54 protein-coding genes and 1 tRNA gene (1 of these 55 cut by a window edge) are annotated in these 55,651 nt (G+C 69.2%); 25 read left to right on the top strand and 30 right to left on the bottom strand.

Annotated features, from left to right (window positions below):
• Together ACWESM_RS19790 and cobC are read right to left on the bottom strand one after the other, a co-directional pair.
• On the bottom strand, positions 1 to 1,099 hold the 5' portion of the coding sequence (locus tag ACWESM_RS19790; protein WP_452493003.1) for a Nif3-like dinuclear metal center hexameric protein. 14 nt of this gene lie to the left of the window's left edge; only the first 1,099 of its 1,113 coding nucleotides appear in the window; it begins with the start codon at positions 1,097 to 1,099; its stop codon lies off the left edge, out of view.
• Between the two features lie 336 nt (positions 1,100 to 1,435).
• Complete coding sequence (cobC, locus tag ACWESM_RS19785; protein WP_364427719.1) at positions 1,436 to 2,476, bottom strand: Rv2231c family pyridoxal phosphate-dependent protein CobC; 1,041 nt, start codon at positions 2,474 to 2,476, stop codon at positions 1,436 to 1,438.
• Positions 2,477 to 2,520: 44 nt separating this feature from the next.
• On the opposite strand from cobC, the gene ACWESM_RS19780 reads away from it, so the two are divergent.
• Positions 2,521 to 3,042: a low molecular weight protein-tyrosine-phosphatase gene (locus tag ACWESM_RS19780; protein ID WP_452493001.1), complete on the top strand. Its 522-nt coding sequence runs from the start codon at positions 2,521 to 2,523 to the stop codon at positions 3,040 to 3,042.
• Positions 3,042 to 3,947: an SURF1 family cytochrome oxidase biogenesis protein gene (locus tag ACWESM_RS19775; protein ID WP_364427713.1), complete on the top strand. Its 906-nt coding sequence runs from the start codon at positions 3,042 to 3,044 to the stop codon at positions 3,945 to 3,947. The genes ACWESM_RS19780 and ACWESM_RS19775 overlap by 1 nt, the downstream gene beginning before the upstream one ends.
• A gap of 52 nt (positions 3,948 to 3,999) precedes the next feature.
• Here ACWESM_RS19775 and ACWESM_RS19770 read toward each other — a convergent pair whose 3' ends face one another.
• Positions 4,000 to 4,398 carry a VOC family protein gene (locus tag ACWESM_RS19770; protein ID WP_397281528.1) on the bottom strand — a complete coding sequence of 133 codons (399 nt, stop codon included), beginning with the start codon at positions 4,396 to 4,398 and terminating at the stop codon, positions 4,000 to 4,002.
• A gap of 240 nt (positions 4,399 to 4,638) precedes the next feature.
• Complete coding sequence (locus tag ACWESM_RS19765; RefSeq protein ID WP_452492998.1) at positions 4,639 to 5,556, bottom strand: cobalamin biosynthesis protein; 918 nt, start codon at positions 5,554 to 5,556, stop codon at positions 4,639 to 4,641.
• Between the two features lie 137 nt (positions 5,557 to 5,693).
• On the opposite strand from ACWESM_RS19765, the gene sigJ reads away from it, so the two are divergent.
• The gene (sigJ, locus tag ACWESM_RS19760; protein WP_355072767.1) at positions 5,694 to 6,644 is read left to right on the top strand and encodes an RNA polymerase sigma factor SigJ; all 951 of its coding nucleotides are present in this window, start codon (positions 5,694 to 5,696) and stop codon (positions 6,642 to 6,644) included.
• Here sigJ and ald read toward each other — a convergent pair whose 3' ends face one another.
• Positions 6,645 to 7,754 carry an alanine dehydrogenase gene (gene ald / locus ACWESM_RS19755; RefSeq protein ID WP_356965054.1) on the bottom strand — a complete coding sequence of 370 codons (1,110 nt, stop codon included), beginning with the start codon at positions 7,752 to 7,754 and terminating at the stop codon, positions 6,645 to 6,647.
• 130 nt (positions 7,755 to 7,884) lie between these two features.
• Positions 7,885 to 8,652 carry an MBL fold metallo-hydrolase gene (locus ACWESM_RS19750; protein ID WP_364427697.1) on the bottom strand — a complete coding sequence of 256 codons (768 nt, stop codon included), beginning with the start codon at positions 8,650 to 8,652 and terminating at the stop codon, positions 7,885 to 7,887.
• A 71-nt stretch (positions 8,653 to 8,723) separates the two neighbouring features.
• On the opposite strand from ACWESM_RS19750, the gene ACWESM_RS19745 reads away from it, so the two are divergent.
• From ACWESM_RS19745 to ACWESM_RS19735, 3 genes are all read left to right on the top strand, one after another.
• Positions 8,724 to 9,671, top strand: coding sequence for a GlxA family transcriptional regulator (locus ACWESM_RS19745; protein ID WP_355072762.1), 948 nt, complete (start codon positions 8,724 to 8,726; stop codon positions 9,669 to 9,671).
• Between the two features lie 51 nt (positions 9,672 to 9,722).
• Positions 9,723 to 10,238 carry a gamma carbonic anhydrase family protein gene (locus tag ACWESM_RS19740; RefSeq protein ID WP_364427694.1) on the top strand — a complete coding sequence of 172 codons (516 nt, stop codon included), beginning with the start codon at positions 9,723 to 9,725 and terminating at the stop codon, positions 10,236 to 10,238.
• A gap of 167 nt (positions 10,239 to 10,405) precedes the next feature.
• Complete coding sequence (locus ACWESM_RS19735; protein WP_039803648.1) at positions 10,406 to 10,591, top strand: hypothetical protein; 186 nt, start codon at positions 10,406 to 10,408, stop codon at positions 10,589 to 10,591.
• Positions 10,592 to 10,615: 24 nt separating this feature from the next.
• On the opposite strand, the gene ACWESM_RS19730 is transcribed toward ACWESM_RS19735, so the two are convergent.
• Together ACWESM_RS19730 and ACWESM_RS19725 are read right to left on the bottom strand one after the other, a co-directional pair.
• Positions 10,616 to 11,614, bottom strand: a complete 999-nt coding sequence (locus ACWESM_RS19730) for a GAF domain-containing protein (RefSeq protein WP_355072758.1) — start codon at positions 11,612 to 11,614, stop codon at positions 10,616 to 10,618.
• Between the two features lie 104 nt (positions 11,615 to 11,718).
• Positions 11,719 to 12,531: an SDR family NAD(P)-dependent oxidoreductase gene (locus ACWESM_RS19725; protein ID WP_356965049.1), complete on the bottom strand. Its 813-nt coding sequence runs from the start codon at positions 12,529 to 12,531 to the stop codon at positions 11,719 to 11,721.
• A 223-nt stretch (positions 12,532 to 12,754) separates the two neighbouring features.
• On the opposite strand from ACWESM_RS19725, the gene ACWESM_RS19720 reads away from it, so the two are divergent.
• Positions 12,755 to 13,378: a TetR/AcrR family transcriptional regulator gene (locus ACWESM_RS19720; protein ID WP_355072755.1), complete on the top strand. Its 624-nt coding sequence runs from the start codon at positions 12,755 to 12,757 to the stop codon at positions 13,376 to 13,378.
• Positions 13,379 to 13,404: 26 nt separating this feature from the next.
• On the opposite strand, the gene ACWESM_RS19715 is transcribed toward ACWESM_RS19720, so the two are convergent.
• Entirely contained in the window at positions 13,405 to 15,210 is a 1,806-nt protein-coding gene (locus ACWESM_RS19715) for an Eco57I restriction-modification methylase domain-containing protein (protein WP_452492994.1), read from the bottom strand.
• A gap of 174 nt (positions 15,211 to 15,384) precedes the next feature.
• Between ACWESM_RS19715 and ACWESM_RS19710 the strand changes: the two genes are divergently transcribed.
• Complete coding sequence (locus ACWESM_RS19710; protein ID WP_364427685.1) at positions 15,385 to 16,071, top strand: nitroreductase; 687 nt, start codon at positions 15,385 to 15,387, stop codon at positions 16,069 to 16,071.
• A gap of 12 nt (positions 16,072 to 16,083) precedes the next feature.
• Here ACWESM_RS19710 and ACWESM_RS19705 read toward each other — a convergent pair whose 3' ends face one another.
• From ACWESM_RS19705 to aceE, 7 genes are all read right to left on the bottom strand, one after another.
• On the bottom strand, positions 16,084 to 16,569 hold the full coding sequence (locus tag ACWESM_RS19705; protein ID WP_364427682.1) for a winged helix-turn-helix transcriptional regulator: 486 nt from the start codon (positions 16,567 to 16,569) through the stop codon (positions 16,084 to 16,086).
• Positions 16,570 to 16,750: 181 nt separating this feature from the next.
• On the bottom strand, positions 16,751 to 18,184 hold the full coding sequence (locus ACWESM_RS19700; protein ID WP_355072748.1) for an acyl-CoA carboxylase subunit beta: 1,434 nt from the start codon (positions 18,182 to 18,184) through the stop codon (positions 16,751 to 16,753).
• Positions 18,185 to 18,305: 121 nt separating this feature from the next.
• Positions 18,306 to 19,556: a KasA/KasB family beta-ketoacyl-ACP synthase gene (locus tag ACWESM_RS19695; protein ID WP_355072747.1), complete on the bottom strand. Its 1,251-nt coding sequence runs from the start codon at positions 19,554 to 19,556 to the stop codon at positions 18,306 to 18,308.
• Between the two features lie 10 nt (positions 19,557 to 19,566).
• Positions 19,567 to 19,869, bottom strand: a complete 303-nt coding sequence (gene acpM, locus ACWESM_RS19690; protein WP_039796877.1) for a meromycolate extension acyl carrier protein AcpM — start codon at positions 19,867 to 19,869, stop codon at positions 19,567 to 19,569.
• Between the two features lie 122 nt (positions 19,870 to 19,991).
• Entirely contained in the window at positions 19,992 to 20,906 is a 915-nt protein-coding gene (locus tag ACWESM_RS19685; RefSeq protein WP_364427675.1) for an ACP S-malonyltransferase, read from the bottom strand.
• A 128-nt stretch (positions 20,907 to 21,034) separates the two neighbouring features.
• Positions 21,035 to 22,369, bottom strand: coding sequence for a PucR family transcriptional regulator (locus ACWESM_RS19680; RefSeq protein WP_355072743.1), 1,335 nt, complete (start codon positions 22,367 to 22,369; stop codon positions 21,035 to 21,037).
• A gap of 11 nt (positions 22,370 to 22,380) precedes the next feature.
• Positions 22,381 to 25,296: a pyruvate dehydrogenase (acetyl-transferring), homodimeric type gene (gene aceE, locus ACWESM_RS19675; protein WP_397281517.1), complete on the bottom strand. Its 2,916-nt coding sequence runs from the start codon at positions 25,294 to 25,296 to the stop codon at positions 22,381 to 22,383.
• 214 nt (positions 25,297 to 25,510) lie between these two features.
• Between aceE and ACWESM_RS19670 the strand changes: the two genes are divergently transcribed.
• The 7 genes from ACWESM_RS19670 to ACWESM_RS19640 all read left to right on the top strand — a co-directional run bounded on the left by ACWESM_RS19670 (position 25,511) and on the right by ACWESM_RS19640 (position 29,020).
• Positions 25,511 to 26,068 carry a hypothetical protein gene (locus ACWESM_RS19670; protein ID WP_364427669.1) on the top strand — a complete coding sequence of 186 codons (558 nt, stop codon included), beginning with the start codon at positions 25,511 to 25,513 and terminating at the stop codon, positions 26,066 to 26,068.
• 126 nt (positions 26,069 to 26,194) lie between these two features.
• Positions 26,195 to 26,617, top strand: coding sequence for a DUF3052 domain-containing protein (locus tag ACWESM_RS19665; protein ID WP_355072984.1), 423 nt, complete (start codon positions 26,195 to 26,197; stop codon positions 26,615 to 26,617).
• Positions 26,618 to 26,694: 77 nt separating this feature from the next.
• On the top strand, positions 26,695 to 27,159 hold the full coding sequence (locus ACWESM_RS19660) for a peroxiredoxin (RefSeq protein WP_452492990.1): 465 nt from the start codon (positions 26,695 to 26,697) through the stop codon (positions 27,157 to 27,159).
• 17 nt (positions 27,160 to 27,176) lie between these two features.
• Positions 27,177 to 27,248, top strand: a tRNA-Val gene (locus tag ACWESM_RS19655).
• Between the two features lie 391 nt (positions 27,249 to 27,639).
• The gene (locus ACWESM_RS19650) at positions 27,640 to 27,870 is read left to right on the top strand and encodes a hypothetical protein (protein WP_397281514.1); all 231 of its coding nucleotides are present in this window, start codon (positions 27,640 to 27,642) and stop codon (positions 27,868 to 27,870) included.
• 8 nt (positions 27,871 to 27,878) lie between these two features.
• Complete coding sequence (locus ACWESM_RS19645) at positions 27,879 to 28,706, top strand: GAF domain-containing protein (protein WP_364427662.1); 828 nt, start codon at positions 27,879 to 27,881, stop codon at positions 28,704 to 28,706.
• 158 nt (positions 28,707 to 28,864) lie between these two features.
• Positions 28,865 to 29,020, top strand: a complete 156-nt coding sequence (locus tag ACWESM_RS19640; protein WP_397280715.1) for a hypothetical protein — start codon at positions 28,865 to 28,867, stop codon at positions 29,018 to 29,020.
• A gap of 10 nt (positions 29,021 to 29,030) precedes the next feature.
• On the opposite strand, the gene ACWESM_RS19635 is transcribed toward ACWESM_RS19640, so the two are convergent.
• Complete coding sequence (locus ACWESM_RS19635; protein WP_397280713.1) at positions 29,031 to 29,273, bottom strand: hypothetical protein; 243 nt, start codon at positions 29,271 to 29,273, stop codon at positions 29,031 to 29,033.
• A 510-nt stretch (positions 29,274 to 29,783) separates the two neighbouring features.
• A complete protein-coding gene (locus ACWESM_RS19630) occupies positions 29,784 to 30,215 on the bottom strand; it encodes a MarR family winged helix-turn-helix transcriptional regulator (protein WP_452492987.1) in 432 nt (143 codons plus the stop codon).
• 97 nt (positions 30,216 to 30,312) lie between these two features.
• Here ACWESM_RS19630 and ACWESM_RS19625 point away from each other — a divergent pair, with 97 nt between their 5' ends.
• A complete protein-coding gene (locus tag ACWESM_RS19625) occupies positions 30,313 to 30,732 on the top strand; it encodes a GlcG/HbpS family heme-binding protein (protein WP_364427650.1) in 420 nt (139 codons plus the stop codon).
• A 52-nt stretch (positions 30,733 to 30,784) separates the two neighbouring features.
• Here the strand turns inward: ACWESM_RS19625 and ACWESM_RS19620 are convergent, their stop codons facing one another.
• Complete coding sequence (locus ACWESM_RS19620; RefSeq protein ID WP_452492985.1) at positions 30,785 to 32,149, bottom strand: flavin monoamine oxidase family protein; 1,365 nt, start codon at positions 32,147 to 32,149, stop codon at positions 30,785 to 30,787.
• Between the two features lie 61 nt (positions 32,150 to 32,210).
• Here ACWESM_RS19620 and ACWESM_RS19615 point away from each other — a divergent pair, with 61 nt between their 5' ends.
• Positions 32,211 to 32,810: a TetR/AcrR family transcriptional regulator gene (locus ACWESM_RS19615; RefSeq protein ID WP_356965025.1), complete on the top strand. Its 600-nt coding sequence runs from the start codon at positions 32,211 to 32,213 to the stop codon at positions 32,808 to 32,810.
• A 66-nt stretch (positions 32,811 to 32,876) separates the two neighbouring features.
• Here ACWESM_RS19615 and ACWESM_RS19610 read toward each other — a convergent pair whose 3' ends face one another.
• Positions 32,877 to 33,692, bottom strand: coding sequence for a class I SAM-dependent methyltransferase (locus tag ACWESM_RS19610; RefSeq protein WP_397280707.1), 816 nt, complete (start codon positions 33,690 to 33,692; stop codon positions 32,877 to 32,879).
• Between the two features lie 10 nt (positions 33,693 to 33,702).
• Positions 33,703 to 34,260, bottom strand: coding sequence for a class I SAM-dependent methyltransferase (locus ACWESM_RS19605; RefSeq protein WP_452493078.1), 558 nt, complete (start codon positions 34,258 to 34,260; stop codon positions 33,703 to 33,705).
• 209 nt (positions 34,261 to 34,469) lie between these two features.
• Here ACWESM_RS19605 and ACWESM_RS19600 point away from each other — a divergent pair, with 209 nt between their 5' ends.
• The 4 genes from ACWESM_RS19600 (at position 34,470) to ACWESM_RS19585 (ending at position 40,548) form a co-directional block, all read left to right on the top strand.
• The gene (locus tag ACWESM_RS19600) at positions 34,470 to 35,312 is read left to right on the top strand and encodes a methyltransferase domain-containing protein (protein WP_397280705.1); all 843 of its coding nucleotides are present in this window, start codon (positions 34,470 to 34,472) and stop codon (positions 35,310 to 35,312) included.
• A 278-nt stretch (positions 35,313 to 35,590) separates the two neighbouring features.
• On the top strand, positions 35,591 to 38,689 hold the full coding sequence (locus ACWESM_RS19595; protein ID WP_452492982.1) for a BTAD domain-containing putative transcriptional regulator: 3,099 nt from the start codon (positions 35,591 to 35,593) through the stop codon (positions 38,687 to 38,689).
• Between the two features lie 45 nt (positions 38,690 to 38,734).
• Positions 38,735 to 39,949: an FAD-dependent monooxygenase gene (locus ACWESM_RS19590; RefSeq protein ID WP_397280701.1), complete on the top strand. Its 1,215-nt coding sequence runs from the start codon at positions 38,735 to 38,737 to the stop codon at positions 39,947 to 39,949.
• Positions 39,950 to 40,017: 68 nt separating this feature from the next.
• Positions 40,018 to 40,548 (top strand): VOC family protein, encoded by a 531-nt coding sequence (locus ACWESM_RS19585; protein WP_452492980.1) that lies wholly within the window; start codon positions 40,018 to 40,020, stop codon positions 40,546 to 40,548.
• Between the two features lie 26 nt (positions 40,549 to 40,574).
• Here the strand turns inward: ACWESM_RS19585 and ACWESM_RS19580 are convergent, their stop codons facing one another.
• Complete coding sequence (locus ACWESM_RS19580; protein WP_355072714.1) at positions 40,575 to 41,108, bottom strand: DUF3145 domain-containing protein; 534 nt, start codon at positions 41,106 to 41,108, stop codon at positions 40,575 to 40,577.
• 95 nt (positions 41,109 to 41,203) lie between these two features.
• Positions 41,204 to 42,037 carry a serine hydrolase domain-containing protein gene (locus ACWESM_RS19575; protein WP_355072712.1) on the bottom strand — a complete coding sequence of 278 codons (834 nt, stop codon included), beginning with the start codon at positions 42,035 to 42,037 and terminating at the stop codon, positions 41,204 to 41,206.
• A 42-nt stretch (positions 42,038 to 42,079) separates the two neighbouring features.
• On the opposite strand from ACWESM_RS19575, the gene ACWESM_RS19570 reads away from it, so the two are divergent.
• Positions 42,080 to 43,273 (top strand): serine hydrolase domain-containing protein, encoded by a 1,194-nt coding sequence (locus ACWESM_RS19570; protein ID WP_364427624.1) that lies wholly within the window; start codon positions 42,080 to 42,082, stop codon positions 43,271 to 43,273.
• Between the two features lie 88 nt (positions 43,274 to 43,361).
• Here the strand turns inward: ACWESM_RS19570 and ACWESM_RS19565 are convergent, their stop codons facing one another.
• From ACWESM_RS19565 to ACWESM_RS19555, 3 genes are all read right to left on the bottom strand, one after another.
• Positions 43,362 to 44,492, bottom strand: coding sequence for an NDMA-dependent alcohol dehydrogenase (locus ACWESM_RS19565; protein WP_355072708.1), 1,131 nt, complete (start codon positions 44,490 to 44,492; stop codon positions 43,362 to 43,364).
• Positions 44,493 to 44,635: 143 nt separating this feature from the next.
• Positions 44,636 to 45,166, bottom strand: coding sequence for a DinB family protein (locus ACWESM_RS19560; RefSeq protein WP_355072707.1), 531 nt, complete (start codon positions 45,164 to 45,166; stop codon positions 44,636 to 44,638).
• 73 nt (positions 45,167 to 45,239) lie between these two features.
• The gene (locus ACWESM_RS19555) at positions 45,240 to 46,295 is read right to left on the bottom strand and encodes a phosphotransferase family protein (RefSeq protein WP_452492977.1); all 1,056 of its coding nucleotides are present in this window, start codon (positions 46,293 to 46,295) and stop codon (positions 45,240 to 45,242) included.
• An 89-nt stretch (positions 46,296 to 46,384) separates the two neighbouring features.
• On the opposite strand from ACWESM_RS19555, the gene pabB reads away from it, so the two are divergent.
• Complete coding sequence (gene pabB, locus ACWESM_RS19550; RefSeq protein ID WP_364427616.1) at positions 46,385 to 48,604, top strand: aminodeoxychorismate synthase component I; 2,220 nt, start codon at positions 46,385 to 46,387, stop codon at positions 48,602 to 48,604.
• A 14-nt stretch (positions 48,605 to 48,618) separates the two neighbouring features.
• Here pabB and ACWESM_RS19545 read toward each other — a convergent pair whose 3' ends face one another.
• Entirely contained in the window at positions 48,619 to 49,116 is a 498-nt protein-coding gene (locus ACWESM_RS19545; protein WP_355072702.1) for a hypothetical protein, read from the bottom strand.
• 84 nt (positions 49,117 to 49,200) lie between these two features.
• Here ACWESM_RS19545 and ACWESM_RS19540 point away from each other — a divergent pair, with 84 nt between their 5' ends.
• The gene (locus tag ACWESM_RS19540; protein WP_452492974.1) at positions 49,201 to 51,213 is read left to right on the top strand and encodes a TerD family protein; all 2,013 of its coding nucleotides are present in this window, start codon (positions 49,201 to 49,203) and stop codon (positions 51,211 to 51,213) included.
• Positions 51,214 to 51,220: 7 nt separating this feature from the next.
• On the opposite strand, the gene ACWESM_RS19535 is transcribed toward ACWESM_RS19540, so the two are convergent.
• Positions 51,221 to 51,946: a TetR/AcrR family transcriptional regulator gene (locus ACWESM_RS19535; protein WP_355072698.1), complete on the bottom strand. Its 726-nt coding sequence runs from the start codon at positions 51,944 to 51,946 to the stop codon at positions 51,221 to 51,223.
• Between the two features lie 8 nt (positions 51,947 to 51,954).
• On the bottom strand, positions 51,955 to 53,184 hold the full coding sequence (locus ACWESM_RS19530; RefSeq protein ID WP_452493077.1) for a cytochrome P450: 1,230 nt from the start codon (positions 53,182 to 53,184) through the stop codon (positions 51,955 to 51,957).
• A gap of 246 nt (positions 53,185 to 53,430) precedes the next feature.
• Between ACWESM_RS19530 and ACWESM_RS19525 the strand changes: the two genes are divergently transcribed.
• Positions 53,431 to 53,874 carry a globin domain-containing protein gene (locus tag ACWESM_RS19525; protein ID WP_364427606.1) on the top strand — a complete coding sequence of 148 codons (444 nt, stop codon included), beginning with the start codon at positions 53,431 to 53,433 and terminating at the stop codon, positions 53,872 to 53,874.
• Between the two features lie 332 nt (positions 53,875 to 54,206).
• Here ACWESM_RS19525 and ACWESM_RS19520 read toward each other — a convergent pair whose 3' ends face one another.
• On the bottom strand, positions 54,207 to 55,628 hold the full coding sequence (locus ACWESM_RS19520; RefSeq protein WP_452492972.1) for a DUF1254 domain-containing protein: 1,422 nt from the start codon (positions 55,626 to 55,628) through the stop codon (positions 54,207 to 54,209).
• Positions 55,629 to 55,651: the final 23 nt, after the last annotated feature.

Genomic DNA, 55,651 nt, shown 5'->3' with positions numbered 1-55,651 from the left:
GCACCGTCCACGGATCGGTGCGCAGCGTGGACACCCTGGTCTCCAAACCGGGAAGGGCGGTTCGCACGACCGCTTCCGCCTGCGCGCACCACGGGAATTCGGTCGCCCAGTGCGCGGCATCCACCAAGGCGGGGCCGCCCGTGCGCAGGTGCTCGTCGACCGGGTGATGGCGCAGGTCGGAGGTGAGATACACATCGACACCCAGCCCGCTGGCCCTGTTCAGATAGGAGTCACCCGCGCCGCCACACACCGCGACCGTGTAGACGGTGCGATCCGGGTCGCCCGCGGCGCGTACGCCCCACGCGGTGGGCGGGAGGGCACGGGCCACGCGATCGGTGAAGTCGCGCAAGGATTCCGGTTGCGGCAGGGTGCCGATCCGGCCGATGCCGAGCGACGACGGCAGCTGGGCGCGTTCGCTGATGTGATACACCGGGTCGTCACCGGGATGCGCGGCCCGCAGCGCGGCGAGCACGGCCGAGCGCGCGGCGGGCGGGGCGGCCACCTCGATCCGCTCCTCCTCGACGTACTGGAGTTCGGTCAGGGAGCCTTGTTCCGCGGCTTCGGGACGGAACTGGCCGGTCGCGGGCACACGCACCGCACGGTCGCAACGGTGCCCGCTCGCGCCCGCACCGGCGGCGAAGAGCGCGGCGAGCACCGCGTCGGTGTGCGTGCGCGGCACCTGGATCACCCAGTTGTCCACGGCTGCTTCGGGTTTGGAGTCCAGCGGGCCGGTCACGGTCAGGCCGATGGCCGCGGCGAGCGCGTCGGAGACGCCGGGATCGGCGGAGTCGGCGTTCGTGTGCGCGGTGAACAGCGCACAGCCCGAACGGATCAGCCGATGCAGCAGCGCGCCTTTCGGCGTGCTCGCCGCGACGGTGTCGACGCCGCGCAGCAGCAACGGGTGGTGCACCACCAGCGCCTGCGCACGCCAGTCGATCGCCTCCTCGACGACCGCGGCGGTCGCGTCCACCGCGAAGAGCACCCGGGTCAGCTCCTCGGCCGGGTCACCGCAGACCAGGCCGACCGAGTCCCACGGCTCGGCCAGCGCGGGCGGGTAGGCCGCGTCGAGCGCCCCGATGAGATCCGCGAGCGTGGTCATCGTCCACCTTCCTTCGCTTCGGTTCCGCACTGTGCGGCAGTGGATTCACCGCCGGACGTGCCTGCGTGGCTGCGTGCGCTCGCCCGTCTCGTGCCGGTGATTCGCGTGGTCGGACGGTACGAAGGGCACAGTCCAGCGCCACGAACACCGCGTCCGTCGTGGTGAGTGGGCCGGACCCTTGTTCGCCCGGATGCCCGGTGCGGCGACCACCATCCGGCGGACGTGGAGATCGGCCACCGGCCGCGAGACGTCCGACACGCGAAATCTCCGTCCGGCCAGTGCGCCTGCGCGCGGGATCGGATCTTTGATCGGCGTGGCACGGCCGGAGCCTCGTGCTCACCGGACATCCGCCGACCGGATCGCCGCGACCAGCCGGTCGACCTCCGCGGGGCCACGGACCGCGACGCGCAGGTGATCCGGGCCCAGGCCTGGGAAGGTGTCCGCGCGCCGGACCGCGATCCCCTCCGCGGCCAAATGTTTGCGCAGCAATTCACCGTCCGCCACGCGCAGCAGCAGGAACGGGCCTTCCGCCGGAGTGTGGACCGCCACGCCGAGGCCGGTCAGGCGCTCGATCATCGCGGCACGGTGCACGGCGAGCGTTTCGGCGCGGCGCTGCGACTCGGCCACGGCGGCCGGGCTCGCGGTCGCGGTGATCGCCTCCAGTTGCAGGGTGCCCAGCGGCCAGTGCGGTCGCCCGTGGCCGAGGCGCGCCAGCACCTCGGGCGCGCCGAGGAAGTAACCGCAGCGCAGCCCCGCCAGCGCCCACGTCTTGGTGAGGCTGCGCAGGACGAGCAGGTCGGGCGCGGGGTCGGCGGCGAGGGATTCCGGCTCACCGGCCACCGCGTCGGCGAAGGCCTCGTCGACCACAATGACGCGTCCGGGCCTGCGCAGGGCGCGGATGGCGGCGGCCGGGTGCAGTACCGAGGTCGGGTTGGTGGGGTTCCCGAGCACCACCAGATCGGCTCCGGCGGGCACCGCGGCGGAATCGAGCCGGTAGGGCGGTTCGAGTACCACCCTGGTGACGGGAACGCCCGCTTCCCGGAGCGCGAGTTCGGGCTCGGTGAACGACGGATGCAACACCGCGGCCGACCGCGGCGCGAGGCGAGGCAGCATGGCGAAGCCTTCCGCCGCGCCGGCCAGCAGCAGCACCTCCCCGGGATCGCGGCCGTGCCGGGCCCCGATCGCGCGGCGGGCGGCTTCGGCGTCCTCGGCGCTGGGATAACGCCCCAGATCGGAGAGGCGCGCGGCCAAGCGCCGCCGCAGCCATTCCGGCGGTGCGGCCCCCTGCACGTTCACCGCGAAATCGAGCATGCCCGGACGTACGTCCACGTCGCCGTGGTGGCGCAGTTTCGCTCGATCGACGGTGTCCTCGGCCACGAGACCACACCCTACGTGGCGGCGCCGGAGCGGGACCGGCCAGAATGGCAGGCGTGGGCCTGCTGCACGTCTCGTTCGTCTGTACCGGCAACATCTGCCGCTCTCCGATGGCGGAGAAGATCTTCGCCTCGCACCTGTACCGGGCCGGCCTGGCCAATCGGGTGCGGGTGAGCAGCGCGGGCACCGGTTCGTGGCACGTGGGCGACGACGCCGACCCGCGCACCAGCGCGACCCTGCGCAAATACGGGTACCCGACCGGCCACGTCGCCGCGGCGTTCGGCGCCGAGCACAGTGACGCGGACCTGGTGATCGCGCTGGACAGCTCGCACCAGCGCGACCTCGCCCGCCTGGGCATCCCGGCCGAGCGGCTGCGGTTGCTGCGCGCCTTCGACCCGGACGCCGACGGTCAGGACGTGGCCGATCCCTACTACGGCGACACGACGGACTTCGAACTCGTGCGCGCGCAGATCGAGGCCGCCGTCCCCGGCCTGCTCGACTGGGTGCGCGCCGAACTGGCCGCCGCCGAACCGCCCGACCCGCGCCTCGTCTCCGACGAGCGATCCTGATGCGCAGACTGACCTTCCTGCTTCGCCCCAGCTGGCTGATCCTGGCGGTGCTGGTCGCCGCGTTCGCCTACCTGTGCTTCACCGTGCTCGCGCCGTGGCAACTCGGCAAGAACACCGCCACGTCGCACCGCAACCAGTTGATCGCCGACTCGGTGAAGGCCGAGCCCATCGATGTCACGACCGTGCTCTCCGGCGCGGGGAGCGAGCACACCGAGTGGCGGCGTGTCACCGCCTCCGGCAGTTATGTGCCGGACTCGACGGCGCTGGTGCGGCTGCGCCATCTCGACGGCGCTCCGGGGTACGCGGTGCTCGCGACGTTCCGGTTGGACGACGGGCGCGTGCTGCTCGTCGACCGCGGGCTGGTGGCGGCGGTCGACGGCACGCGCCCGCCGCAGATCCCCGAGCCCCCCGCCGGGCCACAGCGCATCGAGGCCAGGGTCCGGATGTCCGAAGGGGTCACGCCCGGCAAGGACCCGAGCGTCCAGGACGGCTATCGCCAGGTGTACTCCATCGACACCACCCAGGAGACGGCGGTCCTGCGACAGTCCCTGACCGCCGTTCCGACCGGCGGCGAGCGCGGCGGCTACCTGCAACTGGGTGAAAACCAACCGGGCGCGTTCACTCCGACGCCGCTCCCCCAGCTCGATGCGGGACCCTATTTGTCCTATGGCCTGCAATGGCTGGCCTTCGGCATCATGGCTCCCCTCGGCCTCGGCTATTTCATTTACGCCGAGATCCGGGAACGAAGGAAAGAAAAGAGCTCCGCCGCAGAATCGCCCGAGGCCACGTCAGGCACCGAACCGGCCGGGTCCGAGCAGGCTCCGTCGACGGCTCCCAGCGTGCCCGCCGCCGCACCGACCACGCAAGCGCGCCTCGCCGACCGCTACGGCCGCGGCCGCGGTTGATCCCGGCATGGTCGCGGCCGGACTTGCTCGACGCGACGACGGACGATTCGCACTACGGCTGAGCCGGGCCGAGCAGATCCCACCGGTTCCCAGCGATGTCCAGGAAGACCGCCACCTGCCCGTATGGCTCGCTCCGTGGCGCGCCGACGAACTCGACACCGCGCGAGACCATTCGGTCGTACGCCGACCGGAAGTCCTCGACCTGCAAGAAGAATCCGACGCGGCCCGCGACCTGCTGTCCGGTCACCGCGGCTTGCCGCGCACCGTCGGCGCGGGCCAGCAATATGCCGGTTTCGGCGCCGGGTGGCCGCACGACTACCCACCGTTTCGGGCGGCCGTCATTCGTGCGAGCCGCTGAGTCCTCGATCAGTTCGAATCCCAACGAGTCGACGAAGAAGTCGATCGCGGCGTCGTACTCCGCCACCACGATGGTCATGAGCCCGATTCGCACCCGCCGACCCTACCCGAGCCGGGATAATCCGGATTCGCACGATCAGCGCCCCTACACCAGCCGATCGGAGGTTCCGCGCGGCGCCGACGTTGCGGCCGGTGACCGTCATCGCCCGGCGATCGCGAGCGGCCGCGGCCGCCGGTGCGCGGGCCGACCGCCCGCGGACTCCCGCCGTTCGCGGCTGCCCGGTGCGGCGGACGGCTCAACGCCTGATCGCGGCCACCCGCCGCGGCCAACTACTCAACGCCTGATCGCGGCCACCGCGGCGGCGATCACGGTGGCGGTGAGTTGCACCGCCTCCGAAAGGCGTACGGCGCGGCGCAAGTCGTGCACGGTCGGAGCTGGGCCGTCACCGAGCACCGGGCGCATCTCCACACCGTGCGGGTACTCGGTGCGGCCACCCAACCGGACGCCCAGCGCCCCGGCCATCGACGCTTCGACCACGCCCGCGTTGGGGCTGGGATGCCCGGCGGCGTCCCGGCGCCACGCGGCCAAGGCGGCAGCGGGCCTTCCGCCGACCGAGGGTGCGAGCACGGCGGTGAGCAAACCGGTGACGCGCGCCGGGATCAGGTTGGCCGCGTCGTCGACGCGCGCGGCGGCCCAGCCGAAATGCCGGTAGCGCTCGTTGCGGTAGCCGATCATCGCGTCCAGCGTGTTGACCGCGCGATATCCGAGCAAACCCGGAACGCCCGCCACCGCTCCCCACACCACCGGGGCGACGGCCGCATCGGATGTGTTCTCGGCGATGGACTCCAGGGCCGCGCGGGCGAGACCGTCCGCGTCGAGCGCCTGAGGGTCGCGGCCGCACAGCGAGGGCAGCAGCGCGCGGGCGCCGTCGAGATCGCCCCCCGCCAGGCGATCGGCCATCCGGCGACCGGCTCGGGCCAGACTCCGGCCCCCCAGCACGGTCCAGGTCGCGGCGGCGGTCGCGACCACGCCGCCGCGGCGTACAGCCGCGCCGAGTCCGACCACCGCGCCGACGGCCAGCGCCTCGTGCACCAGCCCCGCCGCGCGCCGGTCGGCATAGGTCACCGACTCCAAAGCCGCCACCGCCGAACCGAATCCGGCCACCGGGTGCCACCGCCGCGGATCGCCGAACGTTCGATCGAGCGCGAAGCCGAGCAGCAACCCGAGCGCGGTAGCGGTCCCCTTCTGCACTCGGCGACACTATCGGGCGGGCGGCGACCGTCCCGCACGGCCCGGCCGTGTCACACTCCGCGCCCCTGCGTCGTCGACCTGGTGACGCATCCATAGACTCGCCCCGGCGGGGCCCGAACGACGAACGGCGAACAGACGTGACTTCCGAGCAGCCTTCCCCCGAGCACCTCGACCAGGCCGAGCTGGCTCGGCGGTTCGAGGAGCACCGCCCGTATCTGCGCAGGCTCGCCTACAGCACCTTGGGCAGCCTCAGCGACGCCGACGACGTCGTGCAGGAGGCCTGGCTGCGGTTGCAGCGGCAGTACGAGAGCGGCGCCGCCGGTGAGATCGACAACTTGCGGGCCTGGCTGTCCACCGTCACCGGCAGGCTCGCCCTCGACCACCTCGGCTCCGCCCGTGTGCGCCGCGAACAGTACGTGGGCGAATGGCTGCCGGAGCCGGAGGTGACCAGCTGGGACGACCCCGCCGACCGGATCACCCAGGACGAGCGGGTCACCACCGCGCTGCTGGTCGTGCTCGAGTCGCTGTCGCCCGCCGAGCGCACCGCGTTCGTACTCCAGGACGTCTTCGGCATGAGCGGCCCCGAAGTCGCCGAAGTGGTCGGCCGCACACCGGCCGCCGTCCGCCAGCTGGCTTCCCGCGCACGCAAACACGTCGAGGAGGGCACCCCGCGCTTTCCCGCCTCCCCCGACGAGCAGAAGAAGGTGGTGTCGGCCTTCGCGCTGGCGTGGCGTTCCGGCGACCTCGGCGCCCTGCTGGGCGTCCTCGACACGAACGTCAGCCTGACCGCCGACGGCGGCGGCAAGGTGCCCGCGATCCGGCAGCCCGTGCACGGCGCCGAGCTCGTGGCCAAGCTGCTGCTCGGCTGGTACCAAGTGGCGGGCGGCTGGGGCCGCGCGGTGCTGGTCAACGGCCAGCCCGGACTGGTGGTCTTCGACGGCACCCACACGGGCGTCTTCTCCTTCACCGTCGACGACGGTCGCATCGTCGCGATCGACGTGGTCCGCAACCCCGACAAGTTGCGCGACCTGCCCACCACCGGTGAGCCCGACTGGCACCTGGGCGGAAGCCGCACCGAGCGGGAGTAATCAGCCCGCGACGCCGAGCGGCCGCGAGTATCCGTGCGCGGCCGCGACTTCGGCCGACAGCAGCCGCCCGGCGTCCGCGGTGAGCCCGTGCGCGAGATCGGGGTGCCGGGCGCATGCCTCCTGCCAGCCGAGTTCGGCGATCGCCCGCACGTAGGGCAGGGTCGCGTTGGTGAGCGCGATGGTCGAGGTGTGCGGCACCGCGCCCGGCATGTTGGCGACGCAGTAGAACAGCGAATCCGCCACCCGGAAGGTCGGATTCGCGTGCGTCGTCGGGTGGGCCGAGGCGAAGCAGCCGCCCTGGTCGATGGAGATGTCCACCAGCACCGCGCCGGGGCGCATACCGCCGACGAGCTCATCGGAGACCAGCTCCGGCGCACGCGCACCGGGAACCAGCACCGCGCCGATCACCAGATCCGCCGACAACACCGCGCGCCGGACCTCCGTGGCGTTCGACGCCACGGTGGCGATCCGCCCGTCGAAACGAGCGTCGAGTTCGCGCAACCGATGCAGGTTGGTGTCCAGCACGCTGACGCGCGCCCCCATGCCGACGGCGACCGCGGCCGCGTTCGACCCCGCGACGCCGCCGCCGAGCACCACCACTTCCGCCGGGCGCACGCCGGGGACGCCGCCGGGCAGCAGTCCGGCGCCACCGAGCGGCGCCATCAGGTGATACGCGCCGACCTGGGCGCCGAGCTTGCCCGCGATCTCGCTCATCGGAGCCAGCAGGGGTAGCGACCCGTCGGCGGCGCGCACCATCTCGTAGGCGATGGCGGTGATGCCCGAGCGCAACACGGCGTCGGTGCATTCGCGCGACGCCGCCAAGTGCAGGAAGGTGAACAACACCTGCCCACGGCGCATCCGCTGATACTCCTGCGCGATCGGCTCCTTCACCTTCAACACCAGGTCGGCTTCCCGCCACACCTGGTCGGCGTCGGGGACCAGGCGGGCACCCACCGCGGCGTAGTCGGCGTCGGGAAATCCCGATCCGACGCCCGCGCCCGCCTGCACCAGCACGTCGTGTCCGTGCCCGGTCAGTTCCCCGGCGCCCGCCGGAGTCAGGGCTACCCGGAACTCTTGATCCTTGACCTCCTGTGGAACTCCGATCCTCATACCGCCATCGTGGCCCCGGCGCGGGGCCGACGCCACGACCGACGCGCCGAACGCGCACGGCGACCACCCGAGCCACGCGCGCCGGGTGAGTTTCTCGGCACGTTGCCCAGCTGAGTTCGGACGACCCGTCTCACACGGTGGTGGTGCGTCCCAGCGGCGGTATCCGCAACTGCTCGGTGCGGCCGCCGTAGCGGAAGACACGGCCCAGGTGGTCGAGCGTCTCGCTGAAGTGCGCCCAGCCTTCGGCGTGGACGGGCACGATCACCGCGTCGCCGAGCGCTTCGGCTGCCTCCAGCGCGGTGCGCGCGTTCAGGGTGACGTCGGTGTCGCCGAAACGGCCGACGTTCGCGGCGCCCACGTTGAGCACGGCGATGTCGATGCGGCCGATCCGCTCGACGATCTGCCGTACCAGGTCGACGGAGGCGTTGTCACCCGAGACGTACACCGTCGGTTCGCCTTCGGCGCGCAGCACGAACCCGGTGACGATGCCGCTGAACGGCTCGCAGCCCTCGGGACCGTGCAGGGCCGGCACGCCGGTCACCTGCACGCCGTGCACCGTCACCGTCTCCCAGTTCGCCAGCCCGCGCACTCCTTCGATCCGGGTCGCCGCGCCGGGCGTGGACAGCACGGTCGGCACCGTGGTCAGCAACTTCCGGCCGGAGTCGTCGAGGTTGTCGGCGTGTTCGTCGTGCGAGAGCAATACGACGTCCACGGGGCCGACTTCCGCCTGCGATACGGCAGGCCCGACGAGTTTGTGCAATGTGATGGGCCCCGGGTAATCGCCCGGCTCGTCGAAGGTGGGGTCGGTCAGCCAGGTGCGGCCCGCGTAGCGGAACCGCACCGTGGGACCGCCGATGTGCAGGAGTTCCAGGCCGGTGCGTTCGATCGTCTCGCTCATGCCGTTGATCTTGTCCCGCCCGCCCGCCGCAAGCCAGTGGCCCGCGAGCCGCTTACCGTTAAGATCAGGCCATGCGTACGGTGGCCGTCCTGGCGTTCGACGGAGTCAGTCCCTTCCATCTGTCGGTGCCCAGCCTCGTCTTCGGCCGGGTCGGCGTCGAAGGGCCCGCGCCGTATCAGGTGGACGTGTGCGCCGAGCGGCCAGGAACAGTGCGCACCCCGGCCGGATTCGACATCCACGTCCGGCACGGACTCGAGACGCTGACGCGGGCCGACACCGTCGTGATCCCGAGCTGGCGACTCGGCGCTCCGCTGTCCGCCGACGTGCGCGACGCCCTGCGCACCGCACACGCCGGCGGCGCCAGGATCGTCGGGCTGTGCCTGGGTTCCTGGGCGGTGGCCGCCAGCGGACTGGCCGACGGCCGCGAGATCACCACGCACTGGGCCTCCGCCGCCGAGCTCGCCCGTGCGTTCCCCGCGGTCCGGGTCCGTGCCGACACGTTGTGGTCGGATCTGGGCGATGTCGTGACCTCCGCCGGGGTGGCTGCGGCGCTGGACTGCTGCCTGCATCTGGTCCGCGGCGATCTCGGCAGCAAAGCCGCCACCGAGCTGGCCAGGTCGCTGGTCACCGCCCCGCATCGCAGCGGCTCCCAGGCGCAGTACATCCCCGTCGCGGTGCCCGACGCCGCCGACGACGATCCGATCGAGCGCGCCATGGTTTGGGCGCGCACCCATCTCGGCGACCCGGTCGACCTGGACGGCTGGGCCCGCGTCGCGCTCATGTCGCGGCGCACCTTCACCCGCCGCTTCCGCGACCGCACCGGCACCAGCCCCCAGCAGTGGCTGCTGCTCCAGCGCACCGATCGCGCGCGACTACTGCTCGAATCCACCACCGACACCGTGGAACGCATCGCCGTCGACACCGGATTCGGCACGGCGGTGAGCCTGCGCCACCACTTCCACCGCATCCTCGGCACCAGCCCCGCCGCACACCGCACCAGTTTCCAAGGACAGAACTGACCGGGACGGGCCGCGGGTGGCCGCACAGCCGAGCCCGCTAAGTTCATGGCCATGCGGATTCAGCTGGGCGAGCATGCGCCGGAGATCGATGAGAGCGCGTGGATCGCGCCGAACGCCACCGTGATCGGCCGTGTCCGGCTCGGCGCCGAGGTCAGTGTCTGGTACAGCGCGGTGCTGCGCGGCGACCTGGAGACCATCAAGCTCGGCGCGCGCAGCAATATCCAGGACGGCTGCGTGCTGCACGCCGACCCGGGCTTCCCGCTGACCGTCGGCGCGGGGGTCTCGGTAGGGCACAACGCGATCCTGCACGGGTGCACGATCGGCGACGACGTGCTCGTCGGCATGGGCGCCACCATCCTCAACGGCGCGGTGGTCGGACCCGGCAGCTTGATCGCGGCCAATGCGCTGATCCCGGAGGGCGCGCGGATTCCGCCCGGTTCGCTCGTGGCGGGCGTGCCCGGCAAGGTGCGCCGGGAACTCGGTGCCGAGGAGCAAGATCGCATTCGCCTGAATGCGACTGTCTACCTAGCAAATACAGCCCAACATCGCACGGCGAATGAGGTGTGAAACAGGACACACTGATCAAATGTCCATTAGAGATCGCTGATAGCATTCAGCCAGCGTGCCCGGCGACCCGGGCTCTCCTGTCGACACGGTTGTCGTGCGACTTGTAGCGCAGTGGTGAACCCACCCGGGTCGATGGGTGGGCGAGCGTGCAGGCAGGAGGTATCACGGTGTCGTACGTGCAGTCGGGTGTGCACGGGCCCAAGGGCCGGATCAGCGTCGCCGACATCGCGGCCCAACCGGGGGGAGTCGAGGCACTCCAGCGCCGGGTTCATGAATTACGTTCTCGCGGTGTGGATTTCGCCGCGAACGCGATCGAGAAGGAAATGGCCGAGCTGGATCTGCCGCGCCAATGACTTCGACGCCACGCTCACCGCGGATCACGATGCCGCGGTGAGCGTGGCGAGTCCGGCCGTGGTGTGCTGATCCAGCGCCATCAACGCGGCCCGAATTCGTACCGTTTGCCAGCCACCGTCGACCCGGCGCAGGCGCACCGTCCCCTCGGTACGATGCCGCGCCAGATCTCGCGACATGGTTCGCGCGGTCGCCAGATCATCCGGATGAATCTGCGGCCTCGGTTGCCCGGGGAGATCCGCCCAGGCGACGTCCGGCATGGGTGGCCCGATCCACCGGATCAGCCGCAACGAGCGCAGATTGACGATCGCGCGGTACTCGCCGGGTTCGGTGGCGGCTTCCAGCACCGCGTACTCCAGGATCGTCGGCGGTGGAGCGGCGGAGACGGCGGTGGCCGCGCCGATGTCCTGGGTCACCCCGCGCAGCAGCACATGAGGCTCGCCCGCGTCGTCCGGCTCGGCGACGATCCGGCAGGCGAAATGCCCGGCGCGCAGAGCGTCGTCGTCGCGCCGGATGGTCCAGACCGCCTGATGCTCGGTGCCCGGCGCCGAGTTGACGATCTTGGCCAGCGCCTCGCTCTCGTCGCGGTTGGCGACCAGCCGGGTGAACGCGCCCGCGATGGCCAGCTCGGCGGCACGGTTCTCCGGCGCGACGCCGTACAGGTCCAGCAGGTCGATACTGCGCACCGAGCGGTTGGCCGTGAGATCGAAGTACCACGCCCCCATCGGGTCGGCCGCCGCGACCGGCTCTTGCCGCGGGCCCACCCACAGTCGTACGGCATGCGCCCGCCCCGGTGCGATGAGCAGCGGCTCGGCCCGCACCGTGCGCCGCCCGTCGCCGGAGACGCACGCGACCGGCGCACCGGTGGCGCATGCCCGCCGCAGCGCCGACTCCGCGTCGGCCCGCGACAGCGGATTGCGCACGATGTTGCTCAGCGGCACGAACGCCTTCGGCGCGGACCCCACGGCGATCACTCGCCCCGGCTGGCCCGAAAAGCAGTCCAGCAGCAGCCATTTCGTCACCATCCGCGCCCCCGCACGTCATCATCGGCGGTCCACCGTAACTCGTAATATGCTCGGCCGGTTGTCATTTCGCCCTCCCCGTCCCTGACCGCGCATCCGGCGTGCGGTCAGGACCGGAATACCATGTCCAGCACCTTCTCGTGGTACGACCCCGCCATTCGTGTGACCAGGTCCACAGCGATGGCATCGATTCCGACCAGGACTTTCGCCTCGCCGCGCGCGGCGCCGCGCAGAATGGTCCGCGCAGCCGCTCCCGGGCTGGTCCGCGCCACATGTCCCTCGAATCGGCGCACCACCGCTTGCGCGTCGACGCCCGGCGCGACGCTCGCCGACCGGGCGATCCCGGTGAGCACTCCGCCGGGATACACCCCGGTGACCCGCACCGAGCCGCCCGCCGCACGCATGTCCTGGCGCAGCGAGTCGGTGAAACCGCGTACGGCGAACTTCGCCGCGTTGTACGGCGCGTGCCGCGCGACGGCCACCAGCCCGAACGCCGAGGACATATTGACGACATGCGCGCGATCGGCGGCCAGGAGATGGGGCAGGAACGCCTTGGTCCCGTTGACCACACCCCAGAAGTCGACGGCCATCACCTGTTCGAAGTCGCTGAAGGGCGACTCCAGCACGCCGCCGACGTGCAGGATGCCCGCGTTGTTGAACAGTGCTTCGACCCGCCCGAACCGGGCGACGGTCCGCTCCGCGTACGCGAACACCGCCGCCCGATCGGTGACGTCCACCGTGCTCACCGACGGCTCCCGGCCGACGGCCGCGCACAACACCCCCGTCTCGGCCACGGCATCCGCCGACTTGTCCGACAGCGCCAGCGATGCCCCCGCGCCCGCCAATGCCACCGCCAGCGCCCGGCCGATGCCCGAACCCGCGCCGGTGACCGCCACCACACGATTCGCGAAATACCCCATGGCTCAACCCCTTTCCGGACCGGCCGGAGTCGCGGCCGGACACCGACCACAGGCTAGTCAGCCGAATCTGGACGCGCGACCCACTCCATCCGGCCGCTCCTCGGCAATGCCGGGTCACGCGGCGTCCACCCAATGAAATAATGGACGTTCCCGTCCGCACCCGTCGCGATGCCGCGCCCACCGGCCACGGCCCGGCGACCGCGCCGAACCTACTGGAGATCCGATGCCAACCCTCTCGCCCATGTTGCAGCGCATCCTCGAGAAGCCGGTCGCCGACGGCGAAAAGCTCCTGGAAAGCGCACTCTCGGCATTCCTGGACTTCGGTATCAAGCGGACCAGCATGGGCGAGATCGCCCGCCGCGCCGGGATCAGCCCGGCCACGCTGTACCGGCGCTACGAATCCAAGAACGACCTCGTCGAGGCGGTCAGCGTCCGGGAGGCACAGCGCTTCGTCGCCGCGATCGAGAAGCAGGTGCGCACCGTCTCGGGCAACGACGATCAGCTCGTCGAGATCTTCGTCGCGTTCATCAGCGCCATCGCGGGCAACGAACTGCTGCGCAGGCTGCTGCGCACCGAGCCCGACCTGATCCTGCCCCGGCTGACCACCGAGGCGGGGCCGATCCTCGCCGTCGGCCGCGACTACCTGGCCGAGAAGCTGCGCGAGCTGCGGAACGCCGGTGGCACGCACGACTTCGACGCCGATCTGGTCGCCGAGATCATGGCCCGGCTGGCGCTGTCGCTCGCCCTCACCCCCGACGGCCTGATCCCGGTCAGCGATCAGAACGCGGCGCGCGAGTTCGCCCGCCGCACGCTGCTGCCGATGGTCGGCGTCCGGGTCAGCGCTTAATGGGCGCTGTCGGACGCAGTCCGTCTTCAGCCCGCGCATGGCCGGAGCGAAGGCGGAGGTACGCGCAATCCGACGCCGAACGCGGCGGCCACCCGCTCGTCCAGCTCGGCCCGCGCCGCCGCATCCGGCGCCCGGCCCTCCACGAACTCGCGCACCAGATCGATGACTCCCGCCGACCGGGCCGCCGCCGGATCGGGCACCGGCAGCCGTGACACATATTGGGTGATCCACCGCCGCCTGCCCGAGTACAACCGATTGCCGCAGACCACGTCGTAGAACCGCAATCCCAGCGCCGAATTGGCCACCCCCATCAGCAGGTATGCCAAGCGCGTCGCCTCCGTGGGCGCAGCCGCCAGATCGGGCAGCGAGATCCAGTAGCAGTCGCCGTTGACCACCGCGCCCGAGCTGTCCAGCGCGAAACGCGGACGGTCGCTGATGTCCGGGAATACCAGCTTCGGCTGCTGCCACAGGTGCGGGCGCTGCGGCACCCAGATCTCGTACCAGGCGCGGCCGCTCTCGACGACATAGCGTCGCCCGGCCAGTGTGCGACGATGCGACCGTAGATACGCGGCGGCGGCGGGGTATTCGCCGAGATCGATCGGCGTGCGGCGGGCACAGGCCAGGTCGTAGGGATACAGCACGCGAACGTCGCGGGCGCGTGGGGCCCGCCACGGCGCCAGATCGTGATGAGTGATCAGCTCCAGCAATAGTTCGGGCTCGGGACACAGGTCGGCCTGTGCCCAGCGGTCGGAGATGAACACATGGTCGGCGGTCGTCTTGATGCCGACCCGGATGCGCGCCACCTCGCCGAAACTGCGCCAGGTCGCCGCCGCTATCCGCGCCAGCCAGGAATCGATCGCATCGTGCGACATCCGCCACGCGGCCTCCGGCTCCCGCGCCGCACCTCGGAGCGTCCTTCGTTCCGCCGTGACATCCGGCGTGGCGTCACTGGTCGAACTCTCATCGCCACCCCGACCGGCTCCGGGGGCCCCGGGCGGCCCGGACCCCGTTGCCAACGTGCCGACCTCGACGGCGAAGGTCCGGCCGTTGTACTCGACGATCGAGCCGCCCGGGTCGAGCAGCGCCTCGAACAGCGTCTTCGCACCTGGTGTTTCGCCGATGGCCTCGTAGGCGGAGACGTAGCGGCAACCGTCGCCGTGGATCGCGCGGCGCGCGATGGTGATCGCGGGCAGCACAGCGGCGGTGAACAGTTTGGTGTCCCCCAGGTCGTACAGCTCGACCGGAGCCAGATCGGTCAGCAACAGCCGCCGGATGTTCGCGCCGGCCTTGGTGGTCAGGAATCGGTTGGCACACAGGAGGCCGAGCACACCTCCCGCGGCCAGCAGCCGGGGCAGCGTCGCCACGAACGGATGGGTCAGGTCGATCCGCCCGCTCAGACCGAACCGCTTGCTCAGCAATTGCGCGGTCGATCCGCCCAACTGCTGGGTGCGCACATACGGCGGGTTGGTGATCACCGCGTCGAACGAGCCGTCCGCGAGCCGCGCCTCGACCGCGAGGAAGTCCGCCCTGTGCCAGTGCGCGTCGATCCCCGCCGAGCGGGCGCGCTCACGGGCGACCGCGAGCGCGCGGGCGTCCAGGTCGTAACCGGTCAACACCAGACAGGCACCGGGAAACCGGGCCGCGACCTCCTCGTGCACGGCGAACAGCAATTCGCCGTCGCCACAGGCCGGATCGAGCACACGCAGGACGCCCGCGTCCGAGGGCTCGGCATGGCGCAGCAGCCGTTGCGCCAGGAACCGCGCCAGCACGGGCGGCGTGTAATGCCTGCCGTGCCGTTTGCGGTCCCGCGCGGCGGGAGCTTCGGACGCCATATCGGGATTCTGCCTGGCGCGACCGCGCCCGTTGCCGCAACGCGGGCAACACTTTTGCGCCCCGCGCGCGTCGCGGCCGACTCGCCCGGCGACGGCGTGGCGCCCGGCTTTCGCGTCGGAGCGTTCGATGCTAGCGTTCGGTCTCGAAATAAGACTGCCAAAGGAGGCGGGGGAATGACCGTGACGACCGACGACTTCACAACCCTGACCCGAGTGCTCGACGAACGGTGGACCTGCAGGCAATTCCACTCGCAGCCCGTCGAGCGCGACACCATCCGCGCCCTGTTGCGGCTGGCCCAGCGAACGCCGTCGTGGTGCAACACCCAGCCATGGCAGGTCGTGGTGACGGAGGGCGCCGGAACGGATCGTTTCCGGAAGGAACTGGTCGAACACATCGCGACAGCCACGCCCGCGTCGGATTTCGAGTTTCCCGCGCAATACACCGGTGCGTACCGGGACCGCAGGCGCGAATGCGGAAAGCAACTGTACGACAGCGTCGGCATCGCCAAAGGCGATCACGAGAAGACGATGCGGCAGGCCGTACGGAATTTCGAACTCTTCGACGCGCCGCATGTGGCGATCGTGACCAGCGAAGCCGATCTGGGCGTCTACGGAGCGGTGGACTGCGGTCTGTACATCGGCAGTTTCCTGCTGGGCGCGCAGAGCCTCGGTCTCGGCGCGGCGCCGCAGGCGGCACTCGCCTCGTACTCCCCTTTCGTCCGGGAGTACTTCGGCATCCCGGAGCATCGCAAGGTCGTCGCCGGAATCTCCTTCGGATATCCGGACCTCGATCATCCCGTCAACGGCTTCCGCACCACCCGGGCCGACGCCGACGAAGTCGCCACCTGGTTCGCCGACTGACACCCGAGGGCGTCAGCGCGCGCTACCCGCGGTCGCCTCGGCGCCGGTGACGCCCAGCAAGCCCGGTCCCGGCTTCGGGGTGACATCGCGTGCGGTGAGTTCGGCTCCGCACGAATCGCATTCGAGCCGGACGTGGGCCTCGCCCGCGCACTCGTGATGGGCGTAACGCACCGGAGGCCCTTCCGGCGCCATGTAAGCATCGCCCCAATCACGGATGGCCAGCAGAATCGGGTAGATGTCGTGCCCCTTGGGGGTGAGGCGGTACTCCTCGTGCGCACCCACGGCGGCCTTCTGCTTGACGAGGATGCCGTGCTCGATCAGCCGGTCCAGCCGATCCTGCAACCTGCTGCGCGAGATGCCCAGTGCGCTCTGGAAGGCGTTGAACCGCCGGATCCCGGAGAAGCAGGACTTGAGGATCAGCAGCGTCCAGCGATCACCGAAGATCACGAGCGGGCGCGTGATCGAGCACGGCACGTCGGCCAGTTCTTCGTAGCGCACCTCCCGATGCTACCGACCACCGAGCCGCTCCCGCCCCGTGAGACTTCACGACCTCACCCGCTCGAACTGCGTGCGACACACCAAACAACCGACTCCACAGCGCCGCACGAGCCCGTCGGTGCGAAATCCGGAAAACGCGAAGCGGGCCCCGGGAATTCCGGAGCCCGCTTCGGTGCGTAGATCAGAGCGGAATGTTCTTGTGGTGGCTGGCGCGGGCCGGGGCCGCGGCGAGCGCCGCCGCGATAATGCTGCGGGTCTTCGCCGGGTCGATGACCTGGTCGACGACACCGATGGCGATAGCGCGCTCCACGCCGCCCGCGATGCGCTCGTGTTCGGCGGTGAGCCGCTCGTGCAGCGCCTCGCGCTCCTCCTCCGGCGCGGCCGCGAGGGCCTTCTTGTGCAGGATGCCGACCGCGGCCTTGGCGCCCATGACGGCCACCTCCGAACCCGGCCACGCGTAGACCGCCGTCGCGCCGAGCGAGCGGGCGTTCATCGCGATGTAGGCGCCACCGTAGATCTTCCGGGTGACCAGCGTGACCCGCGGAACGCGCGCCTCGGCGAACGCGTGCAGCAGCTTCGCGCCGCGCCGGACGACGCCTTCCCACTCCTGGCCGACGCCGGGCAGGTAACCCGGAACGTCGGTGACCACGATCAGCGGAATGCCGAACGCGTCGCACAGCCGCACGAAACGCGCCGCTTTCTCCGCGCTCTCGGAGTTCAGGCAGCCGCCGAGACGGATCGGGTTGTTCGCCAGCACACCGACGGTGCGCCCACCGAGACGGCCCAGACCGGTGACGATGCTGCGGGCGTACCCGCCCTGCAATTCCTCGAACGACGACTCGCCGTCGACGTTGTCGAGCAGCTCGTTGATGATCGGCTTCACGTCGTAGGCGCGCTTCGCCGACTCCGGCAGCATCGCCTTCAGGTCGACGTCGCCGTGCTCGGCCGCGACCAAGTCGAATTCGCCCTGCTCGGCGAACATCGACACCAAGCGGCGAGCGCGGTGCAGCGCGTCGGACTCGTCGGCGGCCACGATGTGGGTGACGCCGGACTTCTTACCGTGCGTCTCCGGCCCGCCGAGGGTGGCCATGTCGACCTGCTCGCCGGTCACGCTGCGCACCACGTCCGGGCCGGTCACGAAGACGCGGCCTTCCGGAGCCATGATCACGATGTCGGTCAGCGCCGGGCCGTAGGCGGCGCCACCGGCCGCGAAGCCGAGCACCACGGAGATCTGCGGGACCAGGCCGGACGCGCGGACCATGGCCTCGAAGACCAGACCGACCGCGTGCAGCGCCTCGACGCCCTCGGCCAGGCGAGCGCCACCGGAGTGCCACAGGCCGACCACGGGGACACCGGAGTCGATGGCGGTGTCGATGGCGTCGACGATGTGCTTGCAGCCCTCCACGCCCATCGCGCCGCCCATGACGGTGGCGTCGGAGCAGTAGGCCACGGTGCGGACGCCGTCCACCTCGCCGATGGCGGCGAGCACGCCGGACTTGTCGCGCGGGTGTAGCGGAAGAATGGTGCCGGGATCGAAGAAACGCTGGAGCCGGCCGAGCGGATCGCGCGGGTCGGTCGTCGTCTCCTGATGCAACGCGGGAGCGATGATTGTCATCGCGTTGTCTCCTGACCTCGATAAGTGCGCCGCTGCCGCGGCTGCGTATGGCGAAACGCGGCGGGGCCGACCACGTCAGATGGCCGGCCCCGCCGGAATCGTTGTGCAGTCGATCGCGCGGCTATGCCCGACCGAAGGCGAGCGCTACGTTGTGCCCACCGAATCCGAAGGAATTGTTGATCGCGTACTCGATCTCCTGGCGTCGGGCTTCGCCCTTCACCACGTCGAGGTCGATCTCCGGGTCCTGGTTCTCCAGGTTCAGCGTCGGCGGAACGATGCCGTCGCGGATGGAGAGCACGGTCAGCACGGACTCCAGGGCGCCGACGGCGCCGATCGAGTGGCCGAGCGCCGACTTCGGCGCGTACACCGAGGCGTGGCTGCCCACGGCTTTGTTGATCGCGTTCGCCTCGGCGGTGTCACCGATCGGCGTCGCGGTCGCGTGCGCGTTGATGTGCGTGATGTCCTTCTTGGTCAGACCAGCGGACTGCATCGCCCTGGTCATCGCCCGCGCGGCGCCGTCACCCGTCGGGTCGGGGGCGACGAGGTGGAAGCCGTCGGAGGTGATGCCTGCGCCGAGCAGGCGGGCGTGGATGGTCGCGCCCCGAGCCTTCGCGTGCTCCTCGGTCTCGATGACCATCAGCGCGCCCGCCTCGCCGAAGACGAAGCCGTCGCGATCCTTGTCGAAGGGACGCGAGGCGCCCTTCGGGTCCTCGTTGCGGGTGCTCATGGCGCGCATCATGGTGAACGCCGCGATGGGCACCGCGTCGATGAAGCCCTCGACGCCACCGGTGACGACCATGTCCGCGTCACCCATGACGATCATCCGCCAGGCGTTGGCGATGGCCTCGGAGCCGGACGAGCACGCCGAGACCGGAGTGACCACTCCTGCCCTGGCCTTCAATTCGAGGCCGACAACGGCCGAGGGGCCGTTCGGCATGACCATCTGCACAGCCAACGGCGAAATCTTGCGGTAGCCGCCGTTCTTCAGCTTGTCCACGGAATCGATGAGGGCGTCGCCGCCTCCCAATCCCGTGCCGATGGCCACACCCAGCCGCTCCGGGTCGACTTCCGGGCTGCCCGCGTTCCGCCAGACCTCGCGACCGAGCACGGTCGCGAGCTGCTCGACGTAGGCCATGCGCCGACATTCGACCCGGGTCAGCAGGGTGTCCGGCCGGACCTTCAGGTGACCGCCGATGCGGACCGGAAGGTCGTATTCCTCGACGAAGGAATCCTCGAGAACGTCGATGCCGCTCTCGCCGTTGAGGAGTCCCTTCCACGTCGCATCGACGTCACCCGCGATCGACGTGGTCGCCGCAAGGCTGGTTACGACGACGTTGGGGAAGTTCCCGTTCAAGGTGGAAGGAGTGGTCACAGTTTCGGCCCTACTCGGCGTTGTCGAACTTGGCCTTGAGCTCGGCCGCCGCCTCAGCGTTCTCGGCCTCGAGCTTCTGGATGTAGTTGACGGCGTCGCCAACGGTCTTCAGGCTGGCCAGATCCTCGTCGGGGATCTTCACGCCGTACTTGTCCTCGGTCTGAACCGCGATCTCGACCATGGACAGCGAGTCGATGTCCAGGTCATCGACGAAGGACTTCTCGATCGTCACTTCGGAGGGCTCGATGCCGGTCACCTCTTCGATGATCTTGCCGAGTTCCTCGACGATTTGTTCCTGGGTCAGAGCGGCCACTTCGTGGCTCCCTTCTTGATACTTTGTAGGGCTCTACTGGTTTTTTTCGGATCGAGCGCGGTAATAGTTACCGCCTCTCGGTCACGACCTCGCATCATGTGATGCATGGTCGCGGAGGAAAGCTAGCCGGACACGGTCAGCTCAGCCAACGCGGGGAGGTCTTGCGGGGTCTTCAGGGCCAGCGTGGGCGTGCCCTTCAGCTCCCTCTTGGCAATGCCGACGAGGGTGCCCGCCGGCGGCAGTTCCGCCACCGCCGAAACGGCGGCCTGCCGGACGGTCTCGGTGCACAGATCCCAGCGAACAGGCCGGGTGACCTGCGCGGCGAGCTTGTCGATCGCGTCCTGTCCGGACACGACCGGCTTGCCGTCGAAGTTCGAGAGCAAGGTTCTGGTCGGCTCGTTCGGCGTGATCTTCGTTATGGCGTCGGTCACAGCATCCTGCGCGGGCGCCATGAACGCCGTGTGGAACGCGCCCGCGACGGGCAGCGCCCGAACCCTGGCCTTCTCCGGAGGGTTCGCGGCGAGCTCGGCGAGAGCGTCCAACCGACCCGCGGCCACGATCTGGCCCACCGCGTTGCGGTTGGCCGGGACGAGGTCGAGTTCGGTGAGCCGTTCGAGCACGGCGGCCTCATCGCCGCCGAGCACCGCGGACATACCGGTCGGTTCCAGTGCGCACGCCTTGGCCATCTCCGCGCCGCGGATCGCGGCCAACCGGACCGCGTCGTCGGCGGAGATGACTCCGGCGACCGCGGCGGCGGCGAGTTCACCGACCGAATGCCCGGCGACGATGGTAGCGGCGGGCAGCTCGTCCTGGGAGATCTCCGCGAACGCGAGTAGCGCGGCGGCGACCACCAACGGCTGGGTGACCGCGGTGTCGGTGATCTCCTCGGCCGTCGCGGTGGTGCCGAGACGGACCAGGTCCAGGCCGGAAGCCTTGGACCACAGCGTGAGGCGCTCGTTCGCGCCGGGAAGGTCGAGCCAAGGCGCGAGCATGCCGGGTGTCTGAGAGCCCTGTCCAGGGGCGAACAACGCGATCACGCCTCTAAGAAAACACTGTGAGGCGGGCCGCACGAGATGTCGACGCGGATGAAGCTTCGGAAGCGGTTTTGTGGGGGTTCCACAAAAGACCACGTGGGCTGTCCGAATCGACCGATTCCGCCGATGCGTTACAAGCCCTCGGGGCCCAACGCGATCGAAGTGACTTCTGGGACAGGAGTTGACGATTCGTTACGGGTTCGTGTCAAACGACCCACTGTCGCGGCGATCCGGAGGACGTACGCGTCCCGTGGATTCATCGGATCCCGGCCGGTGATCTCGGCGATTCGCTTGAGGCGATACCGAACCGTATTTGGATGGACGTACAGCTGACGCGCACACGTCTCGACCGCTCCACCGCAATCCAGATAGGCATCGAGCGTGTCCGCCAGCGACGACCCCGCCGCAGCCAACGGTAGGACAAGGTACTCGTTCAGCGCGTCGATCGCAGCTCGATCACCCAACAAAGCGCGCTCCGGCAGCAATTCCGCCGCGTGCACCGGTCGCGGTGCCCCCCGCCAACCCACCACGGCCTCCATCCCGGCCAGCGCTTCCACCGCGCTGGCGTGTGCCGCTCCCAGCGTGCGGGTGGTCGGACCGATCACCACCGGACCATCGGAGAACACCTCCGCGAGCAGGTCGGCCAGGAACGGTGAGATCTGAGCGGTCTCCCCCAGATGCCCGGAGACCACCATCACCAACCTGGTGCCCTGCACCACCGCGAGCGCGGCCCGCCCGTGCCGCGCCGCGATGGAATGCACCGCCCCCACCGACGAGACACCCTGCTCCCCGGGCGGCGTGCCCACCAGCACCGTCGCCGGTGCGGTGGCGTCCCAGTTCAGCGTCGCGGCCCGGGAGAGCATGTCCGGGCCGGTGTCGCCGCGCACCACGGCGTCGACGACGAGCGCCTCCAACCGGGTGTCCCACGCGCCGCGCGACTCGGCGGCGCTGGCGTACACCGAGGCGGCTGCGAAGCCGAGCTCACGCCCGTAACGCAGCACCGCCTCGGTCAGCGCCACCAGCTGCCGGTCGTTGCGCGCGAGCGCGGGCAGCCACTGCTCGAAGAACTCCATGGCGACACGCACCATGTCCACGGTCTGGCGCAGCGTCAACCGCCGCGCCAGATCCTGCGGGATCACCTGGAAGGCGTCCAGGCTGAAACGGATGTCGCTGTCCGGGTCCTGGAGCCATTCCAGGAAGTTCACCACCGCGGTCTGCACCAGCATCTGCACGCCCGCCCGCTGCGCGGCGTCCAGATCGGCGAAGAACGGCAACCGATCCTGCATCGACCCCACCGCCTCCGTGGAGAGGCGGCCGGAGAACTGCTTCACGCGTTTGAGCAGCGTGTCCGGAAGGGGGTCGCGGGTCTGCCGGTTCGGGGAGAGCGCGCCCGTCGGCAGATACACCTCGTGCTCGGAAGAGCCCTCGGAGATCCGTCGCGGCCGCGGCGGTTTACGGTCCACCATCCAATATTCCGCTATGCGAGGTCTTCGTCCGAACTCACCGCCGCCTTCGGCGCGGCGTCCACGTCGGCGATGCCGTATTTCGCCGCCGCCTCCGCGGCCTTGGCCGGGTCGAGCTTGCCGATCCGGCCGAGTCCGGCCAGCGCGGCGACCACGATGGACTGCGCGTCGACGTTGAACACCCGCCGCGCGGCCGGGCGGGTGTCGGAGAAGCCGAAACCGTCCGTGCCGAGCGTGGTGAAGTCGCCGGGCACCCACTTGCGGACCTGGTCGGGCACCGCGCGCATCCAGTCGGTCGCGGCCACGTACGGGCCGTCGACCCGCGACAGCGCCTCGGTGACGTACGGAACCCCGGGCTCGGCGCCCGGGTCGCGCAGCGCGGCGATCTCCTTGTCGAGCGCCTCCTTACGGAGTTCGCCCCACGAGGTGACCGACCACACGTCCGCCTGCACGCCCCACTCCTGCGCGAGCAGCGCCTGCGCGCGCAGGCCGTCCGGCACGGTGACGCCGGAGACCAGGATCTGGGCGCGCACCGCGCCCTCACCCCCGCGCTTGTACAGGTAGATGCCCTTGAGCAGCCCCGCGACGTCGAGGTCCTCCGGCTCGGCAGGCTGCGGGTACGGCTCGTTGTAGAGGGTGATGTAGTAGAAGACGTCCTCACCGCCGAACTCGGTGGGGCTGCCGTGCGGATGGGTGCCGGGCAGCGGCGCGGAGCCCTGCGGCGGGGTGCCGCCGCCGTACATGCGGCGCAGGCCGTCGCGCACGATGTGGGCGATCTCGAACGCGAACGCCGGGTCGTAGGTCACCACGGCCGGGTTGGTCGAGGCCAGCAGCAGCGAGTGCCCGTCGTTGTGCTGGAGGCCCTCACCGGTCAGCGTGGTGCGTCCTGCGGTCGCGCCGAGCACGAACCCGCGCGCGAGCTGGTCGGCGGCCGCCCACAGTCCGTCGCCGGTGCGCTGGAAGCCGAACATCGAGTAGAAGATGTACAGCGGGATCATCGGCTCGCCGTGCGTGGCGTACGAGGTGCCCGCCGCGGTGAACGACGCCGTCGACCCCGCCTCGTTGATGCCCTCGTGCAGGATCTGCCCGACGGTGCTCTCTTTGTAGGCAAGCATCAATTCCGCGTCGACGGATGTGTACAACTGCCCATTGCGGTTGTAGATCTTCAACGAAGGGAACCACGAGTCCATACCGAAGGTGCGGGCCTCGTCGGGGATGATCGGGACGATCCGCTTGCCGATCTCCTTGTCCCGCAGCAGCTCCTTCATCAGCCGCACCAGGGCCATCGTGGTGGCGACGTTCTGCTTGCCCGAACCCTTGCGGACCGAGCGGTAGGCCTCGTCGCCGGGCAGCTTCAGCGGCTTGGCCGCGGCGCGCCGCTCGGGCAGGAACCCGCCGAGCGCCTTGCGCCGGTCGAGCATGTACTGGACCTCGCGGGCCTCCATACCGGGGTGGTAGTACGGCGGCAGGTACGGATCCTTCTCCAACTCGGCGTCGCTGATCGGGATCCGCTGCAGGTCGCGGAAGTCCTTGAGATCCTGCAGGGTCAGCTTCTTCATCTGGTGCGTGGCGTTGCGGCCCTCGAAGTGCTTGCCGAGGGTGTAGCCCTTGATGGTCTTGGCCAGGATCACCGTCGGCTGGCCCTTGTGCGCCATCGCCGCCGCGTAGGCGGCGTACACCTTGCGGTAGTCGTGGCCGCCGCGCTTGAGGTTCCAGATCTCCTGGTCGGACAAGTCCTGCACCAGCGCCTTCGTGCGCGGGTCACGCCCGAAGAAGTGGTCGCGGACGTACGCGCCGTCGTTGGCCTTGTAGGTCTGGTAGTCACCGTCGGGGGTGCTGTTCATCAGGTTCACCAGCGCACCGTCGCGGTCGGCGCCGAGCAGCGCGTCCCACTCCCGCCCCCAGATCACCTTGATGACGTTCCAGCCCGCGCCGCGGAAGAACGACTCCAGCTCCTGGATGATCTTGCCGTTGCCGCGCACCGGGCCGTCCAGGCGCTGCAGATTGCAGTTGACCACGAAGGTCAGGTTGTCCAGACCCTCCATGGCAGCGACGTGCGCGAGACCGCGCGACTCCGGCTCGTCCATCTCGCCGTCGCCGAGGAACGCCCACACGTGCTGGTCGGAGGTGTCCTTGATACCGCGATCGTGCAGGTAGTGATTGAAGCGCGCCTGGTAGATGGCGTTCATCGGGCCCAGGCCCATGGACACCGTGGGGAACTCCCAGAAGTTGTTCAGCAGGCGCGGGTGCGGGTAGGACGGCAGCCCGTGGCCGGGGCCGCCGTTGCTGTACTCCTGACGGAACCCGTCGAGCTGATCGGTCGACAGCCTGCCCTCGAGGAACGCGCGGGCGTAGATGCCCGGCGAGGCGTGGCCCTGGATGAAGATCGAGTCGCCGCCGCCCTGATGGTCCTTGCCGCGGAAGAAGTGGTTGAAGCCGACTTCGTAGAGCGCCGCCGAGGACGCGTAGGTCGAGATGTGGCCGCCGACGCCGATGCCGGGGCGCTGGGCGCGATGCACCATGATCGCGGCGTTCCAGCGGATCCACGCGCGGAAGCGGCGCTCCACCTCCTCGTCGCCGGGGAACCACGGCTCGTTCTCGGTGGGAATGGTGTTGACGTAGTCGGTGGAGGTCAAGGACGGGATGGCGACCCGACGTTCACCGGCCCGCTCCAACAGACGGAGCATGAGGTAACGCGCACGGCCGGGACCCTCCCGGTCGAGCATCTCATCGAACGACTCGAGCCATTCGCTGGTTTCCTCCGGGTCGATGTCCGGTAGGTAGGACGCCACCCCTTCGCGGATCACCCGCACCCGTCCGGCCGGCTGCGGCGCGTGCGACCCGTTCGGATCGCGGCTCGCGGCGGGCGCGGGAGCGGAGCTGGTACCAGCGGATTTCGCCGGTGCGGAAGAGTGGATCAGGTCGGTCAAATCTGCTCCTCGTACAGGGGTGGACATGCTGATGGCGTCGGTATCCCCGGGCGGGTTCGCTGGTTGGCGGACCCCCCGTTCACGAAAGGTTCGGGCGCACCATCCATCCTTGCCGATGACGCGTCCCAAATCATCATGTCAGCCGGAAATCCAGTACCGTTCGACAGGCAAGGTGAGCATGTCGAGCGTGGCAGCCCTGAGGAGCGGGAGGACGATGAAGCTGCTGAACCCACGCGGGTTCGGAATGGTGTGCGCCACCGGCGCGGTCGCCGTCGGATTGGTCGTCGCGGGGTGCGCCAACCGCGTGGAAGGCGTGGCGGGTCCGAACGCGAGCGATCTGGCGGCATACAAGACCGAGGCAGCGTCCTCGTCGGCGGCGGCGACCTCATCCAGGCGCGCCGCCGCGCAGGCCAAGGCCATCTCCGACAACTGCGGTCAGTTCCCCACCATCACCGGAGCGGGCGTCAGCAAGTACAACGATTTCGTCGACGCGCACGATGCGAACGCACCGGACTACGTCGCCAAGCGCGACTCGGCGGCGCAGACTCTCGAGGACGCCGCGAACAAGGTGGAAAGCGGCGTGAACTCCGCCAAGGAGTCGCTACCCGCGGACCTGGTGCCGCTGTTCACCGAATACGTGAACGCCGCCCGCGCACTGGCCGCCGAGACGCGCAAGATGACCTACACCGCCCCGGTCGCGGCGCTCAACGACGCCAGCAAGCGCGTCAACGACGCGCGCAACGCCGTCCGCGACTCGTGTCCGAAGCGCTGAGAAAGCCCTTGACACACCATCGCAACGCGACATTCGGTAGCTATTTCGCCGGATCGGCTTGCGCTGAAGCCCATAACCATGTTCGCTTGCAACTACCTACTGTCGGGAGTTGAGGAGGACGCCACCGTGGTCGCCGCGGCGGACGCGCAGAACTACGCTCAGAAGCTTGGCATCTCACACGGCTTGGTTGTCCAGGAATTGGGCTGGGACGAGGACGTCGACGACGACCTGAGGGCCGATGTCGAGGAAGCGATCGGCGGTGAACTCGTCGACGAGGACTCCGACGAGGTGATCGACGTCGTGCTGCTGTGGTGGCGGGATGGGGACGGTGATCTGGTCGACGCCCTGATGGACGCCATCGCCCCGCTCGCCGACGACGGTTTCGTCTGGGTACTGACCCCCAAGACTGGACAACCCGGCCATGTCGAGCCGAGCGAAATCGCCGAATCCGCACCGACCGCAGGTCTGACCCAGACCTCGGCGATCAGCCTCGGCTCGTGGACCGGAAGCAGACTCGTGCAGCCCAAGGCGCCCTCGAAGCAGCGTTGAGCCACCGCGCTATGGTTTCCACCAGGGTGGTGTCGCACGCCCACCCGGTGGAGACCCGACACGATGGAGGATTCGCTATGCCGCTAGAGGTTGGCACTGTCGCGCCGGATTTCACGCTGAAGGACCAGAACAACCAGGAAGTCACCCTGTCGGCTTACCGGGGCAAGAAGAACGTCCTGATCGTGTTCTACCCGCTCGCCTTCACCGGCATCTGCCAGGGTGAGCTGTGCAAGGTGCGCGACGAGCTGCCCAAGTTCCAGAACGACAACGCGGAAATCCTCGCGATCTCGGTCGGCCCGCCGCCAACGCACAAGATCTGGGCCGCCGAGCAGGGCTACATCTTCCCCCTGCTGTCGGACTTCTGGCCGCACGGCGCGGTGGCCCAGGCCTACGGCGTCTTCAACGAGAAATCGGGCTACCCGAACCGAGGCACCTTCGTCGTCGACCGCGAGGGCTACATCCGCTTCGCCGAGATGAACGGCCCCGGAGAACCCCGTGACCAGGCGGCTTGGGAGAAAGCGCTCACCGCGCTAGATTCATAAGCCGCCGGTAACGGCACGGGCGTATAGCTCAGCGGTAGAGCTCTGGTTTTACACACCAGCGGTCGGGGGTTCGATCCCCTCTGCGCCCACAGATCGAATGCCAGGTAGAAGCCGCAAACTACGTTTGGTGCGTTTGCCCCACTCACACTATGTGGGGCACCGGCCAGATCTACATCGGACTACATCTGCGGCCGGGTAACCCGCGCGGCAAAGCCCCCGAAGTATGCGCCTATGCGCGCACCGAATGTCGCTCGGAAGCAGCGTTGACGGGCCTAGCGTTCTTGCCGATGCGGTGCCGTCGGCGAGTGTCCCGACTGCTGTAGTGAGACAAACACTTCAGAGCGATGACGAATGAGCACGGGGGGCACGCCGATTCCGCCAGACCCGCCCGCCCCGCCGGAGAACGATCCGCCCGCACCGGGTCAGTCTTCGCGGTGGGGCAGGGTGTTCCATTGGTCGGGCTGGACGAAAGTAGCGGCCATGGCAACGACAGTGGCGACGCTCGGCGCGACGAACAACCAGTACTCCTTATCGCAGCAGACGGCGGTCACCGATCGCTTTCGGCTGGCGGCTGAACAACTCTCCTCCGACAAGATTGACGTACGGCTCTCGGGTGTCTATCTGCTCGCGCGGCTCGGACCGCGCCATCATCACGGCAGCCACAGCGGGTGCGGCATGACCGCAGCAACCACGTACGCTACCCAGGCCTGAACACCCTCATGGGAAGCGAGCACCACACCGTGTCGATCACCGCCGACAGAACCGCCCTCACCGACCCCGCCCGGCTAGCTGCGGTACGCCGTTACGAGATCCTCGACGCTCCGACCGACGGCCAGTTCGACACCATCGCGGCGACCGCCGCAGCGGTGTGCGGCACCCCGATCGCCACGGTCAGCATCGTCGACGCCGATCGGGTCTGGTTCGCCGCGGTCAAGGGACTGGATGGTGTCGCGCAGGTCGGCACGGAACCGGGACTGTGCGCGTCGGCGTTCTGCGCCGAGGGCCCGTACGTGGTCAACGACGCGGTCACCGATCCGCGCACCCTCGATCATCCGTTGGTACGTGGTGAGCTGGGGCTGCGGTTCTACGCCGCCGCCCCGATCGTCACCGCCGACGGGCACCACCTCGGCACCGTTACCGCGATCGACGCCATGCCTCGGGAGTTGAGCGAGGTGCAGGCGACCGTGCTCGGCTATCTCGCCGACCAGGTCGCGCAGCACCTGGAGCTGCGCCTGGCCACCATCAAGGCGGTACGCGCCGAACGCCAGTTGCGCGACGATGCCGAGCAACGCGCCGCTGCCGCCGCCGAACTCGCCGCCCAGATACGAGCCGCGGCCGCCGTACAGGCCACCACGCCGCACCCTGAGCACTGCCAACTCGGCGGCACCGCCGGCTGCACCGCGCCGGCCGAGCTGAAGATCGCCGATTCGTGGGGCGACTCGGCCTGGGGCTGCACCACCCACGTCGAAGAGGCCATCATCAACGTCCGTTCGGTGTTCATCGCCAACGAGGAACTCGGTGGCCTGGCCGCCTACCTCAACCGCTGACCGTCACCACGAACCAACCTCCCGGCCCCGTGCGGCACCGGCAGCCCGGGTGACCGCCCGCCACGCGCGCACCCGCAGCTACCGGCCCCGTGGTCCACTGGTTGTTTCCCCTGGGCGTCACTGCCTTGGGCGGCATGCGCACGACGATGCGGCGGGCCATGCACGACACGACCGACGAGCTCCCGCCACCACGCGTGATCGAGTCACGCAGCGCCGATGACCCGCAGAACCCCACGATCGTGGAGTACCGGCTGGCCGAAGGCACCCTGCCACTGCTCGCCGCGGCGCTCGAACGCATCGACGGCAGAAGGTAGAGCTGACGCCCTACGCCTCCGACGCGGGATCCGCCGCTACGAGCGTCGCGGTGCGGACGCTGAACGGGTAGCGGCCGGGCGCCTCGAGCACGGCCTGCACCATCGCCGACCAGTACGCGACGTGATCGAAAGTGTGTTCGACAACCCGCGCGTGGTGTACCGGCTCAGTGACGGCCGGATCGTCGAGCCCGGCCGCCTCTACCGGCTGCGCAACGGAAAGTGGGCCGAGCCGTGGCCTCGCAGCTGCCCGCATCGCGGGCATCAGTTCGGCCCGAGACAGATGCTCGTCGGGTCGTTGGCCAGCTTCAGGCTGGCGGTCTGCACCGCCTCCACTGGTGCATCCGGTGTGGTCACGTCGTCTACACACCGCCCGTCGGTGCGGACTGCGAGCACCCGACGACGCGGTCGAGCTGATCGGATCAGCTGGCGAGATCCAGGAGGTGGACGGGCGGGTCCTCGTCTTCGGCGGCGCCGCAATAGCAGGTTCCGGCGCAGTCGGTGCACGTCGAGCACCCCAGGCACCCACGTGGGGTCCAGTTGAACGGAAACTGGCGTTAGCTGGGCTGGTGCCCGGAACACCTTGCTGTGGAGAATCATTCGTGTTGATTGCCACCCCCGAGTGACCACCTCGTTGCCGATCATGGGACAACTGTCGCGAGCCCAGAGTAGAACCCGGTTCCCGCGCTGCTCACCGACCGACAGGCACTGCCCGGACGCGCGGAACGCGGCTACGGGAGTGCGTTGGTGCGTCCTCGATGACGATCTACTCGAGAACCCGAACGAGTAGCGCTGCGAGATTGTCCCTCTCGGTAGTCGACAAGGCGTTGAGAAGATCGCGTTGAACGCCCGAGAGTGTCGCGTCCAGTTCCGTCAGTCGTTGTCGGCCAGAGCGCGTCAAGGCGATCAGATTGCGGCGTCGATCGTTGGGGTCCGAGGTGCGCGCGACGTGCCCCTGCTCTATCAATTCCTTGAGCATGGTGTGCATATCGCTCTGGTCGATTCCGCACCGTTGGCCGATCCGCGCCTGACTGTCGGGGCCGAATTCGTCCAGCGTGGCGAGGATCGCGAAGTGATAGGCACGGCCGCCGGATGCGGCCATCGCTTCGCCGATGAGCCGATGCGCCCGCACGGCCGCCTTGCTGATCAGCCAGGTCGGTTTGCTGCGCAGGCGCGTGGGCGTTTCCTCCAGCTCCATGCACGAAAGTCTAGTCAAACTCTTGGTCCGACCCATGAATATGGTTATCCTTGGGACGTCCAAGCTTGGTTGATCCAAGAGATTTGAAGGTGGAGCGATGTCACTCACTTCGGAACAAGCGCGAGCGGTCAGCGCCTGCGTACGCGAGCATGCCGCAGGGCTCGGTGCCCGAATCACGGTCGCCATCGTTGACGGCGGTGGACACGTGCTGGTTGTCGATCGGATGGACGGCGCGCCGCCGTTGTCGGCTCGAATCGCCCCAGCGAAAGCATCCAGTGTTGCGCTGTTCCACCGCGACGGCGGTGAGTTGGTGCGATTGCAGCAGGCATGGCCCGCACTGTTCGCACAGCTGGATCAGGTTGCGGGCACACCCATCATCGCGGGTGCAGGTTCTCGACTGATCCGACGTGGCGATGTCGTGGTCGGTGCGATTGCGGTCAGTGGGAGCGCACCTGAACAAGACGACGTCTGCGCTGAGATTGGGCTGGTTTCGGTCCGGTCGGCCGTGTCGGACTGAGTCTCATTCGGGCGTTCGCCCACTTCTGCCAGCAGTCGTGGTCGAACCGCCTCTACACCCCACTGCGGCCGAGCTCGGGAGCGACTTCGCGGGCGGCGCGGTGGCCGGATTCGGCGGCTCCGTCCATGTAGCCGGCCCACCGGGTAGCGGTTTCGGTGCCTGCCCAATGCAGCGGGCCGATGGGTGTGCGCAGGGCCGGACCGAAGCGGGTGAGGGTGCCGGGCGTGGTGAACGCGCCGTAGCAGCCGCGGCTGAATTCCTCTTCGGCCCAGTCACGTTCGATGTAGGCGATGGGGTTGCGGGCCCGTGGCCCGAAGTAGCCTGCGAGATCGTCGATCACCTGTGCACGACGATCGGTGAGGTCGAGGCGCGCGCCTCTGTCGGCGTGCCGTCCCTCGAGGAAGCCGACGAGCACGCCGGGTGAACCGTCGAGCGGGGTGTTGTCGAAGACGGTGCCCAGGGGCCGATGGTCGCTGTTGGCTTGGCCGCTCAGACCCGCTTCGCGCCAGAAGGGCTCGTCGTAGGCGACATTGACTTTGATGACCCGGCCCATCGGCATGCGCTGCACGAGTTGGTCACGATCGCCGGGCAGGCCGGGGGTGAAGCGGATGCGCGCCGCCAGTGGCGGCGGAACCGCGATCACGGCTCGACGAGCGCGAACGGTCGTGCCGCCCGCGACGACCCGGACACCCGAGACGTCCCACTCGACATCGGTCACCACGCTTTCCAGGAGGACACGGTCACCGAGTTCCTGGGCCAGCGCCAACGCGATGGTCTGCGAACCGCCGACAACGCGGTCCTGCTGCGCACCGCCCGCGGTATTGATCAACGCGTCCAGCCCACCGGCGGCGCCGACGTAGTAGGCGGCCCACAGTGCCGACATATCCTCCGGCTCCGCGGAGAACACCGCCTCGGTGATCAGCTGCAAGAACGACCGACCCGCGGAGGTGTGGGCGGTCCGCCGCAGCCAGGTGGCGAAGGTTTGCGCGTCCAGCACCCCAGCCCGGTCGGCGAGCCACGGCTCCGCCGCCGCGACCCGGCGCGCCACCCGGTCGAGCCTCCACTGGATCTGCGCTACATCGGCCAGTGCCAGCGGGTTCAGCTTGGGAATCCGGCCGGTGTATACCGAGCGGGCCGTGCCGAGTTCGGCGATATGACGGCCCGCGGTGTACGTGGGGAAGGTCTTCAGGCCGAGGTCATCGATCAGCGCGAGCACGTGCTGCTGGCCGGGCCCGACCCATTGACCACCCACCTCGATGGGCGCACCACCGGGGAGTTCATCGTTCAGCAGCCGCCCGCCGACCCGGTCGCGCGCCTCCAGCACGAGCACCTCCGCACCACTTCGCGCCAGGTCGCGGGCGGCTACCAGACCCGCTATCCCGGCTCCGACAACGACGACGTCCACTGATTCGCCCATTACGACCCACCTTCATACAGTACGCATCTCACATACATACTGTATGTGATATCCATACCGCATGGAGTCGTTTCGCGAGAAGTACGCGGAGAACACCCGCCAGGCGCTGCTGGAGACCGCGGGGCGGCTGTTCGCCGAACGCGAGTACGCGGATCTGTCGGCGGAAGAGCTGGTTCGCGCCACCGGCCTTACTCGCGGCGCGCTGTATCACCACTTCGACGGCAAGAAGGGGCTGTTCGAGGCGATCGTCGACGATCTGGAGACTCGAGCGGCGCAACGCATCCGCACCGCGATCGACTCGGCCTCGGACCCGTTCGACCGGGTCGACCGCGGTGTGCGGGAGTTTCTCGACGTCTGCGCCCAACCCGACTACCGGCACATCGTGCTCCTCCAGGGACCGATCGGCCTCGGCTGGCAGCGCTGGCGCGAACTCGACCAACGCCATCTCGGCGGCCTGGTCGTCGAGGCGGTGCAGAATCTGCTCGATGCGGCGCTCATCCGTCCCTACCCCGCCGCATTACTGGCGAGTGCCTTCTATGGGGCCCTGACCGAACTGTCGCTGACCATCGCCGAGACCGATGATCGGCAACGCGCTCACGAGCAGGCGGCAAGCCTTGTGCACGATCTCCTCGCAGGGTTGGCGATCGGCGCGACTTCCTGACACTACGAACCCGCCGGGGAAGGGGGGAGCGATGTGGCACGAACGCCCGGTTCCAATCCCCGTCGCTCAGGAGCGGCGCGCGGTGACCAGGAGGTACTCCCACTCCATGCGCCCGTCGCCCAGGTCATGTCGGGCAGCGAGTTCCGCGAGTTCCCGGTCCAACTGTGCGACGCGGTCGGGCTCGGCGGCGATGGCCTTGTACACCGCGACCGCCGGGCCGTAACAGGACTTGAAGAAGTCGCGGAACTCGGCGCCGTCGGCGAAGCGGTCGATGACCGCGTTTTCGCGCCGCAGCTCCAGATCGGTGACGCGATCGCCCAACAGCGACCGTACGTGCGTCTCGTCGCCCCACAGCGGGGGCGGCTGGGCGCCGGGCGGGGGTGGCGGAGCGAACGGTTTCATCGTGGCGAACATCTGCCCGATGAATCCGGTCGGCGTCCAGTTGATCAGCCCGATCGTGCCGCCCGGCCTGGTCACGCGGAGCATTTCGTCCGCCGCCGCTTGGTGGAACGGCGCGAACATGACGCCGACGCAGGAGATCACGGCATCGAAGTCGGCATCCGCGTAGGGCAATGCCTCGGCATCGGCTTGCTGCCACCGCAGCTCGACACCCCTTTCCGCGGCGAGACGCCGACCCGCCTCGAACAGCTCGGGCGTGAGGTCGCTCGCCACGACCTCCGCACCGGTCTCGGCCGCCGGGATCGCGGCGTTGCCGGACCCTGCCGCGATGTCCAACACGTGCTGACCAGCGCCGATACGGCAAGCCTCGACCAGACGCCTGCCCAATCCAGAGATGACCTCGGTGGCGACGGACGGATAGTCGCCCAGTGCCCACATCGCGCGATGCCGCCGCTTCAGCTCAGCGGAGCCGGACTCGGTCATCTGACGCTCCCTAGGTGTTTTTGGTAGCCACACCCAAGATCAGCGGTCGAATGATCGGGGGCTCTCCCCGCCACGACGCTTCCTGTACGTCTTCGAGCTTCAGTTCGGACCCCTGGATGAGCTCGAGTGTGGCACGGTTGCAATGGCAGCCCTCCGCGAACCGGCGCCACGGGCCGGCGAGGCGGTCTTGCCACTGGGCGAGTCGCGGCGACTCCGAACGCACATGCTCGATGAACAGCAGCTGGCCGCCGGGGCGCAACACACGCCCGATCTCGCGCAATACGGGTTCGGGGTGGTCGACAGTACACAGCACGAGCGTCGAGACGACCGTATCCACGGTTTCGTCGTCGAACGGCAGTTGTTCCGCCGATGCGTCGAGCACACGTGCCCGTCGTCCACTGCGATGCAGCTTCCGCGCCAGCCGCGTACGCATCGCGGCTTCCGGTTCGGTCAAGATCAATTCTTCGAGGTCGTCAGGGTAGTACCCCATGTTGAGACCGGTACCGCTGCCCAGCTCGACAGTTCGCCCCCTCGCCCGGCTGAGCAGATCTCGTCGGCGAGCGCCCATACCCGCCCTCTCGCCCATCCACAGCAGAGGGTCGTACAGCGCCGCGAAAACCCGGGCCCACGGATCCGAGCCCTTCACCGCTGCCCCCGACACGGCGCCACTGCTCACGAACTCGACGGTACGCCGGGTGGGCAGCATCGCCAATGCCCAGCCTGCGATCGGTCGTCCGCACACTGCGGGGAGCGGCGGTGCGGGGTTAGTGTCGGACCATGTCGAGCGATCCCTCGTCGCCTATCCCGTCGTTCCACGTGAACGCGATCCCTGACTCTTCCCACACCACCGACGACGACCCGATGGCCACGCTGGTCGGCATGCTCGACCTGCAAGCGGCGCTGCCCGGTATCCGGCGCATGCGTGCGTGGGGGCACGAGGTCTTGGCCGTCGAGCCGGGCGAGCGGGTACTGGACATAGGTTCCGGTACCGGCACCGAGGTGATCGAGTTGTCCGAGCGAGTCGGCCCCGATGGCGACGCGGTGGGAGCCGACCCGAATCCCGCGATGCTCGCCATAGCTCGTGGGCGAGCCGAGACCGCGGACTCTCGGGCCCGCTTCGTCGAAGCCACCGCCTATCAGCTGCCGTTCTCCGACGGCTACTTCGACGCGGTGCGTTGCGAGCGGGTCTACCAGCACCTCGACGACCCGGCGGCCGCGACCGCCGAGATCGCCCGCGTCCTGCGACAGGGCGGCCGTGTGCTGCTCATCGACACCGACTGGCACACCGTGATCGCGCATCCCGGCGACCCCGATGTGCTCGCCCGCCTGTCGAAGGCGATGCTCACCACCACCCCCAACCCCGCGTCGGGCCGGCGCTTGCGCGGCCTGCTCACAGCCGCCGGTTTCACCATCGATGACATGGGTTCGGAGGCGGTGATCTGGAATCCGGACACCGCCCTCCCGCTGTACATGCAAATGATCTCGTCCGCGAGCACCAGCGGTGCCATCACCGAACAGGAAGGGCGCGACCTACTGGCCACCATGGACGCGGGCATCGCCAAAGGCGATTACCACCTGTCGGTGACCATGTTCGCTGTGCTCGCCCACCGAGCGGACTGAACGACCTGGCTCCGACCGCTGCCGAGCACCGGAGTCGATGGCGTGTCGACATACGGTGCGGCTCGCGGTTGCGGGACCGTGAGCGGGACGCGGGTGCTTCGCCGCGGAACGAGGAGTTCCTGAGCGAGCGATGGGACCGATAACGCGGCTGCGGCCATAGCTGGTCTCGAAAGCCGTCGGACCGAACCACAGCGGCGTCCACGACGCAGCGCAGACAAGCCGGTGCTGAGAACCCACCGAAGCGGCAGCCCATCGATCCCCGGGCCATACTGACGATCGTGCGGTTCGGGATCCTGGGTCCGGTGGAGGTGCGGCGGCCCGATGGGGGTCCGGTCGCGGTGGGTGGGCCGCAGGTGCGGGCGCTGCTGGCGGTGTTGGCGTCGGAGGCCGGGCGGGTCGTCTCCCGCGAGCGGTTGATCGACGATCTCTACGGGGAGGATCCGCCGGGCGACGCCGGGCACGCGCTGCAGTCCCAGGTGTCGCGGCTGCGGCGGGCGCTGCGTTCGGCGAGCGCCGACGAGCTGGTGGAGTCCTCGACCGCGGGCTACCGGCTCGCGGTCGACCCGGTCACGGTGGACGCGCACCGGTTCGATCGGCTCGCCGAGGAGGGCCGGATCGCGTTGCACGACGGGGATCCCGCTTCCGCGGCCGTGCTGCTGGACGAAGCCGCCGGGCTGTGGCGGGGTGCGGCGCTGGCCGACGTCCGCGATGCGCCGTTCGCCGCGACGGCGGTGACCCGCCTCACCGAAGCGTGGCTGACAGCGCGGGAGGATCGGGCGGAGGCCGGTCTGGCGCTGCGCGACCATCGAGCGGTGGTCTCGATGCTGACCGAACTCGTCGCCGCACATCCGCTGCGGGAGCGGGCTCGAGCGCTGCTGATGCGCGGGTTGTCCGGGACCGACCGGCAAGCGGAGGCGCTGGAGCTGTTCGAGCAGGGCCGTCGGCTGCTCGCCGATGAGCTGGGGGCGGATCCTTCGGCCGAGCTGGCCCGAGCCCACCTCGCGATTCTGCGCGGGGACACCGTCGCCGCGGCCTCGTTGCGCCGCCTACCTGCCCAGCTCACCAGTTTCGTCGGCCGCGACGACGAGTTGGCGCAGATCGCGTCGCTGCTGGCGCGGGCCCGCCTGGTCACCTTGACCGGTCCGGGGGGCACCGGCAAGACCCGGCTGGCGTTGGAGGCAGGCTCCCGGGCTCAGGGCGAGGTCTGTTTCGTGGATCTGTCGCCATTGGTGGACGGCGCGCAGATGGCGCAGGAGATCGCGGCGACGCTCGGCGGCCGCGCGACCGCCGGTGAGCACGAAGACGCGGAAAACCGGCTCCACGCGATGCTCGCAGGCCGGTCTCTGCTGATCATTCTCGACAATTGTGAGCATCTGGTGCTCGACGCCGCGCGGCTCGTCCACCGGTTGTTGCGCGAATGCCCGGGCCTTCGGGTGCTGGCGACCAGCAGGGAAGCCCTGCGCATCACCGGCGAGACCGTCCTGTCGATCGGGCAACTGCCGGTCGCGGCCGCCGAAGCGCCGCTGTCCGAGCAGCTCGGCTGCGCGGCGGTCCGCTTGTTCGCCGACCGCGCGGCCGCGGCGCGGCCCGGATTCACCGTCGACGCGGGCACGATCGCGGCCGTGCGGCGCGTCTGCGCGCGATTGGACGGCTTGCCGCTGGCTTTGGAACTCGCCGCCGCCCGTCTGCGCAACCTCGAAGTGGACGACATCGACGGACGCCTCTCCGACCGGTTCCGGCTGCTGTCACGAGGAGACCGGACCGCGGAGCCCCGACATCAGACCTTGCAGGCGGTAGTCGAATGGAGCTGGGGTCTGCTGGAACCGGCCGAGCGCCTCATGGCGCGGCGCTTCGCGGTCTTCGCGGGCGGCGCGTCGGCCGCGACAGCCGCTTCGGTCTGCGAACTCGACGATGCCGACGAACTGCTCGACGGCCTGGCCGACAAATCGCTGGTGGAGGTGCACGGCGGCCGCTACCGGATGCTGGAGACCATCCGAGCCTACGGTCTGGCACGTTTGACCGACTCCAGCGAGCGTGAGCGCATGCAGCGTGCCCACGCGGCATTCTTCACCGCCCTGGCCGAGCGGGCCGATCCGCGACTGCGCGGCCCGGACCAGCTGGACTGGCTGGCACGACTGAGCGCCGAACACGACAACGTGCAGGTGGCGCTGCGCTGGGCGGTGGCCGCCGATCCGCCATTGGCACAACGTCTCATCGCCGCGCACGCGTGGTGCTGGTGGCTGCGCGGTCATCCGGGCGGTGCCGTCGAGCTCGCGGGCAAGCTGCTGCCCGCACTCGATCCGGCGGCCGACGTCGAGAAATACGGCCTGTGCGCGGCGATCGCCGCGCGAGCGGGAAACGGACTGCCGGTCGCGGTCACCCGCGCGGTCACGGAGTTGTCCGGTGTCGAGAAACCCCTTCAACGCCCGCATCTGGTGTTCCTGCTGGCGACCGTCGGCGGGTTGCTGGACCTGCCGCCGCAGCGGCAGCGCCTGCTCTTCGGTGCCGACCCGTGGTCGCAGGCGTTCCTCCGGCTGGGCGCCGGACTGCACCTGCTCATGTCCGGTGAGCCGGTGGCGGCCGAACCCGAATTCCACTGCGCCCTGGAAGGTTTCCGCGCCACCCGCGACCGCTGGGCGATCGCCACCACCCTGGACAAACTCGCCGCTGTCGCCGACTGGCGCGGTGAGCGGGCGGTCGCGCTGGACCTGATCGACGAGGCCGTTGCCCTGCAAACCGAGTTGGGCGCGGGTGACGAGGCCGCCGACCTGCTCAACCGGCGTGGCGACCTTCTCGCCCGCCGGGACGCTTGCCACGACGCGGACGGAGCCCGCGCCGCCTACGAGCGTGCCGCCGAATCTGCCCGGGCGGCGGGCGCGACGGACATGTACGCCAACGCGATACGCGGACTCGGCGATCTGCGCCGTGCGGCGGGCGACCTCATCGGCGCCAGGGAGTACTACGGCACGGCCGTCGCCCTGCCCGACAACGGTTCGTTCGGCATGGCCGAGGCCCGTGCGCGCAGCCTCATAGGACTGGGCTGGGTCTCGCTCGCCGAAGCCGACAGCGAAGCCGGGCAGGCGGCGCACCGCGAGGCCTTCGAGCTGGCCCGTGACCGATCCCGATCGGTGGCCGCGGACGCGGTGGCCGGTCTGGCGGAGGCCGCCGCGGTGATCGGCGATCCGGCGCGGGCCGCGCTGCTGCTCGGCGCTGCCGATTCGCTGCGCGGGATGCCCGCCGCGGGTGACGGTGCGGCGGCCGAGACCGCCGCACGGTGCCGTGCCGAACTCGGCGAACAGAAGTTCCGCGCCGCCTATGACCGCGGCATCGGGCGGTCGATCGAGGAGGTGGCGGCCCTGCTCGGTGAGCGGCGGTGAGCCGATGGTGAGCGCGTGGTGAGCGCCGCGGCCGACGCTGTTCCCATGACAACGACGCGACAGTTCACCAACAAAACCGTTCTCATCTCCGGCGCGAGCGTCGCCGGTCCGGCACTGGCCTACTGGCTGACCCGCCACGGGTTCACCGTCACCGTCGTCGAACAGGCTCCCACCCTGCGCGAGGGCGGCTACAAGGTCGACATTCGGGGCGTGGCCATGGATGTCATCGATCGGATGGGGCTGCTGCCGGAAGTCCGCGCGGCCTCGACGGCGATGCGTGGCGGCGCGTGGGTCGACGACTCGGGCAAGGCGCTGGCCACGCTGGGGCCGGAGCTGATCGGACTGCGGTCGCCCGGCGACGACGAGGTGCTGCGCGGCGATCTCGCCCATATTCTCTTCGACGCCACCAAGGACGGGGTCGAGTACCTGTTCGGCGACTCGATCATAGGCCTGGCGCAGCACGCCGACGGCGTGACCGTGCGGTTCCGCAACGCCGAGCCGCGAGTGTTCGACCTGGTGCTCGGCGCCGACGGCATCCATTCGACGGTGCGCCGCCTCGCGTTCGGGCCGGAGGAGCGATTCGCCCGGCACACCGGCATGGCGGCCTGCGTGATCTCGGTGCCGAACCATTTGGATCTCGACCATTGGGAATTGGTCCATCCGACTCCGGGGCGAGTGGTGCAGGTGTACAGCACCCGCCGCTCCACGGCCAAAGCCCAATTCATCTTCCAGGCCCCGGAACAACTGCCGGACCGGCGCGACCGCGCCGCGCAGCAGCAGCTGGTGGCCGACGCTTTCGCCGATGCGGGCTGGGAGACACCGAACTTGGTACGCGCCATGCCCGAATCGCCCGACTTCTATTTCGACTCGGTCAGCCAGATCCATCTCGACCAGTGGTCCGCGGGCCGCGTCGCACTGGTCGGCGACGCCGCCTACTGCCCCTCGCCGCTGTCCGGGCAGGGCACGAGCATGGCACTGGTCGGCGCGTATGTCCTCGCTGGCGAGCTGAAAGCGGCCGCAGGCGACCACGACGCCGCCTTCGATCGCTACCAGCGCGCCATGCAGGACTATGTCACCCGGAACCTGACGCTGGGCTGGAACAACGCCACTCAGATGGTGGCGTCCGACCAGCGCGCGATCCGGACCCAGACCACCATGCTGCGCATGCTGCGGCACATGCCGTGGAAGGGCCTGGCGCTGCGCCCGATCATCAAGCCGCTCGAGCGCGCGGCCAACGCCATCCGCCTCGCCGACTACTGAACCGCACGGTCACCTCGCGCCGTTCCGGCGAAAGCACCCCATCCCTGAAGCACCTGAGGAGCACCAGAATGAGCATCGCATCCGGACCGATCTTCCAGTTGGCGTGGGTCGTCCACGACATCGAGGCGGCGGAACAAGAATTCACCGAACGCTACGGAGTCGACAAATGGGTTCGCATGCCCCGCATGCGTTTCGGCCCGGCCTCATGCAGCTATCGCGGTGCGCCGGCCGACTACACGATCGACAGCTCGCTCGGCTACGCGGGCGGGCAGCAATTGGAATTGATCGCACCGGTCTCGGGGGCGAACCTGTACACCGAAGCGCTCGAGCGGTCCGGTCCCGGTCTGCACCATATCGCTTGGGTTCCAGACGATTTCGATGCCGCACTGGCGGAGGCGCTGGCAGGCGGCGCCGAAATCGTCCAACACTGCGCTGTCGCGGAGATCGGCATGGAGTTCGTCTACCTCGCCGGGGGATCACTCGGCTCGTACGTCGAATTGCTGCGGCTGCCCGCGGACGCGCGCGCACTGTTCGACAGCATGATTCCGGACGGCTACCGGAATCCGTGGTCACACGGCCAGGGCGCTTCCCGCGAATGACACGGCAGTGGCGACAGCTGGAGTCCTCACCCCACGTCCCGGCGCAGCCAGGTGACCTCCGCGCCGGATTCCGTTCCATAGCGGTAGATTTCGAGGTCCTCGTCCCACGCGGTGCCGAGGGCGCGGTCGATTTCTTCAGCCAGGTCGTAGGCGGAGTACTTGCCGAGTTCCCGGGTGGCCTGCAGCATCGCGCGCAGGCGCATCTCGCCGAGCATGACGTCGCCGTTGGCGCTCGTCGAGCCGTGCCACAGGCCCAGGCCGGGAACGAAGCTGTAGCGCTCGCCGTCCACGCCGTCGCTGGGGTCCTCGGTCACCTCGAAGCGCAGAACCGGCCAGGAGCGCAACGATTGGGCGATCTTCGACGCCGTGCCGACGGGGCCGATCCACTCGCTGGTGGCGCGCAGTTGGCCGTCGGCCGGTTGGGCGGTCCAGCGCAGTTTCGCGGGGGCGCCGAGGGCCGAGGTGAGCGCCCACTCGACATGCGGGCACAGCGCGGCAGGCGACGAGTGGATGTAGACCACACCCGCCGTCGCGTCCGCGAACTGACTCGATGCGCGCACCACCAACACCTCCAGCTTCGACGAGGAACGTCTTCCCCAACGATTCGTCGAACTGGCGTTGCCTGAGTGTACTGGAGTGCCCGAAGTTACACGTGTTACTTCGTGACCGTGTTGCGCGTGGCGGCCACCTCCGCGATGACGGCATCGCTCAGCGGTGGCCAGGCCGCGCGCGCCCAGTCGCCGAAATTCTCGTCGCTCAAGGCGAGACACGCCAACCCCGTTCTCGGGTCAACCCATAAAAATGTCCCGGATTGGCCGAAATGTCCATAGGTTTGTGGCGAATTCGTGCCACCGGTCCAGTGCGGAGTCTTGCCATCGCGGATCTCGAAGCCCAATCCCCAGTCGTTGGGGCGCTGCGAACCGTAGCCGGGCAGGACGCCGTTCATGCCGGGGAACTGGACCGAGGTGGCCTCGGCGTGCGTCTGCGCCGAGATCAACTGCGGGTCCAGCAATTCGGCGGCGAAGCGGGCCAGATCCGCCGCGGTGGACCGCGCCGCGTGCCCGGCCGGACCGGCAAGCACCGAAGCGGTCATGCCCAGCGGCTCGAACACGGCGTCGCGCAGGTACTCGTCGAACGCGATCCCGGTCTGGGCGGTGACGAATTCGGCGAGCACCTCGAAACCCGCGCTGGAGTAGATCCGCCGGGTCCCCGGCGCGGCTTGGACGTCGGTGGTGTCGAACGCGAGGCCGGACGTGTGCGCCAGCAGATGACGCACCGTAGCGCCGGGCGGGCCCGCGGGCTGGTCGAGTTCGACCGCGCCCTCCTCCACCGCGACCAGCACCGCGTACGCCACCAAGGGCTTGGTCACCGACGCGAGCGGGAACACCCGCCGCACGTCGCCTTCGCTCGCGGCACCGCCGTCGGCGGTGACCACCGCGGCCGCCGCGTGGCGGACCGGCCATTCCCGGATCTGCTCGAGTGAACGCACCCTGCGAGCCTACGAGAACCGCGTAGCTACCATCGATTCACCATGAGTGAAACGCCCACTGTTCACGGCGACGTCGCGCCCGGTTTCGAGCCGGTCGCCGACGCCTTCCGCCGCAATTTCGAGCGTCACGGCGAAATCGGCGCCGCCGTCGCGGTCTACGCGGGTGAGCGCCCCGTGGTGGACCTGTGGGCCGGGTTCCGCGATCGCAGGCGCACGCTGCCGTGGGAGCGGGACACGATCGTGCCGGTGTTCTCCTCGACCAAAGGCATGGCGGCGTTCACCGTCGCCACCGCCGTGGCCGGGGGCCTGCTCGACTACGAGGAGCCGGTGGCGAAGTACTGGCCGGAGTTCGCCGCCCACGGCAAGGACGCGATCACCGTGCGTCAGCTGATCGACCACCAGGCGGGGTTGTCCGGCCTGAGCGAGGTCGTGCGACTGCCTCAGATCGCCGACCTGGACGGGCTCGCGACCGTTCTGGCGGCACAGAAACCGGCTTGGCGTCCCGGCACCAGGCACGGCTATCACGCCATCACCCTCGGCCTGTACCAGGGCGAGCTGTTGCGCCGGGTGGACCCGCGCCGTCGCACGCTCGGGCGAATCTTCGCCGAGGACATCGCCGCACCGCTCGGCGTCGATTTCTTCATCGGCCTGCCCGCTGAGCAGCGCATGGACCGCATCGCCACGATGTCGGCCACCCAGGGGCTGGACGTGTTGCGCTACGAACGCGATCTTCCGCTGCGCATCGGCGCGGAGATCTATGCCAAACGCGGCCTGTCCTACGCGGCGCTGACCAATCCGCGCTGCGGAGCGCCTGCGCGGGCGACCCGGCGCGAGTTCCTCGAAGTGGAACTGCCGGGATCCAACGGAGTGGGCAACGCCCGCGCGCTGGCGAAGGTCTACGGCGCGGCCGCCGCTCGCACCGGTGCGTTGCCGATCGACGACGCCGTGCTGGACCGGCTCGCCGCTGCCGAGACCGCCGACGACGTCCCCGCCGAGGATCTGGTGCTGCACACCAAGAGCCGCTATCACCTGGGCTTCCGCAAGTCGCGCGGTATTTTCCGCTTCGGCTCCGACAAACGCGCCTACGGCACCACGGGGCTGGGCGGCTCGTTCGGATTCGCCGATCCCGCAACGGGCCTCGGTTTCGGGTACACGATGAACCGGCTGGGTCTGGCCGTCCTCGACGACGTCCGCAGCCGCAACCTGCGCGAAGCCCTGCTGCGCTGCCGGATCTGAGCGCCTCGATCGCCGGCTCGGCGAAGCGGTGCCGTACGAGCTGATCGCACGGATCGCCACCGCGCTCGCCGAGCGGCGGTGTTGTGCTCTACCAGTCGGCTTCGGTGTACTTGATGATCCCGCGGATGTTCTTGCCGTCCAGCATGTCCTGGTAGCCCTGGTTGATCTCCTCCAGGGAGTAGCTGCGGGTGACCATGTCGTCCAGGTTGAGCTGGCCGGACTTGTACAGCGACAGCAGGCGCGGCGCGTCCTGGCGGGCGTTGCCGCCGCCGAAGATGCAGCCCTTCACCGTCTTCTGCAGCATCGACAGCAGGAAGCTGTTCAGCTTGACGTCGCTCTCGTCCATCCGGCCCATCGAGGTGACCACCAGGGTGCCCGCCTTCGAGGTGAGGATCAGGCCCTCTTCGATGTACTCGCCGTGCATCTCGCCCATGGTCAGGATGACCTTCTCGGCCATCCGGCCCTCGGTGGCCTCCAACAGCGGCATGATCGCGGCGGCCATGCTCTCGTAGGTGTGCGTGGCGCCGAACTTCTGCGCCTGCTCGCGCTTCCACGGATTCGGGTCGATCGCCACCACCTTCGACGCGCCCGACAGCACCGCGCCCTGCAAGGCGCTCATGCCGACGCCGCCGATGCCCGCGATCACCACGGTCTCGCCCGGAGCGACCTGGGCGACGTGGGTGGAGGAGCCGAAACCGGTGGGGACGCCGCAACCGACCAGGCAGGCCACCTCGAACGGAATGCTCGGATCGATCTTCACCACGGAGGTGTGGTGCACCGTCATATACGGCGCGAAGGTGCCCAGCAGGCACATCGGGATGACGTTCTCGCCGCGGGCCTGGATGCGATAGGTGCCGTCGCTGATCGCCTGCCCCAGCAGGAGACCCGCGCCCAGGTCGCACAGCGCCATGTGTCCTGCCACGCAAGCCGGACAGCGGCCGCAGGCGGGGATGAACGACAGGATCACGTGGTCGCCGACCTGCAGATCGGCCGGGCAGTTCGGGCCGAGTTTGGTGATCACGCCCGCGCCCTCGTGCCCGCCCATGACGGGGAAGGACGGCATCGGGGTCGCGCCGGTCACGATGTGGTGGTCGGAGTGGCACATGCCCGCGGTTTCCATCCGGATCTGCACCTCGCCGGCGACCGGGTCACCGACCTCGATCTCCTCCACCGACCACGGCTGGTCGATCCCCCACAGGATCGCGCCCTTCGTCTTCATTCCTGTCGACCCTCTCGCATGCACGTGCTTATATGTGACTGCACCCACAGTACGAGAAAAATGTAACGCGTTCTAGTACCGCTCGAAAAAATCGTCGGTATAGCGTGACCCAATAGCCGAACGCGTTACAGTTCCGCGACGCGTCAGCCCTGGACGTCGTGCACGTGGTGCACCAGATCGTGCACGAAATACCGCGCGAACGACTCCACCGTGAACTCCGCCCCGTCGCCGCGCGCACCGCGCAGACCACGGCGCTCGGGCGGCACCGACGCGAAGGAGCGCGCCACCCGCTCGGCGGCATCGGCCAGCTCCGCGGCTACCCGAGCCGGGTCCTGCTCGTTGTAGCGGTCGGCCACCGCGGTCGCGTCCTGGTCCCAGTTCGGGAAGCGCGGCGGCTCGCCCTCGGGGTCACCGGCCAGCATCAGGCCGAGGCGAGTATCGAACAGGCGGCAGACGTCACGCACATGTGCGCCGTATTCCAGGGCGGACCAGGTCGATTCGTCCGGCCGCAGGCGGACGCCGGGACGGTCGAGCACCGCGGCGAAGCGGACCGCGGTGTCCCTGGTCAGCGTCGGTACGGCCGCGTAGCTGGTCGCGGCGGCGTCGAAACCGCATTGCGAACAAGGGCGCTCGAGCACCCAGGTCCAGTCCTTGACATCGGGAACGATCGGCATGCGCTCAACCTAGGCGCGGCCGGATCGCGCCTTCCACCGATATCCGGTCAACTATCGAGCACATCCCGACAGTTCACTCCATCAGCCGGTGCGCCCGCTCGAAGAGTTCCAGCGTGATCGCGTGCAGGAAGTCGCCGACCTGCCTGGGGGCCTTACCGGCGAACGCGCGGGCATGCGTGCCCTCCAGGACGATGCCGAGCTTGAAGCAGGCCAGCACGGTGTACCAGGACATAGCGCTCAGGTCGCGGTCGGAGAACTGCCCGTAGTGCGCGATCATCTCCTCGGCCGTCGGCAGCCCGCCGACCGCGCCGAGCTTGCCCACCAGCGCCGCTCCCGTGGTGCCCGGCTCCGGGCGGGTGGCGATCTGCCAGCCGAGGTCGAGCAGCGGGTCGCCGATGGTGGACATCTCCCAGTCGACCATCGCCGCGACCTGCGGGCCGTCGAAGGAGAACATCATGTTCGCCAAATGGCAGTCGCCGTGCAGGATGCCCGGGGTCCATTGGGCGGGGCGATTGCTGTCCAGCCACTCGCCCACCGTCGCCACACCGGGGATCTCCGGGCCGGGGTAGCCCTCGTTGGCCGAATAGGAGTCGAGCTCACCCAGCCAGCGCGGCACCTGACGTTCCAGGAAACCCTCCGGCTTGCCGTAGTCGGCCAAGCCGAGCGCCTGGTAGTCCAACGCGCCGAGGCGCGCGATGGCCTCGACCGCGGACAGGCCCATCTGCCTGCGGATCTCCGGATCGCCCGCATGCAGTTCGGGCAGTTCGTTCTGCGGGTTGAAACCGCGGATCGGCTCCATCAGGTAGAAGACCGCGCCGAGGACCGACTCGTCGGCGCAGGCCGCGATCACCCTGGGCGCGCGGACCTCGGTGCCGCCCAGCGCGCCGAGCAGCCCGGCCTCACGCCGGATCACGTCGTTGCTCTTCGGGCGCAGATGTTTCGGGCCGCGACGCAGCACGTAGGTCCGGCCGCCGCGGGTGAAGCGGAGCATGATGTTCTGTGTTCCGCCGCCCAGCGCGGTCACGTCCTCGAACTCACCCCCGGACAGACCCTGCTCATCCATCCACTTTCCGACGACGGCGAAGTCGACGACCGCGGGATCCACATCGACCGGTTGCGCAACAGACATGCCCCACATTGTGCACCACCTGCCGACCCGAACTGAAGGCAGATGACAACAGTTGGCTACCACCGGCGCGGCGTAGGGTTTCGAGCACCATGCGCACGCTGTTGATCGACAACTACGACTCGTTCACCTACAACCTGTACCAGCTGATCAGCGAGGTGAACGGCGTCGAGCCGACAGTCGTGCGCAACGACGAGGCGCGCACGGTCGCCGAACTCGATCTGGGACGCTACGACAACGTCGTCGTCTCACCCGGCCCTGGGCGGCCGGACGTGGCCCGCGACGTAGGGATCTCCACGGCGGTGATTCGCGAAAGCGACCTGCCGCTGCTCGGTGTGTGCCTGGGCCATCAGGGAATCGTGGTCGCGGCGGGCGGCGTGGTCGCCGAGGCGCCCGCGGCCCGGCACGGATATCTCGATCGCATCGAGCACGACGACCAGGACCTTTTCGCGGGCGTGCCGCAGGGCTTCACCGCCGTGCGCTACCACTCGCTGTGCGCGCTGCGGCCGCTGCCGGACGATCTGGAGGTCACCGCGCTGTCCGGCGACGGCGTCGTGATGGGTGTGCGGCACCGCACGCGACCGCAATGGGGCGTGCAGTTCCATCCGGAATCGATCGCCAGTGAGTTCGGCGCGGCTCTGCTGCGCAACTTCGCGAGACTCACCACGGCGCACCGGAGCAGGCGCGCCGTCCCGGCGGCGAGCCCATCGATCGACGCCGGGGGTGAGTTCGTCGCCGAGCCGGTCGCCGCAGGCCTTCCGCTTTCCGCCACACGCACCGCGGCCTCGCCGATGCCGCTCGCACCGGAGCAGTTCCCCGCCGCGGCAGCCCAACTCGAGCGTCCCGCCGGGCGCACGGGTTGCGATGGCACGGTGCCGCGGACCTTCCGGCTCCAGCGGGCCGTCCTCGAACGGCCGATCGATACCGAGAGCGCGTTCGTGCAGTTGTACGCCAACTCCCCCACCGCGTTCTGGCTGGACAGCGAGCACGTCGAACCGGGGGCCGACCGGTTCTCCTTCCTGGGCGACGCGAGCGGTCCGCTGGCCGAGGTGCTGCGCTACCGCGTGGGCGACGGCGAGGTGACCGTGGAATCGTCCGACGGGCACCGGCGCACCGCACCCGGCGGCATTCTCGAGTTCCTGGCCGCCGAGCTGCGCGCACGCAGGCTCGAACTGCCCGATCTCCCCTTCGATTTCGTCGGCGGCTACGTCGGCTATCTCGGCTACGAGGTCAAAGCCGACTGCGGCGGCAACGCGGCGCATCGCGCGGCGACCCCGGACGCGCAGTGGATCTTCGCCGACCGGATGGTGGTGGTCGACCACGTGGGCGAGCGGACCCATCTGCTGGCGCTGAGCGACGACGTGGAGACCGCCCGGTCCGCCGCCGACTGGCTGCGCGACACCCGCGAAACCCTCGACACCCTGCCGACCTGGACCAATCCACCGCCACTCGAATTACCGCCGGACGGTGACGCCGTCGCGCCCCTGCTCACCCGCGGCCGGGAGCGCTATCTCGCCGACATCGCGGTCTGCCGGCAGCGGTTGCATGCCGGGGAGTCCTACGAGATCACTCTGACCGACAGCGCCACGATCCCCGCCACCGCGGCCGACGGCCTCGACTTCTACCGCACCCTGCGCCGGTGCAACCCCGCCCCGTATGCCGCCTACCTGCGCTTCGACGATCTCGACATCGCATGCTCGTCACCGGAGCGCTTCCTGAAGGTCGACCGCCGCCGCATCGTGGAGAGCAAGCCGATCAAGGGGACCGCACCGCGCGGCGCGACGCCGGAGCAGGACGAGCGCCTGCGCCGCGAGCTGGCCGACAGCCCGAAGACCAGGGCGGAAAACCTCATGATCGTCGATCTGCTGCGCAACGATCTGGGCCGGGTCTGCGAGATCGGCAGTGTGTACGTCCCCAAACTGATGGCCACCGAGCAGTACGCGACCGTGCACCAACTGGTATCGACGGTACGTGGCAGGCTGCGGCCGGAGGTCGGCGTGGTCGATTGCCTGCGAGCCTGTTTTCCCGGGGGCTCGATGACCGGTGCGCCGAAGCTGCGCACCATGGAGATCATCGATGCGCTGGAAACCGAAGCGCGCGGAATCTATTCGGGCACCATCGGTTTCCTCGGCCTCGGCGGCACCGCGGACCTGAACATCGTGATCCGCACCGCCGTCCGCTACGGCGGGCGCTGGCGGATCGGCGCGGGCGGAGCCATCGTGCTCGACTCCGATCCCGCCGACGAGTATCACGAGGTTCTGCTCAAGGCGGCCGCCACGTTGCGCGCGGCCGCCGACCACGCGCACCGCTGAGCGTCCGACCTCGACTATTTGTGCCGCTTGCCGGACTTTCGGCGGGGCGGCTCCTCGGCGGGCGGTTCCGGCGCGCTCAAGCCGGTCAGCTTGGCGAGCAAGGCGAAGCCGGGCAGCTTCGCCAACCGCCCGAGCACGTCCTCCCCGAGCGAGATCATCGCCTCCAGCCGGGGCAGCAGGCGGTCGTAGGCGGCGAAGGCCGGATCGGCCAGGGCCAACGTGCGGTCGAGCCGATCGATGGTGGAGTTGAGCCGCTCGATCGCGGTCGACAGGCTCTCGATCAGGCCGGGCAGTTGCGCGGCCAGCTGAGCGGACGCGGGCGGCAGCCGCACCGCGGTGTCGAACGCCGATGTCGCGGTCAGCTGAGCGGCTTCCAGCGCCTGGCCCGCGGCCGTCTGCGCCGCCTCGACCGCCGCCTGGGCGGCGGCCAGCACGTCGGCGGGGCCGGGCACACGCCCACCGGGCAGTTTCGGGGTCGGCGGCCTACGACCCGGGCGTTTCGGGTTCGTCATGGGAACACTGTGCCGCACGCCCCGCCGAAGCACCGGCCCTCGCGCGTTCGGCGTGTCGGAGGGTCATGGCATAGTTCGAGCACCATGAAACTCAGCAAGGGCGCGAACGCAGCGGTACCGACATCCCTTCTAGCCGTGGTCGTTTCATGGCGATCGGACCACACGGTGGACGCGCACGCCCTGCTGCTGGACGCGTCGGGCGCGGTGCGCTCGGATCGCGACCTGGTGTTCTACAACGCGCCGCGGCACGTTTCGCAGGCGGTCACCCTCGATCAGGAGCCCGCGCCGGGCACCGCGCGGCTGAGCGTCTCGCTGCCGCGCACGGAAGCCGACGTCGACCGCATCGTCGTCTCCGGCTCGCTGGAGGACAGCACCTTCGGCGACATCCGCGGGCTCACCGTCGCCGTGCACTCGGTGGACGGGGCGGTCGTGACGTTCGAGATCGACGACGCGGAGGCGGTGTCGGCGCTGATGTTCGGCGAGTTCTACCGCCGCGACGGGCAGTGGCGGTTCCGCGCGATCGGCCAGGGCTGGTCCAGCGGACTGGCCGGGTTGGTCACCGAGTTCGGCGTCCAGGTCAACGATCCCTCGGCGCCCGCCCGCACCACGCATCCCACCAACCCGTTCCGGGTGCGCCGCCCGGCGGCGAATCCGTCCGCGCAAGAACGACTTTCTCCGGCCGGAGCGGAACCCGCCACCGAACGGTCCGCTCGGCACGACCCGACCTCGGCCCGACGCTTCTCCCACGGATCGTTGCCCTCCGGCCACTCCGCGCGAAACGGGGAAACTCCCGCGGAAATCGGAACGGACCTCGCCGAAAACGCGCCGGTCCAACGCGAACCCATCCGCACCGACGACTCGCCCGGGCGGCTCGAAGGGACCGAAGAACACCCGGGCGTAGACATCCCCGCCCGGCCACGCACCGAAGTGCTCGACCGTGGCGATACATCTCCCCTGCCGCGCCCACACACCCACCGCACGGTCGACCTCCACCGGCACAGCCGCGACACCGCACCGCCCGCTCCTCCGCCCCCGCACCCCGAACTCGCGGACTGGCACCCGGATCCGGACAACCCGCAGACCATGCGCTGGTGGGACGGCACCATATGGACCGAGGACCGGTATCTCCGACCCCCGCCCGGCGACCGCCACTGCGCACGCTGCGGAAACACGCTGCGCCGCAAGTTCTTCGGTGGGTTCGCGCCGTGCCAGAGATGCGCCCAGGAGATCGAGGAGTACCTCGTCCACTGGCACACCAGGGCGTGGCGGGTGCTCACCGGCCACGGGCCACGCGGCCCCGAGTGGGCGGACCTGTGGGCATCACTGCGTTACCAGCGCATCGACGCCGAAGCGGGCCGCGCGGTCCTGCGCGACGCGGGGCTCAGCTACGTGGAGCGGCTGGTGACCTTCGCCTTCGCCGACGGTGAAGTACGGCACGCGGAACTGGAACTGTTCGAGCACGCGGTCACCGAACTCGCGCTCGGCGGACCGCTGATCGAGGATCTGCGCAGGCGAATGCATCGCGGGCACACCCTCTACCGGCTGCGTACGGGCGATCTGCCGATCGTCCGCACGCCCGGCCTGCACCTGGACCCAGAGGAGACGGTGCACCTCGATCTGCCCGCGACGCACGTGCGTCAGCTCGCACGCGGCCCGAAGTTCACCGAGGGCAGGCTGATCGGCAGCAACAAGAAGCTACGTTTCGTCGGCGCCGACACCGGCATCGAGATGCCGTGGTCACGAGTGGTTTCCGTGCACGCGGAACAGGGAACGGTGGTACTAGCGGCCACGTCCGCGCGCGGCGGCGCGACCTTCGCCGTCGACGATCCGGATTATGTCTCGGCCGCGCTGGAAGGCGCGCTGCGCGTGGCCAAACGTCTCGTTCTCACGCCAGGCCAGCGCGACACCCGCAGCATCCCGCAAGAGGTGAAAGCGGAGGTGTGGCAGCGCGACGGTGGCCGCTGCGTCGAATGCGGCGACGGGCACTACCTGGAGTTCGACCACGTCATCCCGCTCAGCCGCGGCGGCGCGACCAGCGCCGCCAACCTCCAGATCCTGTGCCGCGCGTGCAACCGGGCCAAAGGCGCCCGCATCTGAACCCGGCTCACTCGCCGAGCAGGCCCGCGGTGCGGCCCAGATCGGCGAGCATCGCGTCGAACAGGATCTCCGGATTGTCCAGCGGTATCGGGTAATTCCCGAACACCTCGAGCGTGACGTGGCCGTAGAGCCGCGCCCAGATCTGGATCATCAGGTACGTCACACCCAGATCCAGTTTCTCGGCGGGGAACTTCTGGCCCGACTCCGACAGCGCCGCCAGCAGTTCGGTCTGGAAGTGCACCAGATCCTCACGCAACTCCGGCGGGATGACGTCCGTCGATGGCGTGACGATGTCGTAGTTCGCCAGCAGCCTGCCCGCCGCGGCCAGGAAAACCCGGCCGAAGGGCTCGTCGAAGCGGCGCAGCGCGCGGGCCTGGCCCGCGCCGGGCGAGGCGAACACCAGGGTGAACTCCCTGGTGTGCGTCAGCGCCCAGCGCCGGAAGCCACGGCAGATGGCGAAGAACTGCGCGGCGCCGTCGTCGGGCAGCGTGGCGATCTCGGCGGTCAGTTCCCCGGCCAGGTCGGCGCAGAAGTCCAGCCGCAGCCGCTCCAGCAGGTCTTCGAGCGAGTCGTAGTACCGGTACAGCGCGGGCGCGGTGACTCCGAGTTCGCGCGCGATGGCACGCAGGGTGACCGCATCGGGCCCGCGCTCGACCAGCAGCGCGCTGGCCACCCGCCGGATGTCGGTGTCGGTCACCACCGGCGCGCGGCCCCGTGGTCTGGACTGTTGCACTGATCGATTCAAGCGTATTCGACGTCCCAGCGCTTGATCCCGTTCAGCCAGCCCGACCGCAGCCGCACCGGCTCGGACACCTGGCGCAGGTTGGGCATCACGTCGGCGATGGCGTTGAACATCAGATCGATCTGCAACCGGGCCAGGTTCGCGCCGACGCAGTAGTGCGTGCCGGTGCCGCCGAAGCCCACGTGCGGGTTCGGATCGCGCAGCACGTCGAAGGTGAACGGATCCGCGAACGCTTCCTCGTCGAAATTGGCCGAGCTGTAGAACAGTCCGAGCCGTTGGCCCTTCTTGATCTCCTGGCCCCCGAGCACGGTGTCCTGGGTGGCGGTGCGCTGGAAGGCCGTGACCGGGGTGGCCCACCGGACGATCTCGTCGGGCGCGGTGCGCGGACGCTGCTGCCGGTAGATCTCCCACTGCTCGGGATGGTCAACGAACGCTTTCATGCCGTGGGTGATCGAGTTGCGCGTGGTCTCGTTTCCCGCCACCGACAGCAGGATGACGAAGAACGCGAACTCGTCCGAGCCGAGGTGCTCGCCGTCGATATCGGCGTTCACCAACTGGGTGACGATGTCCTCGGCCGGGCAGGCGCGCCGCTGTTCGGCCATGTTCCAGGCGTAGCCCATCACCTCGGCGGTGGCGGCGTGGTGATCGCCCTCGAATTCGGGATCGTCGTAGGAGATCATCTGGTTGGACCAGTCGAAGATCTTCTTGCGGTCCTCCTGCGGGATGCCGATCAGTTCGGCGATGGCCTGCAACGGCAGTTCACAGGCGACCTGTTCGACGAAGTCGCCGCTGCCGGACTTTCTGGCCTCGTGCACGATCCGCGCGGCGCGTTCGGTCAGCGCGGCGCGCAGGCTCTCCACCGCCCGCGGGGTGAAGCCCTTGGAGACGATGCGGCGGGTCTTGGTGTGCTTGGGCGGGTCTTGGTTGAGCAACAGCATGTCGCCGAGCATGTCGATCTGCTCGCGCGTGGTCTCCTCGTTGAACCGGATGATCGCGGTGTTCTCGTGCGAGGAGAACACCTCGGGATTCTTGGAGATCTCCTTGATGTGCGCGAGCTTGGAGACGACCCAGTAGCCGCCGTCGTCGAAACCGCTGGCCCGACCGGACTGAGCGCACCACCATACCGGGGCGGTGCGGCGCAGTTCGGCGAACTCCTCGATGGGCAGGCGGGTGGCGAGCAGATCGGGGTCGGTGAAGTCGAAACCCGTCGGGATCGAGGGCGTGGTCACGGTCACGGCTAACTCCTACGGCGGTCTGGGCGCAGACCTGGCGAACACGGTCACCAGTGATGCAACCACAGAACCGAGCTTCGTGAACAGCGTTTAGTAAAACCCGTTTACTTTTCATGCCGCCGGTCCGCCCACCGGACCACGGACGGAGGTGGCAGGTATCGGCCATTACCCCGATTCAGGTGTACACCGACGCGGCGGACCACCTCTAATGAGAGCAGCAGCCCTACTCCGGCCGGAGGTGCCATGCCCAGTCTCTACGACCACGTCGGCGGCGACGAGGTGCTCCATCGTGTCGAAGCGGCGTTCTACGACAAAGCGCTCAGCGACCCGGTGCTGAAGACGTTGTTCACCGAACGACTGCCGCGACACGTCGACCATCTCACCTGGTTCACCGCCGAATCGTTCGGCGGCCCGGATCGATTTACCCGAGAGCTCGGATTCGAATACATCATCGCGGTGCACCGCGGCCTGCGGATCACCGACGAGCAGCGGGAACGTTTCGTCGAGGTGTACATGCAGACCTTCGAGGAGGCCGGACTGCTGGAGAACGAAGAGTTCCGCACCGCGGTCTATGAGCACGTCGCATTCGGATCACGGGTGGCGCAGCAGAATTCGCATGCGACCAGCGATTCGGAGTTGCACCCGATCCGCGAGGTCCCACGCTGGAGTTGGGCGGGCGACGACTGACTCAGCGCAGCGTGATCAGCGGCGGCGGCTGCCATCGCCTCCGCAACACCACCGGCTTGGGCGCGAACAACGCCAGGCTCGCCGAGAACGGATCGGATTCCGGGATGGGCAACCAGTTGCCCCTGGGGACGCCGGACCGGGATCGTGCTGCTGGAGTGTGAGATCGTATCGCGATGAGGTCCAGGCCTCCATGATCCCGTTCCGCCTCCCGATGCGATCGGCCGCAGCGCCAGATCCGTCCCGGAGTACATCCGCCTGTTTGCGGAAAAGTAGCTGACCAGCGGTACCTGTCACCCGATCGCCGAGAGCGGCGGGACTTCGCGCGAATCGCGTCAGAGCACCGGTAACAGCGGCGGGGGACGCCAGCGCCCCTGGACGGCCTCCGCCTTCGGCGCGTACAGGCGCAGGGTCAGCGAGAATTGTCCGGATTCGGGAATCGGCAGCCAGTTCCGGGCCGCGACGCCCGCCCTCGGGTCGGTGTACTGCAACGCGATGTCGACGGACCCATCGGGGTTGACCGTCACCGGATCCGGATGGCCGACCGCGTAGATGCCGGCCGGATTGGGCACCAGATAGTTGTCGGCGGCATAGGCGGTCAGCGACCAGAACTCGTCCACGGGCGGCAACTGGCCGGGCGCGAAATGCAGCCGGAATCGGCCCGTGCCACCTCCGGCGTCCGTCGACGCGAACAGCGTCGGATAGTAGGCGTTCTCGGTCATCAGGCTGGCGCCGAGCGCCACGTGAGCGATGACGGCGCGCAGCAGATAGTTGGTGCCGAACCTGCCGACGTCGGGGTCGACCAGCCAGCCGTTCTCGTTGACCGTCCGCGCCCCCAGAGATACCGGGATCTGCTGCCGTGCGGTCTCCACCGCCGCCGTGAGCTCGGTATCCGAGATGCCCTCGACTGTGCCACCCGGCCGGATCCCGATCTTCTCGAACCGCCGCATGGCGGGCGCGTCCTCGGGCGCGGTCGGGTTGGTCGACAGCAACGCGCACATCCGGTCGAAGAACACCCGCGGGTCCATCCCGGCGACCCACTCGGGTGGCGGCTGTACGCTCGATTGCCCCGTCCCGGTGGGCGCAGGCGGCTCGGTGCCCGCCACCCAAGCGCTCAACGGCACCAATCGCAATCCCTCTTGCGCGGCGCGCACCGCCGGGAGATCGCTCTCGCCGTCGACCCGGATCCGGACGATCAGCCACACCGTCGGCGTCGGCATCGGCAACGGCGTGAGACCTTCCGGTAGCGCACCCGACCACCCCGGACCGGTCACCGCATAGGTATACGGCGGCCCGGCCGACTCAGTCGCCGGCCGACGGCTGCTGGGGTTGTGCACGTTGTTCGTCCAGGCGTCCGTCACCTTGGCCAGCCAGAACCGGCCCTCGTCCAGCGCGGGGACGCTCAGCACCATCGGCTCGCTCGCCACATCGAGCCACGCGGTGGAACGCAGCGTGTCGCGGTCGAGCCGTACCACGTCTCGCTGCGCCGGGGTGGGCAGCGAGGCGGCGTGGTGGAAGCGGTTGATCGGCGTGACCATCTCCGCAGCCACCCGGGTGACGTCCAGCAGCACCAGAGGGTAGCCGAATACGTAGGCGTCTTTGGCGATCGTGGCAGCGTCACCTGGGGCGGGATGCGGCCCGGAATCCTGGCCGAATCCGCCGCATGCCGCCGATCCCAACGCGGCCACCGACGACATCGCGATGCCGAGCGCCGTGCGCCGCGACATCGTGAGCTTGCCTTCGGTCCTCTCGTCCATGATCCGCTCCGCCTCCGATCCTA

It is taken from the genome of Nocardia sp. NPDC003999 (assembly GCF_053604885.1).
Note: the sequence above shows the minus strand (reverse complement) of the source record. Positions and strands in the feature narration are given on the sequence as shown.

What these genes read in the sequence shown, in the direction of transcription:
- ACWESM_RS19520 (WP_452492972.1), bottom strand. Translation starts at nt 55,628, where the DNA reads ATGGACGAGAGGACCGAAGGCAAGCTCACGATGTCGCGGCGCACGGCG.
- ACWESM_RS19605 (WP_452493078.1), bottom strand. Translation starts at nt 34,260, where the DNA reads ATGGGCGCTCGCCGACGAGATCTGCTCAGCCGGGCGAGGGGGCGAACT.
- ACWESM_RS19745 (WP_355072762.1), top strand. Translation starts at nt 8,724, where the DNA reads ATGCGTACGGTGGCCGTCCTGGCGTTCGACGGAGTCAGTCCCTTCCAT.
- ACWESM_RS19585 (WP_452492980.1), top strand. Translation starts at nt 40,018, where the DNA reads ATGAGCATCGCATCCGGACCGATCTTCCAGTTGGCGTGGGTCGTCCAC.
- ald (WP_356965054.1), bottom strand. Translation starts at nt 7,754, where the DNA reads ATGAGGATCGGAGTTCCACAGGAGGTCAAGGATCAAGAGTTCCGGGTA.
- ACWESM_RS19590 (WP_397280701.1), top strand. Translation starts at nt 38,735, where the DNA reads ATGACAACGACGCGACAGTTCACCAACAAAACCGTTCTCATCTCCGGC.
- ACWESM_RS19715 (WP_452492994.1), bottom strand. Translation starts at nt 15,210, where the DNA reads ATGGCGTCCGAAGCTCCCGCCGCGCGGGACCGCAAACGGCACGGCAGG.
- ACWESM_RS19540 (WP_452492974.1), top strand. Translation starts at nt 49,201, where the DNA reads ATGAAACTCAGCAAGGGCGCGAACGCAGCGGTACCGACATCCCTTCTA.
- ACWESM_RS19560 (WP_355072707.1), bottom strand. Translation starts at nt 45,166, where the DNA reads ATGCCGATCGTTCCCGATGTCAAGGACTGGACCTGGGTGCTCGAGCGC.
- ACWESM_RS19730 (WP_355072758.1), bottom strand. Translation starts at nt 11,614, where the DNA reads ATGGTGACGAAATGGCTGCTGCTGGACTGCTTTTCGGGCCAGCCGGGG.
- ACWESM_RS19645 (WP_364427662.1), top strand. Translation starts at nt 27,879, where the DNA reads ATGGGAAGCGAGCACCACACCGTGTCGATCACCGCCGACAGAACCGCC.
- pabB (WP_364427616.1), top strand. Translation starts at nt 46,385, where the DNA reads ATGCGCACGCTGTTGATCGACAACTACGACTCGTTCACCTACAACCTG.
- ACWESM_RS19555 (WP_452492977.1), bottom strand. Translation starts at nt 46,295, where the DNA reads ATGTCTGTTGCGCAACCGGTCGATGTGGATCCCGCGGTCGTCGACTTC.
- ACWESM_RS19625 (WP_364427650.1), top strand. Translation starts at nt 30,313, where the DNA reads ATGTCACTCACTTCGGAACAAGCGCGAGCGGTCAGCGCCTGCGTACGC.
- ACWESM_RS19570 (WP_364427624.1), top strand. Translation starts at nt 42,080, where the DNA reads ATGAGTGAAACGCCCACTGTTCACGGCGACGTCGCGCCCGGTTTCGAG.
- ACWESM_RS19720 (WP_355072755.1), top strand. Translation starts at nt 12,755, where the DNA reads ATGCCAACCCTCTCGCCCATGTTGCAGCGCATCCTCGAGAAGCCGGTC.
- ACWESM_RS19680 (WP_355072743.1), bottom strand. Translation starts at nt 22,369, where the DNA reads ATGGTGGACCGTAAACCGCCGCGGCCGCGACGGATCTCCGAGGGCTCT.
- ACWESM_RS19750 (WP_364427697.1), bottom strand. Translation starts at nt 8,652, where the DNA reads ATGAGCGAGACGATCGAACGCACCGGCCTGGAACTCCTGCACATCGGC.
- ACWESM_RS19710 (WP_364427685.1), top strand. Translation starts at nt 15,385, where the DNA reads ATGACCGTGACGACCGACGACTTCACAACCCTGACCCGAGTGCTCGAC.
- ACWESM_RS19610 (WP_397280707.1), bottom strand. Translation starts at nt 33,692, where the DNA reads ATGACCGAGTCCGGCTCCGCTGAGCTGAAGCGGCGGCATCGCGCGATG.
- ACWESM_RS19725 (WP_356965049.1), bottom strand. Translation starts at nt 12,531, where the DNA reads ATGGGGTATTTCGCGAATCGTGTGGTGGCGGTCACCGGCGCGGGTTCG.
- ACWESM_RS19700 (WP_355072748.1), bottom strand. Translation starts at nt 18,184, where the DNA reads ATGACAATCATCGCTCCCGCGTTGCATCAGGAGACGACGACCGACCCG.
- ACWESM_RS19545 (WP_355072702.1), bottom strand. Translation starts at nt 49,116, where the DNA reads ATGACGAACCCGAAACGCCCGGGTCGTAGGCCGCCGACCCCGAAACTG.
- ACWESM_RS19620 (WP_452492985.1), bottom strand. Translation starts at nt 32,149, where the DNA reads ATGGGCGAATCAGTGGACGTCGTCGTTGTCGGAGCCGGGATAGCGGGT.
- ACWESM_RS19615 (WP_356965025.1), top strand. Translation starts at nt 32,211, where the DNA reads ATGGAGTCGTTTCGCGAGAAGTACGCGGAGAACACCCGCCAGGCGCTG.
- ACWESM_RS19630 (WP_452492987.1), bottom strand. Translation starts at nt 30,215, where the DNA reads ATGGAGCTGGAGGAAACGCCCACGCGCCTGCGCAGCAAACCGACCTGG.
- ACWESM_RS19640 (WP_397280715.1), top strand. Translation starts at nt 28,865, where the DNA reads ATGCACGACACGACCGACGAGCTCCCGCCACCACGCGTGATCGAGTCA.
- ACWESM_RS19635 (WP_397280713.1), bottom strand. Translation starts at nt 29,273, where the DNA reads ATGCGGGCAGCTGCGAGGCCACGGCTCGGCCCACTTTCCGTTGCGCAG.
- ACWESM_RS19740 (WP_364427694.1), top strand. Translation starts at nt 9,723, where the DNA reads ATGCGGATTCAGCTGGGCGAGCATGCGCCGGAGATCGATGAGAGCGCG.
- ACWESM_RS19565 (WP_355072708.1), bottom strand. Translation starts at nt 44,492, where the DNA reads ATGAAGACGAAGGGCGCGATCCTGTGGGGGATCGACCAGCCGTGGTCG.
- ACWESM_RS19650 (WP_397281514.1), top strand. Translation starts at nt 27,640, where the DNA reads ATGGCAACGACAGTGGCGACGCTCGGCGCGACGAACAACCAGTACTCC.
- ACWESM_RS19525 (WP_364427606.1), top strand. Translation starts at nt 53,431, where the DNA reads ATGCCCAGTCTCTACGACCACGTCGGCGGCGACGAGGTGCTCCATCGT.
- ACWESM_RS19660 (WP_452492990.1), top strand. Translation starts at nt 26,695, where the DNA reads ATGCCGCTAGAGGTTGGCACTGTCGCGCCGGATTTCACGCTGAAGGAC.
- ACWESM_RS19600 (WP_397280705.1), top strand. Translation starts at nt 34,470, where the DNA reads ATGTCGAGCGATCCCTCGTCGCCTATCCCGTCGTTCCACGTGAACGCG.
- ACWESM_RS19780 (WP_452493001.1), top strand. Translation starts at nt 2,521, where the DNA reads ATGGCAGGCGTGGGCCTGCTGCACGTCTCGTTCGTCTGTACCGGCAAC.
- ACWESM_RS19775 (WP_364427713.1), top strand. Translation starts at nt 3,042, where the DNA reads ATGCGCAGACTGACCTTCCTGCTTCGCCCCAGCTGGCTGATCCTGGCG.
- ACWESM_RS19670 (WP_364427669.1), top strand. Translation starts at nt 25,511, where the DNA reads ATGAAGCTGCTGAACCCACGCGGGTTCGGAATGGTGTGCGCCACCGGC.